Genomic DNA, 57,671 nt, shown 5'->3' with positions numbered 1-57,671 from the left:
ACAGTGCAGATGATGGAGGAATACGAACGAGTAATTCGCCCCTACATGGGTGAAGAAGCGCTGGATCTTGAATCTTTGCGTAATCTCTTTGATTATCCGGGGATTCGCGATTATATTCAAGCCCTGCAACAGCAGCTGCTTCGACTGAATCAGTTCTATTTTGAATATAAGCACAGTTATCGCAATTCTCAGGATTTAAATGAAGCCATCCGTTTTATACACGAGAGCTATCATAAGCCGCTGGACCTCGCGATGGTATCCAATCATGTGTCGCTTAATTACGCCTATTTCTCAAATCTATTCAAGAAGAACATTGGCAAAGGTTTTGCCGAATATCTGAGAGATGTACGTATGGATAAAGCACGGCGTCTCCTAGCCGAAACCGATCATAAGATTGTTGAAGTTGCTGCTATGGTAGGCTATGAAAGCTACAAAAGCTTTACGCGAGCGTTCCGCCTTGTGATGGAAATTCAACCCACAGAGTATCGACAAATGATGCGCCAAAAGGTAGAACGTGAAGTATAATATCACAGTACAAATATATAAATTGAATCAAAACCCAAAAAAATGGGATATAACAAAAATAATTGTACCTTTTCAGCAGATTATCCTATTCGATAGAATAAAGATATTCCCCGATGTAAGCGATTACCTTTATACGCATAGATTGGGTGAAACTATTATCCTATCAAAGGAGGGCAATTATGAAACCATCTCACTTTACGGAGAAACGGTTTATGAAAAAGGTACTTGGTTTGTTCTTAGTGGTTGTGATGCTGGCTAGTGTTGGCGTGCTGCCAACTTCAAAAGTTCAAGCAGCTGGAACGACAGTTACCTCAATGGAGTACTTCTCACCAGCGGATGGACCTGTTATTTCAAAATCAGGGGTTGGCAAAGCCAGCTACGGATTTGTTATGCCTAAGTTCAATGGGGGCACCGCTACGTGGAATGATGTCTACAGTGATGTGGGTGTCAATGTGAAAGTGGGTAACAACTGGGTTGATATTGATCAAGCCGGAGGTTATATCTATAACCAAAACTGGGGGCACTGGAGCGATGGTGGTTTCAATGGCTATTGGTTCACCCTTTCCGCAACAACCGAAATTCAACTGTACTCCAAAGCAAATGGTGTTAAGCTTGAATATCAACTTGTATTCCAAAATATTAACAAAACAACCATCACAGCCATGAATCCGACACAAGGGCCGCAACTTACAGCAAGTTTCACAGGCGGTGCAGGCTTTACATATCCAACGTTCAACAATGATTCTGCGGTAACCTATGAAGCCGTAGCGGATGATTTGAAGGTGTATGTAAAACCTGTAAACAGCAGCACATGGATTGATATTGACAATAATGCAGCCAGCGGCTGGATTTATGATCATAACTTCGGCCAATTCACCGACGGTGGTGGAGGGTACTGGTTTACCGTAACGGAGTCGATCAACGTCAAATTGGAATCAAAGACTTCCTCGGCTAACCTTGTTTATACCATTACGTTTAATGAACCTACAAGAAATTCATATGTCATTACGCCATACGAAGGAACAACCTTCACAGCAGATGCGAATGGTTCCATTGGAATTCCACTTCCCAAAATTGATGGGGGTGCGCCAATCGCCAAGGAACTGGGCAACTTTGTATACCAGATTAACATCAATGGGCAATGGGTGGATTTGAGTAACTCCAGTCAGAGCAAGTTTGCATACTCCGCTAATGGCTACAACAATATGTCTGATGCCAATCAGTGGGGATACTGGGCCGATTATATCTATGGTCTTTGGTTCCAGCCAATCCAGGAAAATATGCAAATCCGTATCGGATATCCGCTGAACGGACAGGCGGGTGGAAATATTGGCAACAACTTTGTCAACTATACCTTCATCGGTAATCCAAATGCTCCGCGTCCGGATGTATCCGATCAAGAGGATATCTCGATTGGAACACCAACCGACCCAGCTATCGCGGGCATGAATCTTATCTGGCAGGATGAATTTAACGGAACTACGCTGGATACAAGTAAATGGAACTATGAAACAGGCTATTATCTCAATAACGATCCTGCTACCTGGGGATGGGGAAATGCAGAACTGCAGCACTACACAAACAGCACCCAAAATGTATTTGTACAGGACGGAAAGTTGAATATCAAGGCTATGAACGATAGCAAATCTTTTCCGCAGGATCCGAATCGGTATGCACAGTATTCCTCCGGTAAGATTAACACCAAGGATAAACTTTCCTTGAAGTACGGCAGAGTAGATTTTCGTGCCAAGCTTCCTACAGGGGATGGCGTTTGGCCAGCACTTTGGATGCTTCCAAAAGATTCTGTATACGGCACATGGGCTGCATCAGGTGAAATCGATGTCATGGAAGCGAGAGGACGTCTACCAGGATCTGTAAGCGGTACCGTACACTTTGGCGGACAATGGCCGGTGAACCAGTCTTCAGGTGGCGATTATCACTTCCCAGAAGGGCAAACTTTTGCCAATGATTATCATGTATACTCGGTAGTCTGGGAAGAGGACAACATTAAATGGTATGTCGACGGCAAGTTTTTCTATAAAGTCACTAACCAGCAGTGGTATTCCACAGCTGCACCGAACAATCCGAACGCACCTTTCGATGAGCCGTTCTATCTCATTATGAACTTGGCAGTCGGCGGAAACTTCGACGGTGGCCGTACTCCGAACGCGTCCGATATCCCGGCAACTATGCAAGTGGATTATGTACGTGTGTATAAAGAACAGTAATAAAACAGCCGTTTCCGCGATTGGGGTCGTGTCGAGGCCAGTCACCATAGTTATGGGTGATGAGGCAAGCTGAACGGAGAAGAAAAGACAGGCAAGACCAACAACAAAATGTTGTTGGTCTTTGTCGTTTGAGAAGGTAGCCGGTTAGTCTCAAGCGAAACTAATCTTTTCTACAATAATGAAGCAGCCTTCGTTCAACAATTGAACGAAGGCTGCTTCTTAGAATCTTTATATCAAGCCTATTTATTTTGTGATTTCATGGAAATGGTTTTAACGACGGGAAGATTCTTGAGCGGGTACTACAGAAGCCTCTTCACGAACGGCCGCTTGAGCCGATGGACGAGCTACTACAGCTGCTTCATCACGAACTGTGGGTTGTGCTGCTGAACGTGCTACTACAGGAGATTCTTCAGGCACAACCGGCTGTGCTGATGGACGCGTTACTACAGGAGCTTCTTGACGGGCTACCACTTGGTCATCCGAATGTGGTACCACAGAAACTTCCTCGCGAGCTGCCGCTTGAGCTGATGGGTGTGTTACTACTGGAACTTCCTCACGAGCTGTCGCTTGAGCTGATGGACGTGTTACTGCAGGAGCTTCTTCACGGACAGCCGTTTGCTGCGATGGACGCGTTACCGCGGAAGCTTCCTCACTCGCAACCACCCTCGGAGTATTGCTCGAAGCCCAAGCCGTTGTCACTGTACTAACTGCACCAACAACAAATAACGTCGATATCGCTATAACAAAGGTTTTCTTGTTCACATTCTTTACGTTAAGCATAAAAGTTAATCTCCTTTTTAGTTGTTTGCCGTCCCCGGATAAAGAGGAGCAGAATTGTATAGGTAAATTCCTTGATCCTGCCACTACGTTCAGGATGGTTTCCCCATAGCGTTTACGATCCGCAAGGGTCATTCCCTTTACAACTTCTTCATCGCAGGACAGTTCACTCCATGTATGAATATCTTTGGAAAGCATATGAACCAATGGATTGAACCAATGCAATGCACGGGCTACTAATATGAGCGCCTTGATCCATAGGTCTTTCCTTTTCAAGTGGATCAGTTCATGATGGAACACCATACCGATATCCACACTTTCAGAATTCTTTAGAGGCAGATAAATAGTAGGTTTCCTCAATCCAATTAGAAAAGGACTGCGAATTAGAGTGCTGTAAGCAAGCCGAACCTCTCTCTTGAGACCCAGATTCTCCTTGATTACAGGGAGCAGCATCGCAACTTCACTGTTCTTCGGAACGATAGTTCGCGTAAGTTTTAATGTCTTGAGAAACCTGTGATAACAATATGTTTGCCATGCTGCAAAAGCTATGACCCCGATTACCCATAAGCATATTAAAGCGAGAGCTACATTTGCTGAAATGGTCTGTACCTGGATGGCAGGAGTCGGATTGAATGCTCCAGGTAACACTTGTTGAACATTTAAGGGTAACTCGTTTACTGTAGTACTGGATGTGAACAACGAAAAAATCCAATTAAAGACCAGAAAGATGGGCAATAGATACAAAACTAAAGCCATTTTCCCAATTCCAAAACGCCATTTTGCAGGAATGACTTGAAAGGGAGCAAGGCGCAAAGACAGAATGAAAGCGACAACGACACTTCCGGCAACAGTCAGCGTAGACAGTAATACAAGAATGGTATCCATAGACTACACCTACTTTTCTGAAAACCATTGTCTCAGCTCTGCAATGTCTTGATCAGAAAGCTTGTCGCCATCATACAAAGCTGAAATCAAATTTTTTACAGAGCCTTGATATAATCCATCCAGGACTTGTTGTGCCTCCAATAGCTTGTAGTCTTCGGGCGAAATACAGGGAACATACTTGTTGGTACGTCCATCCCTTGTAGCTGTAAGGGCCCCTTTGTCTACTAGTCTAGAGAGAAAGGTGGAGATGGTTTGCGCCTTCCATGCTTTACCCCTTTGGGAAAACATGTTCAGCAGTTCGGTGGAGGTGACAGGTGGCTCACACTCCCAGATCACTTCCATCAGCTCCATTTCAGTATCCGATAATTTTTGAAGATGGTTCACGGTGAACACTCCTTAACTTCGTTATGCGTCCATATCGAAGGTTATTACTACACTACGTAGTAGATACAATTTACTACAACGTGTAGTAGGTAGTCAAGTATTGAATGGATGCTGCGGAACCAGAGTCAGGTTTGTACTAAGCTATATAAGTTCAACTAATGAATATTTACACTGACACTCCGATGACAGAACAACCTTCCGATCGCTGTTATCCCCAGATTTTTTTGATTCCTTTTTTAAAAGGGAAAATCCGGGGATAAAGGCGAACGCTTCGCTTCTTCAGGTTATTTCTGTCCTCTCCGTTCTCGTGTAAATGTTTAGTTGAACATATATAGTAAGTTCAAACTTTGATTGATTTTAATGCAGAGACGAATGTCTGGAGTATATACTTAGTCTTAAATCCTGAAATCACTATAGAGGAGAAATCATATGAATCTGTTTCATATACAATCTACATTGCAAGAGGTCGACTGGACCGCGTCGTTCCTGGAGAATAACTTTATCGGCATTGGTTGGCCGGCGACAGGAGATTTGGAGCACGAGTCTACAGAAGAATGGAAAGCGCAACTAGTTCAACGCTACAGGATAGGAAAGGCGGAACTTCGTGATGTCCTGGACACGCTCCATACTTTTGTCTACGTCATGCAGGATGGGGATTATGTCTTGATAAATGATGATCAATGGGCATATGTTGGGGATTTGGGCGATTATTTTTACGATGATTCCAACGGAACCGGAGAGGAATACATATGTCATCGACGAGGTGTTACCTGGCTGGGACGTATTCCCTTAGCAGAGTTAAGTGACAAAGTACTTGCACTTGTAAGTCATTATTCAATCATTGCGAAATTCGAACATCCAATTTCTCAGGCTCAACTGGAACCTTGGGTTTCGATCACCTCTGAAACCACTGAAGGAGATAATGATTCTTCAGTTAGAGTAGATGAAGGTACTATTCAAGAAGCGCTCAATGTTCTAAAAAAGGCATTGCATAGCGAAGAAGAGGACCTACGAATCCGTGCAGCGGCGGCAATTTTACAATACGCCAAATCCTAGGGGCTTTCTCACTTTGATTTCTTTATTATCGGCTTTCTAGTAAGGGGTAAGAGGTGGGACAAAGGACATATGTATATGAGTTAAATAATAGTTAGTGTTGACCAGACGCCAAATGGTGTCATAATATTTAAGCGACACTACATGGTTTCGAATGAAATTAACTGCTTTCTCTTGGCAATCATATGTAAGAGAAGAATTATTTTAGAAAACACAATAATATGACTAGCATGATGAAGGATGGTCCCTGATGACAACTAATAAAACAAATCCCAAGGTGGATGAATATTTAAACAAAGCAAAGAAGTGGAAAGAAGAATCGGAGAAGCTAAGAGAGATCGTTCTATCCTGTGGCCTTACAGAAGACTATAAATGGATGCATCCTTGTTACACGTTGGAGAATAAAAACATCGTTATCATTCATGGATTTAAGGAGTATTGTGCGCTTCTTTTCCATAAAGGAGCCTTGTTAAAGGATAAGCAGGGTATTCTAATCCAACAAACAGAAAATGTACAAGCTGCTCGCCAGATCCGGTTCACCAATCTTCAACAAATCGTTGACATGGAAACTATCCTGAAAGAGTACATTCTTGAAGCCATTGAGGTTGAAAAGGCCGGATTGAAGGTGGAACTCAAAAAAAATACAGAATATGATGTTCCACAAGAGTTTCAAACTAAACTGGATGAAAATCCTGCTTTGAAAACGGCATTTGAAGCATTGACGCCTGGACGTCAACGGGCATACCTTTTTTATTTTTCGCAACCAAAGCAATCCAAAACACGCGTGTCAAGGGTTGAGAAATCTACACAGCAGATTCTGGATGGTAAAGGGTTAAATGATTAAACCGTTAATGTAATTTGGGAAGCAGTTTGTTTTAAAATAATTTATATGCGTCGAAGCACCTGCCTTGGTAGGTGTTTTTTTGTTTGTCTTTTGTCGAATATGAAAGCATCTTGTCAAATGTACTATTGCATGGTATCGTTGATAACGATTATCAATATCATTTGAAAAAAGGTGGGTTTATTTTGCTGAAACGAAAAAATTCGATATGGATTATATCCGCATTGATTGTATTGCTCTTACTGAGTGCATGCGGTCAGGCCGCAACGACAAGCAATACAACGGAGACAACAACAACCGGTGCTGCAGACACTGAATCATCAACCGACTCAACTTCTGCGTCTGGTGCCGCTACCACAACAGGTGCCGAGGGAGAGACCGTTACATATCAGTCAGATGCAGGTGAAGTGGAAGTACCTGTGGATCCGAAGCGGATTATCGATCTGACCGCATTTTCAACAGGGTACTTTGTTGCACTTGATGCTCCAGTCGTCGGTGCAACGTCAGGCGCCATAAACAACAAGTACATCAAGGATCAGCTCAAAAGTGAGGGGGCAACAGATCTGGGAGAGCAGCCCACAGCCGAACAACTGATCAGCCTAAAGCCTGATCTGATCATCGCATACACCAGTATGGAGGGTCTCGACAAGTTGTCGCAGATTGCACCAGTGGTACAGTTACAATATGGTAAGCGCAATTTCAAGGATCTCATGTTGGAGATGGGTAAACTAACCAATAGAGAAGCCCAGGCAAAAGACTGGATTTCGCAATGGGAAGCGAAGATCAATGAGCTCAAGCCAAAAGTAATTGCCGCTGTGGGAGATCGTACAGTCTCCATTTTGAATCCATACGCCAAAGGATTATTTGTATTTGGGCATAATTACGGTCGTGGTGGTGAAATACTCTATGACGAATTTGGCCTCAAGGCACCAAAAAGGGCTCAGACAGAGGCAATTGACAGTGGCACAGGCTGGGCATCAATCTCGATGGAAGTGTTACCGGAATATGCAGGCGACATCATTTTCACCAGCCCGTGGTCAGGAGATACAACCGATCCGAAGATTGTTTATGATAATACGGTGTGGAAAAACCTAACTGCGGTCAAAGAGGGCCATGTGTTCCAGCTTGATCCGACCTCCGATACATACAACGATCCTGTATCGCTTGAAGGTCAGCTGAAATTTATTTCGGACAGCCTGCTTTCGGTGAAGTAGTCCTTGAGTAATATATATTTTTTCAACCCTTTGGCGAATCTGGCCCAAAGGGTTTTTCAATTTCATTTTCATGATAATATGAGATGAAGTATGCGAAATAAATCTGGGTTAGGAGAAGATAATATGGACGTTTTTGCAGAATATCTAGCACGAATTGATAACCTGGGACATCGGGATCGTACGGAAGAAGTTTTAGAATGGATTATCAAGAAATACCCCAATTTAGTACCAAAAATAGCGTGGAATCAGCCCATGTTTACCGATCATGGCACATTTATTATTGGATTTAGTGTATCCAAACATCATTTGGCTGTGGCGCCTGAGAAGGCAGGGATTAATCATTTTTCCGATGAAATTGTGAAGGCCGGTTATGAGCACACCAAGGAGTTGGTGCGTATCCGGTGGGATGGACCGGTTGATTTTTCATTACTGGAACGAATGATTGATTTCAACATTACGGAAAAAGCAGACTGTTCAACCTTTTGGCGGAAATAGGCATGATCGATAGCCTACAACAAAAGACCTCGCTCTCACTTACGTCGGTGAGCGGGGTCTTTGTAATGGTCATTCAGCAATTGGTTTGCACATTGCACCAAAATAATCTATAACTACGCTGCGAAACGCGATAGCTGCTTTCGATATATATCTGTTTTTATGCGACAATAAAGCAATTTCCCGCACAAGGTTCTGATCCTCGATTCGGAGATATACAATGCGTTCCTGCGGGTTTCTTGCTGTATTGGGTATAAAGGCAATCCCAATCTCCGCCTCCACAAGTGCAGTTAATCTTGCAGGCTCATCTCCTTCATAAACATACTTCGGTACGAATCCGACGGATTGGCATTTGGAGTCCACCAGATCACGAATACCATATCCTTTTGTCACCCCCACAAACCACTCATCCTTAAGTTCTCCTAATGTGATGCTGCTTCGATCCGCATATCGATGACCGAGAGGCACAGCTACTACAATTGGATCCTGGAACAGCATCTGACATTCGATATCATCCCCCTGGATTGGAGGGGAGGACAGGCAAAAATCAATTTCGCCTCGGTGAAGTAGCGTGCACATGTCTTCCAACGTAACCATTTGTACATGAAACTGAACATTCGGTTTATTTTTTCGGAATTCCCGCAAGATTCCTGGTAATGTGCTTGCTGTAGTGACTGCCAATTGAAGTGTACCGTGATCCGGGTTGGAGAGATCAGCAATTTCCTGTTTTCCCTGTTCCAATTCGAATAGGGCTTTTTCGGTCCGTCGAAGGAATGTTCTTCCGAATTCGTTTAACCGCAGCTTTCTGCCCAATCGATCAAATAACGGTGCACCCAAGTCATCCTCCAAACGTTGTATCGTCTTGCTCAGTGAGGATTGAGTGACATGCAGCTTACCCGCAGCTTCCGTAACATGTTCACATCGGGCTAACGTTAGAAAATAGCGTAGCTGAAGAAGTTCCATTTCGCACCACTCTCTTATTCCTTTTAGTTCATCAAATCATAACATAAAATGCGTTGGAATAAATAAAGGGATTCCATTAAGATGACAACAGAAGAAGGAGGGGTATACATAATGAACGCTCGAAATATATGGTTAATGATATCTGTAGGCTTGGGAATCATGCTGAATCCGCTCAATTCCTCCATGATATCTATAGCGATTGCAAGACTACAACAGGAGTTTATACTTGATGTTACGACCGTGTCATGGATTATTTTTTCCTTTTACATTGCAAGTGCTGTGGCTCAACTGGTCATGGGCAAGTGCAGTGATCTGTTCGGCCGCAGAAAGATATTCCTTATCGGTCTGGTTGTTGTCTCTGGTTCCTCCATGTTAGCTCCGTTATCTCCGGACTTTTCTTGGCTTATCGTATTCCGGATCATTCAATCTGTTGGCACAAGCATGATGGTAGCCGTCGGAATGGCGATTGTAAGAATCCACGTTACTGAGAAGCAGGCTGCTGCCCTGTCTATCCTTGCGATGTTCCTGTCCGGTGCAGCCGCGATAGGCCCTTTTATTGGCGGTGTATTGATCCATTGGTGGGATTGGCAAAGTATTTTTCTAGTGAATATTCCATTGGTGATCGCAAGCTTTATATTCGCCTGGAAAACCATTCCCAAAGAAACGACCCTCAAAACCAACCATGGTGACATGTCCATGAAGAAATGGTTCCTGCTGATTGATGCGCCAGGCATACTCTTGTTCACAGTCGCATTGGTGACTCTGCTAATGAGCGTGCTTTCCGTTAAATCAACCGGACATCTTTTAACTTGGCACCTTATGGCAGGGGGGATCGGTTTGCTTGCATTAGCAAGTTTTATACGACATGAATTGAAAACAGCGTCCCCTTTTATTCCGCTGAAAGTATTTGCCAAATATCCTGAAATGACCTGGGTTAATGTACAATTTATGCTGGTTAACACTCTGTTTTACGCTCTGTTTTTTGGTGTGCCATCTTATTTACAGCAGGTACGCCATCTGAACGAAGTTCATACAGGACTAATGATGCTAACCCTCGGTTTATGTTCACTCATCAGTTCTCCTTTTGCCGGACGCTGGATTGACAAATCAGGTACACGGCCAGCTTTGATCGTTTCAGCGGTGTTAATGACGTTCGGGTCCATCTTGATTGTGGCATTGGATAAGACTTCACCAGTGGTGAATGTCATCTTGCCCTTAGCTGTATTTGGTATAAGTAATGGGCTCAACAGTGTTGGTATGCAGGCGGCTTTGTTTAAGAGCACACCCAAAGATATGATCGGTGTCGCTTCAGGTATTTTTAATACATCGAGATATCTGGGGACCATTTTGTCATCGTTGTTGATTGGATTTGTCATGGGAGACACATTCAGTTTTATAGGATTTCAAATGCTCGGAATCATCCTGACGGTATTAGCTGCATCTTTAATCATGATGACCTTACGACGCCAGAAATCATCGGCAACGCAGACGTTATAGTGTCGAATCTCATAATTCACATCATTACGTAGTCATATATTGCTTTCGAAATTGAAGCGGAGACAATCCGATATAGCGTGCTCATTTAATACAAACAGCTTCTTTTTTTAAACGAAATTTAAGATACGCATTAATCCAGTGTAAGGTTGATCTTCTATACTTGCCTCTGAGCTTCAAAAATCATTCGAGGGAGAGATTTATATCAATCATTCACGTTCATACACATCAAATCGAATCAGAATAACAGCCATCAGCGCACTCGCTATGATTCTGACCGCATGCCCAATCATAAGTACGGGTAGTGCTGCCGCTAATGCAGCTCCTGTATCTGCTATTTCACAGGCCACAAAAGATATTCAGGCTCAAGCGCCTATCCAATATCGAATTCAAGCCCGGCTGGATGAGAAGAAGATGACCATAGAGGGGAGTGAATCCATTACTTACAGAAATACGAGCAAAGATACATTGAAGCAACTGGTTTTTCATACTTATGCTGATGCCAATCTTTCGGAATCGACACAGACGACCATGTTTAAACATTCCAATGAAGAGATTAGCAAAAATAACCCTGATAAGAAACCGGAAGACTTTCTTGGAGGAATTGATATTGAGAAGGTGACGACCGGTGGGCAAGCCCTTGATTTCAGTAATAAAGACCAAGCTATGTCGGTGAAATTGGAGCAACCCCTTCAGCCTGGTGAATCCGTGACGGTTCAAGTCCATTTTAATCTGAAGATTCCCTATGGCTCACAGCGGTTATCGTATTACAAAGATATTATCAATGGGGCTCATTGGTTCCCTGTAATGTCAGTCTATGACGAGGCCAAGCATGAATGGGATAGCAAACCTTACAGTAAAACATTTGAAACGGATTATTATACTTCCGCGGATTATGAAGTTCAGTTCAATGTTCCCGATCAATATCAGGTAGTTATGCCTGGTACGATAACCACACGGGAGGATGCAGAGACTGGACGCAAACTGGTATCCACCGTAGCCAAGAATACGAGGGAGTTTGCTTTCTTTGCCAGCCCGAACTTCAAAGTGGACAGCGTAACCCGGAATGGCCTCACCGTAGAGTATTATTATTTTGACAACCAGCCAGGTAAGAAAAAGATCGTTGATGGGTATGTTGATCAAGCATTCAAAGCCATTGATTTTTTCAGTGATAAATACGGTAAATACCCTTATCCTGAATTCCGGATTGTTGAATCATATGTAGAAGGTGTAGCTATCGAGTATTCAAGGCTTATCCAAATGGGGCAAATCGGAATAAATTCTGCTCCAGAACAAGACACGGTATTTGTGCATGAAATCGCGCACCAGTGGTTTCATGCGTTAATCGGGAATAATTCGGAGACAGAGTCTTTCCTAGACGAAGGATTTGCAGATTTCTCCAAAGTGTATTTTTCTGAGAAGCAGGGGGATACGATGAATGGCTTCAAGTCCATCCAATTTGACGATTCCACTGTGGATAAGGCTATTGCTTCAACTAATGACGAGGTGGGAGATTGGGCAAGCCCAGTTTATTACGATAAAGGCCGACAAGCGATATACCAATTGTACCGTTCCGTCGGTGAAGAGAAATTCGATGCCTTTATGAAAGAGTATTTTAAACGCTATGTGTACCAAAACGCTACGATTGACGGACTTCTGCAAACGATAGAAGATGTACTGGGGAAAGAGGCGCGAGATGATATGAAGACGGCTTTATATGAGCCTAATTTTACGCTGAAGCCCGAGTATCAACTGTCGAATGAGGAGAAAACGGCATATCTGCATGATCAGTTTCAATCGTTGTATGAATCAGCATTAACTCAGGTTCCGAATTTACCTTTTGAAACGATGAGCCGTGTGATGGATAAAGCCCTTCAAGGTGAGCCATTAGCCATTGTGCTCAGTGATCAGGAGAGCAACGCAGCGAACAAACAACAGGAAGCTATGGTAAACCAACTGACAACTCTGCTGGATTTAACCGGAGTGAAGTATGACCTGATTCAGGACCGGCAGGAGTTGAAGCGAAAAATGAAAAAAGAACTGGCTACCAGCAACCTGATTGTACTTGGCAACGCCAAATCAAATGGTTTTGTACAAGCATTAAAATCCAGCATTATAGACCGTGCTACCCATATCGGGTTTAAATGGAAAACGACTATGAACCAACCGTCTGCTGCTGGAGCCTATGTGATCAAACACCCTTATAATCAAAATCGTTTGATGCTGCACTACTTCTGGAATGAAGATCATCTGAGCAGCGGGAGTCTTGAACCATTTATGATGAAGATGCAGCAATCCATTGGATTCAGCAGCGCTTATTATCAGTACTATATATTGGACAAGACGGGCAAGGTAACCCTGGATAAAAAAGTGGAAAATCCACTTTCAAAATTATTCGCTGAGGAATAACCCGAAGTGTTCATTCTTATAAAGAAAGATTAAATACCTTGGCAATTGTCATCGGAAGATCATCATTTTGTCTGTTATAGAGTCGCCTATATGGCGACTTTTTTTATTTAAGTTCAATTTAGGTTTTTAAAAGTAGTCCTGAAGGGTAAATATAACGTGGATCTTTAAATGGATGTCAAATAAAACGTTGCGGAGGAAAGTGAAGAATGTTAGGGAAAGCATTGATTGTTAATATACTGCAAATAATAACAATATAATGTGCAAAGACACCTAAAAATGTACGACAGTAACATCAATGACAAGAAAATGATTAGGATTCGGAGAACACCGAGATGAGGAGGACATATGAAAACAACCAAGGTCTCATTTTATGTACTATCACTAATTCTGCTCCTAGTGGCGGGGTTATCCGTATGGTCGGGGGATGCCAATGCAAACTCCAATTCAGGTAAAACCTATGTGATCGGTACGGACATCACATTTGCACCATTTGAATATCAAGATGAAAACGGGGATTATGTAGGCATCGATATGGATTTGCTGGATGCGATCGCCAAAGACCAGAACTTCAATTATCAAATCAAAGCGCTGGGATTTAATGCGGCTGTGCAAGCTCTTGAGTCCAATCAGGTGGATGGCGTTATTGCTGGAATGAGTATTACAGATGAACGAAAACAAAAGTTTGATTTCTCAGAGCATTACTATGAATCAGGCGTTGTTATGGGAATTAGTGCCAATAATGATACTGTAAAAAGCTACGAAGATCTTCGCGGTAAAAAGGTCGCCGTGAAAACGGGCACAGAAGGATACAGCTTTGCTGAGTCTATTGCCTCAAAATATGGTTTTACCATTGTTCCATTCGACGATTCTTCGCAAATGTATGATGATGTGAAAACTGGAAACTCGATTGCATGTTTTGAAGATGAACCAGTTCTAAGATTCGGGACAAATCAGAATAACGGTTTAAAAATCGTGACCAAGAAAGAAGACGGGGCTTCCTACGGATTTGCAGTAAGCAAAGGACAGAACCAGGAACTCCTAAAAATGTTTAATGACGGCCTAACGAATATTAAGGTAAGCGGGGAGTATGATCGTATTAAAGAGAAATACCTTGGTGAAAATGCCGTTGTCGCAAACCAAGGTCGTTGGGAATTAGTCCAAAAATCTCTGCCCGCACTGTTCAAAGGTCTGGGAAATACCCTCTTATATACGATTATTTCGCTGTTTTTCGCTTTCATCATCGGCTTGATCTTTGGTTTTATGAAAGTAGGACAAAATAAGTTCCTTCGTGGTGTTGCTACCGTATTTGTGGATATTTTCCGCGGGATACCGTTGATCGTCCTAGCATTCTTTATTTATTTCGGGATTCCTCAGGCCATGGGCTTCACCATGCCACTGTTCCTGGCCGCCATTCTCACGTTGAGTCTGAATGCAGGGGCGTACGTAACGGAAATTATACGCGGGGGTATTCAATCGATTGATCGTGGACAGATGGAAGCAGCCCGTTCATTGGGACTTCCTTATCGCAAAGCGATGATAAAGATTGTAATCCCTCAGGCCATACGGGTTATGATACCTTCATTTATTAATCAGATGGTTATAACATTGAAAGATACGTCGATCTTGTCCGTCATTGGCTTGGTGGAGTTGACGCAATCCGGTAAGATTGTCATCGCAAGAACATTCGCCTCTTTCGATATTTGGTTGACCGTTGCGATTATGTACCTGATTGTTATCATCACATTGACTAAAATTGCTGACTACCTGGAGGTGAGGGTTCGTCGTGGGTAAAATTAACGTTGAAGGATTAAAGAAAAGTTTTGGGACGAATCATGTGTTGAAGGGCATCGATATATCGGTCAACGAAGGTGAAGTTGTCTGTGTCATTGGACCTTCAGGTTCAGGTAAAAGTACGTTTTTGCGCTGCATTAACCAGTTAGATGAGATCACAGCTGGACGGGTTATCGTAGATGATCGGGATCTAAATGATCCCAAAACGAACATTAACAAAGCTCGCGAGAACATAGGTATGGTATTTCAGCATTTTAACCTGTTTCCTCATTTCAGCGTGCTCAAAAATATTATGTTTGCCCCCAGAGAACTTGGGATATTAAAAGAACAGGAAGCACGCGAGACGGCATTGCGTCTGCTGGATCGGGTTGGTTTGTCGGATAAAGCTGACAGCTATCCCAACCAACTTTCGGGCGGACAAAAACAGCGCGTAGCAATCGCTCGTGCGCTTGCCATGAATCCGGACGTTATGTTATTCGATGAACCAACTTCGGCGCTCGACCCCGAGATGGTAGGCGAAGTCCTTGGTGTAATGAAGGATCTTGCGAGCGAAGGTATGACGATGATTATCGTGACCCATGAAATGGGCTTTGCCCGTGAAGTTGCGGATCGGGTTGTCTTCATGGACGGTGGATATGTTGTAGAACAGGGTACTCCTGATGAAATATTCGGAAATCCAAAAAATGAACGAACGATCAGCTTCCTGGAGAAAGTACTCTAAAACCATACCAAAAAGCCTTCAAGGCTTCGTTCTTGAAGGTTTTTTGGTATGTTGTAATTACCTGCTTTTACACCCGGACCTCTCATATCACTCATCCAAATTGAAATTCTTCAACGAATAAGTAATCATTTGCATGTTATTGGCGTAGTCAATTTGAAAAATACAGGAATAAATCACGTTTAATACGTAATCAAAGGCAATTTGTGATGAAAATGTACCAATCTTTGCATGTTTTGTTTCGTCATTCGGCACCTGGATACAGATCGTGCTCATTTTGGCCAACTCACTTTGATGATTCGCGGTAATCGTGATAAATGGAATTTTTTCAAGCGAGAAATGTTGGGCTGCCTTTAAGAAAATGGGCGATTTTTCATGGTAGGTCAAAAAAATGGCGCAATCCTGTGGGGTAAGATTTATGGTGTGGTAGGCCCATTCAGATAGCTCTGTTGTGATCACGACGTATTTATTGATTTTAATCAATTTATTCTGAAAGCTCTTCGCGCGAATCTGAGAATCCCCCAACGCATAGATGAAGATTCGTTTCGCCTGATCGAGCAAATGGGCTGCTTCTGTTAGAGAGGCTTCATCCATAAAAGCAAAGTTTTTCTCAATCGTTTCTTTCATTAGTTCAGCTATATCTTTTGCCACCTGGAGTGAAGATTCACCGAGAGCGAACGGATAATTGGGATCGATATTGGAGATGTTCTGAGCATCTTGTTGAAACTCTCGAGCAAGCTTAATGCTGAACTCCTTAAACCCCGAAAGTCCAAGCTTATGAGTCAATCGATTGATGGCAGAATGTGACGTGTATGTAGCTTTGGCAAGCTCTTGAATATTCAAGTGAAGCATTAGCTCCTTATGAGTCAGAATATAAGAAGCGATGCTTTTTTCATTTGGTGTAAAGTTGTTCATGTCTGTTAATTGGGTCAATATTTTCAACAGGTTCACCCCGGATTCATTGAAATAACGTTGATGTAGAGCGTCCAGTAAACATTTTGTTTAAAGAGAGGGCATCCGAAATACGAATTATTGGTCAAATGTACCGTAATTTCTTCAAAGCTCCTCCGGAGGATTTTCTTCTTCTATAATAAATGAAAAAGAGCCTAAGGGGGAATTCATATGTTAACCATCGGTTATATTGGCAATGGCAAAAGTACAAATCGTTATCATCTTCCTTTTTCATTGAATCGGGATCATTTGAAAGTAAAAACGATATACGCCCGTCATCCGGAGAAAACGGAGTGGAAGAAGGCTCCTGGTGTTCTGTATACAGATGATCTTGCAGCTTTAATGAATGACGATGACATTCAGTTGGTGGTGGTCTGTACACATACCGAATCCCATTATGAGTATGCAAAGAGGGCACTTGATCACGGAAAACATGTACTTGTTGAAAAACCTTTCATGCTGACCAAAGAAGAAGCCGAATCCATTTTCCAATACGCCAAAGAAAAAAATCTCTTGATTCAATGTTATCAGAACCGACGATATGACTCGGATTTTCTGACGACCAAGAAAGTGATTGAATCAGGAAAGCTTGGCGATTTGCTGGAAGTGGAGATGCATTACGATTATTATCGACCGGAGATTCCGAATGCTACCACCCATTTTTCCAAATACAAAAGTTATTTATACGGGCACGGTGTTCACACCATTGATCAGGTATTATCCTATTTCGGGCAACCGGACAAGATACATTACGATGTTCGTCAATTGCTGGGTCCTGGCAGAATGAATGATTATTTCGATCTGGACTTTTATTATTCTTCGCTGAAAGTATCAGTCAAATCCAGCTTTTTCCGCTTAAAGCCACGCCCGAGTTTTGTAGTATACGGCAAAAAGGGGGTATTCGTAAAACAAACTGAGGATCGTCAAGAGGAACATCTGAAGTTATTTTACCTTCCCAAAGGACATCCCGATTTTGGTAAGGATATGCCTCAGCACTATGGCGTACTGACGTATCTGGATGACGAAGGAATCTATCATGAAGAAAAAGTAACTTCTGAACAAGGCGATTATGCAAGAGTGTACGACGATATCTATGAAGCCATCAACCATGGCAAAGAAAAAGTGATTCAAGACCAAGAAACGATCGCGGTTATGGAAATATTAGAAAAAGGTATGGAGGAGTGTAACTAATATGAAACTCGGAATTGTCGGAGCTGGAATGATTGTAAAGGATCTATTGAGCTTTATTCATGAAATTCCTGCGATTACCTTGGGGGCCATATGTTCCAGACCTAGTCATCTGGATAAATTGCTGACTCTGCAAGAGCAGTATGGAATTGGTCGAATACATTTAGAATATAGCGAAATGATTACGAATGATGAAGTGGATACGATCTATATCGGGCTTCCGAATCATCTTCATTATGCATATGCCAAAGAAGCGATATTGGGCGGCAAACATGTTATCTGTGAGAAGCCGTTCACTTCCAACCTGCAAGAATTTCTTGAACTTAAAGAGATTGCACGGCAAAAACAGCTAGTGTTGGTCGAAGCCATCACAAACCAATATTTGAAGAACTATTTGTCCATGAAGGAGAATCTGCGCAAACTGGGTGACATCAAAATTGTGGAGTGTAACTATTCCCAATATTCATCCCGCTATGAGGCTTTTCAGGCTGGAGAAGTGCTGCCAGCATTTAATCCGGAAATGTCTGGTGGAGCCTTGATGGATATTAATTTGTATAATATTCATCTGGTCGTAGGGCTTTTCGGAAGCCCGAAGAAGGTGGAATACTGGGCCAACGTGGAACGCGGAATTGACACTTCAGGCATGTTGCTTTTGGACTACGGTGAGTTCAAGTGTGTTTGCATAGGCTCCAAAGACAGCACAGCCCCTAATGCAATGAACATCCAAGGGAATAAAGGATATATCCATATGATGAGCTCGGCCAACAAATGTGAATCCTTTGATCTTGCGCTTCATAAGGAAACGCCGATTCGGGTAGATATTAAGGATCATCCTCATCGCATGTATGACGAGTTTGTTGAATTCGAGCGTATGATTCGTGAACAAGATCTGGAGAAAGTCACAGCTATGCTTGAGCATAGCGAGAAGGTGATGGAGGTTATTGAACAAGCCAAACAATCTGCCAATCTTGTATTTGGACCTGATCGATAATATATTTTGAAATTTCAGAATGATTGTATTGTAACTTTTTGTGCACTTCCCAAGATGACTGTGTTAAAATGCGGTGAAAGATATAAGAATTCATGTGTCAGTGAACCAATAACAGTCTTCTTGGGGAGTATTTAATGATAACGATTAAAGACGTAGCAAAGTTAGCGGGTGTCGCGAGTTCAACCGTGTCCTATGTACTCAACGGCAAAAAACATGTAAGTGAGCACACAAGACAGAAAGTACTTGCAGCAGCAAGTGAGCTTAATTACATCAAGCATGGAGCCGCATCCGAATTAAAGCGAAAAAACACACAAACGATTGGTGTTATTGTTCATGATATGTCCGTCCCCTATTTTTCAGACTTGGTGAGTGGGATTGAATCCAGCGCCATAAGTCAGGGATACGACTTGATCGTATGCAGCTCTTTAGGCGGAGAGCGATCGACAGCTGCACGCTTTATCAGGGAGAGAAGGCTGGACGGCGTGATTGTAATCGCTGAAAATATTGAAGATGAGTTGTTGTTGCAGGCTGCCGAAACGGGATTTCCTATTGTAGTGATGGACCGGGAACTCCATAGTGAGCATATTGTAAATGTTCTGATGGATGATGAGCAAGGTGGTTATATGGCAACCCGTTTTCTTCTGGATAAAGGTCACCGCGCAATAGCCTATATTAGCGGGCCTTTAAGTTCGGATTGTAATCTGATGCGATATCAGGGTTATCTGAGAGCTATGCATGAAGCAGGGGTGGAAGAGAATGAGAATTGGAGACTTGGCGGCCAATTTCTGAAAACAGGTGGCTACAACGCAGCCAAGTTGCTAATGGAGGGAGAGCTTCCAACGGCAGTCTTTTTTGCGAATGATGAAATGGCCATTGGAGGCTTAGAGGCTTTTAAAGAACATCAGGTCTCCATACCCGAAGATCTATCCATTATTGGATTTGACAACATACATGTATCCGAATACTTAAATCCACCTCTTACGACTTTTCGACAACCCAAAACAGACGCAGGCTCCTTTGCTGGACATGTACTCATTCAAATGTTAAAAGGAGAGGCTGTTGAGTCTACTTACAGGATCAATATACAGTGTGTCGAACGTGACTCTGTTTCGCAGATGATCCTTTCTGAACGATGAGTGCACATACATTTTCAATGAACAGCCCTAATCACGGGGCTGTTTTTCTTTTTGTAGAAACCATCCATCACATTCGCCATATCTGACACTTGTCTTAAAGTCACAATGTTGACAAGAGGAGAACTCTCCGTTTAATATTTAATAGAGGTTAAGTGGAGAACTCTCCTCTTATCCTTTAAGTACGCCATTTTAGATAATGGTTCAAATTGTTCGCTTCATAATAACAATCTGAGAGGATGGATTGAAGATGGTATTGATGAAGAATAAAGTAGTCATTGTTACAGGTGCAGGAACCGGCCTTGGTAAAGCTGTGGCGATAAAACTGGCTGAAGAGGGAGCACAAGTTGTTTTAGTTGGACGTCGAAAAGAAAAATTGCAGGACGTGGCACAGATCATAAAAAACTCAGGAGGCCAATCTTTGATCATTCCTGCGGATATAACGGATCAGGATGACGTTCAGCGCCTCCGTGACCAAGTGCTGGAGCAGACAGGACGGATAGACGTATTGATCAACAACGCAGGGGGTACAGGTGCGCACATTCCCATTCATGATATGACATTGGAAACATGGGATGATAACATCCGCCTCAATTTATATAGTCCATTTTTGGTGACCAAAACATTTCTTCCAATCATGAGAGCTCAGCAGTATGGACGCATTGTATCCATTACTTCCATAATGGCCAATCTGAACTATCCGGGATTCGGGGCATATTCAGCTGCCAAAGCCGGGCTGGAGGCATTATTGAGAACGATAGCAATTGAGGAAGCAAAACATGGAATATTGGTTAATATGTTCGATCCGGGCAATTTGAGAACTGAACAAAATCCAAGAGGTGAGAAGGAACCGGATTCAGTTGTTGATAAAATTGTTAATCTCGCTTCCTTGACGGAAAACGGCTCCAGTGGAGAAGTTGTTAGAGCACTAACGTAGGTTAGAGAGCCCAAAATGCATTGAATTCCGTTTCCTGTTATTCTATTATTAAAAGCTAAAAAGGCGGGACTATTCATGTCCATGAGAAACGGGAAGATAATCAAAGCACCACAAGGACTGGAACGTGCACCAGACAAACAAGGAAGCTTAAAGCAGAATGGGTTATCCGTCATTCAATTCTGTTTACACACACAAGGGACAACAGGCTCGTATTTTCTGAAAGATCATATGTTGTTGTTCGTTATATCAGGCATCTACACGGTTCGATTCATGGATCAGGAGTACACTGTACGCAGTAATGAAATGGTGTTTCTTCACAAATCAATTCGCATTGATTACATAAAGTCGGGTGAACAAGGATCAGAGTTCATACTGGACTATATGATGTTTTTCCTGAACGAAAATATGCTTGCGGAGTTTATTCAGTTTTCTGGCTTCAAACCGACGGATACCGTGAATGAAATCATGCCGGTGTCCATTATTCCGGTCAATGAACTCACTCGCTCTTATATAGCGTCATTGAAACCCTATTTCGAAAATCCAGATGAGGTAAAAGACGGTCTGATCCGCCTCAAATTCATGGAACTCCTGTTTCATCTGGCGCAGGCCAATGATCATTTCTTACACCAACTTCTGCTACCGAATCATGATAAAAACAGTAACATCGGCAAAATAATGGAGGAGAATATCACCAATCCCATCTCCATAAGTGATCTGGCTTATTTGTCCGGCAAAAGCCTGTCTACCTTCAAAAGGGATTTTCAGGCTCTCTACCACACTTCACCCTTGAAATGGATTCGTAATCAGAGGCTGGATAAAGCCAAGAAACTGTTGGCCGAGACGTCTCTGTCCGTTACCGATGTCTGTTTCTCAACAGGTTTCGAAAACGTTGCTCATTTTTCCAAAGTGTTTAAGCTTCAGGTCGGGCTTCCGCCCTCGGAGTTTAGACAGCAATGCAAACGAAGCGAGGGAAAAACAACATAAAGCCAGCTTAATCGGTCCATACTTTAAGCATAAGTGACTATGTACCACTGTTGAGTAAAGCGCTTCGCGATAAAATATCGTGAAACGCTTTTTTTCATTATTTGAGACAAATGAGCTAAATAAACAAATCCAATGAGCTTAGCAGCAAAGAAATGCATCTATTTTCTTGTTATTGTTGTCTCATGCGTTACAACGTTGTCTCAACCTAAATGTCTGAGGAGGATTAACCAATGGAATATGTGAAATTAGGAAATACAGGCATGGAAGTATCTCGACTTTGTCTTGGCTGCATGGGATTTGGTGAACCAGGGCATGGATTTCATCAATGGGTGCTGGATGAAGAGAATAGTCGTCCCGTCATTCAGAAAGCCTTGGAGTTAGGTATTAATTTCTTTGATACAGCAAATGTATATGCAGGCGGAACAAGTGAGGAAATCCTCGGTCGGGCTCTCAAGGACTACGCTAATCGAGATGAAATTGTCCTTGCAACAAAAGTCTTTTCCCGCATGCATGATGGTCCGAATGGCGCCGGACTTTCTCGAAAGGCAATTATGAGTGAGATCGACAAGAGCCTCAAGAGGCTGGGAACGGACTATGTGGATTTGTATCAAATTCACCGCTGGGACAACCATACCCCTATTGAAGAGACCATGGAAGCATTACATGATGTGGTGAAGGCAGGGAAGGCAAGATATATTGGTGCATCTGCCATGTCAGCGTGGCAATTCCAAAAGGCTTTGTATGTTGCCGAGAGAAATGGATGGACCCGCTTTGTATCGATGCAGAACCACTATAACCTGATCTACCGTGAAGAGGAAAGGGAAATGATGCCTCTTTGTCAGGAAGAGAAAATCGGAGTAATTCCTTACAGCCCACTTGCTTCTGGCCGGTTGACCAGGGATTGGCAGGAAACAACACAACGTTCCGAGACGGATCAGGTTCAAAAGGCCAAATACGATGCGACAGCCAGCACCGATCAATTGGTGGTAGAGCGGGTTGCAGAAATCGCCGAAAAACGCGGCGTTCCCCGTGTACAAATCGCTCTTGCCTGGTTGCTGCACAAGAATCCGGTTACGGCTCCGATAATTGGCGCTACGAAGACATCCCATCTCGAAAATGCAGCTGAAGCTCTGTCGATTGCATTAACATCAGAAGAAATGGCGCGCTTGGAAGAGCCGTATGTACCTCATCCGGTATATGGACTTAATGTTGGATTTAAGTAATGTAAGAAGAAGAACCAATCCGGAAAGCGGATTGGTTTTTTTGAGCAGAACAACAGAGAAAACAGACTAATTCTTTCTTTGTTGTTTGATCTCATTACTCGAATTCCGAAAACCCTTAGGCGTTTGGTTTTGATGTTTTTTGAAAGACTGAATGAAGTTATTTACATGGTTAAAACCAACCCTATGAGCTATTTCAGTTACTGTATAATCGGTTGAAATTAATAACTCCATGCTCTTTTTGATCCGGTACTTAATTAAGTAATCATACGGTGTCATATGAATGGTCTTCTTAAAACTCCGTGTGCACTCCGAGATGCTCAGATGTGCTGTATCAGCAATTTCTTGCAGTGTGATATTCGTTGAATATTGTTGATGGATAAAGCTGAGCATGAGTTGAAGGCGCTCTTGCTGAAGTTTTACATACTTGGGCGCTTCCTCGGAGGAAAGCGTAATATTATGAATCAATATTAGCCACAATTGTACGGTTTTAATGGAAACCTCATATTCCCATCCCCACTTTTTTTTCATATCAAATCTCTTTTTCATATCCCATAACATATCTAGCACAATCTGTTGCCATTCTACATCGCCCTTGATTACCAGCGATACCAGGGCAGAGTCCGTATAAGGTAATACATAATTTTTCTCCATGGCACTATCCGCGTAGAAGGCTAATAGCTTTTCAGGGAAATTAAAGCTCACATATTGTCCGTTGTGGGTCAGATGCGTCGTAACATGCAGAACTCCCTTATTAATTAGGATAGCTTGACCAGCCAATAGCTCATGATCAACACCGTTTACCTGTATAACTAACCTTCCTTGAGTAACCAATGTAATCTGTAGCTCTTCATGCCAATGCAGGTCATTAAATCCTCTACCTTCAGGAATAATTTTCTCGGAATTAGCTGTGTACATAATGTATGGAAATGAAGCATCAGGGAAAAGAATCGTCTCGTGAAGCTGCTTTGACATTTAAATGTGTCCTTTCGAATGATGATATTTATATATAATATAGCGATATTATTACACAATTAAAACATTAACGATGATATTATTATATCCAATCTTTGTTTTATCACTATAATCCTGTGCACAGAATTTGGATAGAACATGTTGAAGGAGCAAGTTTAGAAATGAATAAATCGTTGTATCCGCCTCATCCGTACATGCTGCTATTTATCAGCATTTTGTCCATCTCAATCTCTTCCATATTGATAAAGTCCTCAGAGACGCCAACCTCTGTAGCTGGGATGTACAGATTGTTCATAACCGTAATACTAATGCTTCCTTTTGTACCTTGGAAAAGTCTTCGAAACCTTAAGATGAACAAAAAAGATTGGAGTGTTGTGTTGTTAGCCGGACTCTTTCTCGGGTTACATTTCTTATTTTGGATGGAGTCATTGGTGCATACCTCTGTTGCAAGTTCCATGGTCATTTTATCGTTGCAGCCCTTATTTGTAATGGTCGGGTCATACTTCATCTTCAAGGAACGAGCAAACATGGTTACCATCCTATGCATGGTCACTGCTCTTGCAGGATCAGTCATTATCGCATGGGGCGACATCGGGGTGTCAAGAGAGGCACTGATCGGAGATGGATTATCTTTATTAGGTACAATCGCGGTTTCGGCATATATGCTTGCTGGACAAAAAGTAAGTCATAAAATCAATGCAAATGTGTACAGCGTTATTGTTTTCTTCCTTGCGGGAAGTGTCTTGCTTATCTACAGTCTATTCAATCATATCTCCCTGACCGGATATAACACTTCAGATTGGATGTATTTCTTGTTGCTTGCCATAATTCCAACCATCTTTGGACAATTACTAATTAATCTATTATTGAAATCTTTAGGCGCAACGACTTTATCTGTGGGTATTATTGGAGAGCCTGTTCTTGCCATCATACTCGCCTTTGTATTTCTGGGAGAAACCATCTCTCTGTTTCAGTTTATAGGCGGGATGATGACCGTACTCGGCATGGGGGTTTATTTTTGGGCAAAATCCTGGCGATATACCGTTTCTGAAGTTCGAACTTGACGTGAATTTACACAACTACAACTATAAGACAAGTAGAAGAGGAGAATATATATGGCTACCATTGATGATTTTTTGAAACTGGATATTCGCGTCGGAACCGTTACAAAAGCTGAGTTTTTTGCAGAAGCGAAAGTGCCTGCGATCAAACTTGAGATTGATTTTGGACAAGACATTGGAATAAAAAATTCTAGTGCACAAATTACTAAAAGATATGCCGCCGAGGAACTGATCGGGAAACAAATCATAGGAGTAGTCAACTTTCCACCGCGCCGGATAGCTGGGTTTAAATCAGAAGTATTGGTTCTGGGAGGAATACCCGAAAAAGGGGATGTCGTTCTGTTAAAACCAGATATCAAACTGCCCGATGGAACTCCGATTGGATAATAGCTCGTTTTGTCATATTGGCGTAACAGACAACGGGTAAGATGGCTATCGAGGTGATTGACTTTGAAGAAAATATCAACCAAATCGAGTTGGCCTATCGGAAAAAATGTTTTACTCTCAGCGGCCATTTTGATTGCACTAGCTGGATGCAGTTCTAATTCAGCTTCTCCAAAGCCATTGGAGATTTCAGGGATGAACAGCAGTCAGGAGGAGAAGGAGGCCGTTCCTTCGGAGAAAATGAGCTATTGGAATGAACAGCGAAAAGGGACTAATTTTATGAACTCCACATCCCTCCCTGACAATTATGAAGCAGCCAAGGAACAGGGCATAGAGTTTGTACGGCTTGCGCCCGATAAGTGGAGTAAGGATCGAGATTTTTTGTTTAACGACAAGCCAGATGCCAATATCAACGCAGATTTTTTGATAGGCAGCTCGGATAAGTACGAAGGTATCGTGGAAGAAGATTTTGCCCGACTCAAAGCGGATCTGGACGCCGCGGAAGCTAAAGGGATGAAAGTGATTATTACGGTGCTTAGCTTACCAGGAGATCGTTGGCGGCAGTTCAACGGGGCCAAAAATGATGATCGGATCTGGAATGATACTGAATATCACAAGCAGGCCGCTCAGTTTTGGAAGGATCTTGCACAACGATTGAAGAATCATCCTGCCGTCATCGGCTATAACCTGATTAATGAGCCTCATCCGGAAACGGGTACGGGTTTTCATGACTTCTGGACGCAGGATTATTCAGAGTGGTATGCCAAAGTGGAACATACCGCAGCTGATCTGAATTCACTCTATGACACGATAACCAAAGAGATCAGGACGGTAGACCAGACAACTCCCATCATTTTGGATTCGGGGCTCTACGCAACGCCTTGGGCCTTTACGTATCTGAAACCGATTGATGATCCTAACGTGCTGTATGCTTTTCATATGTATGAGCCTTATGAGATGACAAGCCAGAACAAGAAAAAAGGATTTACGTATTCTTATCCGGGGAGCGTAAAGGTTGGAGATGATGAGACGGAAAAAGAGTTTAACCGTCAGACTCTGAAACAATTTGTCGAGCCTGTCGCCAAGTGGGCTTCTGATCATAACATACCTGCGAACCGGATTATAGCTTCGGAATTCGGAACGAACCGAATGGTTCAAGGTGCAGATCGATACATGGCGGATCTGATATCTATCTTTAATGAATACGGATGGCATTGGGCTTTCTATGCATTTCGTGAAGATACATGGGATGGGATGGACTATGAATTAGGCAGTGAGAAGCCCAACTGGAAGTATTGGGATGCCATTGAAAAAGGAGAGCAGCCAGCACGCGGTAAGGCAGACAATCCGATTTGGAATGAGATCAAGGAAAGCCTGACGAAGTGAAATGGAGAAAGATCACCATTGCAATATTGCTTGTTCTATTAGGAATCGGCTGTTATGCAAGGGAGATTGAACCTAAAGATCTGGCAGTAACTCGCCTGGATATCGTCAATGAATTTGTGCCAATATCAATGAATGGAATTCAAATTGTGCAATTCTCTGACACCCACTTGGGTCTCGATTATTCGGTGGATCAGCTTCAATCTTTAGTTGATCGTATGAATCGTCTGAAGCCAGATATCGTGGTGTTCACTGGAGATTTAATGGATCATTACACACGCTTTGGCTCGGAAAATAGAAAGAAAGCACAGCGAGTGTTAGCGAAAATAAATGCCCCTCTCGGAAAATATGCGGTTTACGGAAATCACGACAGGGGAGGCGGCGGCAGCCAAAAGTATAAGCAATACATGGAGGACGCGGGATTTACCGTATTGGTCAATGAGGTGCATACGATCCGTACCGCCACAGGGGATAAAATAAACATAGCCGGACTCGATGATTTTTTGCTTGGAAAGCCGCAAGTTAAGCGTACGCTGCAATCGCTCCGTAAAGAGGATTTCAACCTGCTACTCGTTCATGAACCGGATGTTGCGGATCAATTGAGCGCATATCCGATTGACCTGCAGCTGTCCGGCCATAGCCATGGTGGGCAAGTCAGAATTCCTTTGATCAAACCGCTTATTACAACTGCATTAGCTCACAAATATGTCGCAGGACTATACTCTTTGCAAGGCAAAAGCAAGCCGCTAAAGCTATATGTCAACCGAGGAATCGGAACCACCCGAATGCCTCTGCGCTTCTTCGCAAAACCGGAGTTAACCGTGATTCGTTTGACTGCCGCTGTAAGCTGATGTTAACTAAGTAAAGCTACCACTCACGGCAGATGCAACCTAGAATGCAGAACAGCCTCCGAAAAATTATTCGGGGGCTGTTCTTGATTTGAAGTTCATTCTGATGATGAATTCTGGAATAACTAGCAGCAAAGCAATAGAGCCATAAATACTTACAGTGTAGCTTGTAACATAAGCCAACCCGAATCCCAGATGAAAAAGGGAAGTGATGAGGTGAATCAACATGTTCGTGAAGCAAAAGGCATAACTTCGAATCATCCAGTTCCGGTGTTGAACCATTCGTTTCTGTTTAATTTGAATGAGAGCGGTAATCGTAATGAATAGCCAGATGATATTAAGCGCATTGAAACCGATACTGCTTATTTTCCCTCCAGTAGCGTAAGGGGCCATATAACCGGAAGTCAGTACAACAAGCGCTACGGACACAATGTAAACATAACCATTTATACGGTGGAACCTGCGGCTCTTTTCAAAAATCCGATTAGAGAAGTTGAGTAATCCAGACGCCATGGCCAAACATGCAAACGCAACATGAACGTACATGACATTCAGCCAGATCGGAAGATGAAGCTCACGCTTCGAACCGGTCTTATGGCTTAAAAAGCTTGAAGCTTCAGGGTCTATCCAATAGTTCTTCACTAGAGCATACACAATAAAGAAAATACTGACGCAGGCCAGCCATCCGTATAACGTTCCTCGTTTCTTCATATCAAACTACAACCCCGAAACTCTTTTTTGTGCACATAGCTAACCAGGCTAGTTTATTCGTTTTCCTGTTAATTTGGAAGCAGGAAGAAGGCCAGCCTTAGCGATTCCATTCATTTGATCTCCATCCACGGCAACTTCGAATTTCAGATTCAAACGCATAGGTTTAGTAATTGACAGGCTCCAGGTCAACTTGTTGTCGCAGAGTACAGGGTTCATAAATGGGATTGTTTCGTTACCTTGTGTTGCTGTGCCCTGGATCACATCAGAAATTGTCTTTATGTAGAGTTTGACCTCCAGTTTACCGACTGGTGTAGCGATTGTTGTGTCCCAATTCCCATCAAAGACGGTTGTCTGAGTTTTCTCATTAAGCAATATGCCAGAGGTCACTACCGTTTGATTCATTACAATGTTCGGTTCGTTGTCTGTCAACGACTTGTGAGTGGTGGGCGCAATGCCCTTTGCTCTCCAAACGGTTCCTCTCCGCTCATACTCAAACAACTGCTCTATCTCGTGTGCGATACGTGGCCCCAGTTCACGTTCGACCAGATACAACGCAACATCAAGCCCCGAGGTCACACCGCCGCCAGTAACCAGATTACCATCATCCACTACGCGTGCCGGGACAGGAATTGCCCCAGTCGCACCAAGTAAATCCATACCCAAACGATGTGTTACAGCAGATCTTCCTTCCAGGAGTCCTCCCATAGCTAACAAGAGGGAACCACCGCAGACTGTAGCGACTAAGATGTCTTTGTGGTCGAGAGCTGTCTTGATCATTGTAGTCAATTCCGTATTCATGGCTTTACCAAGAATGGCAGGAATCGAGTCTGGACCATCTCCTTCAACATTACCGGCTGCACCAGGCACAAGTATGATACCCCCACGTTCCGGGTCAAGAGTGTTGTTCGCTTCAATTGTCAAACCATTCATACCACTAGTCACTGGTCTTGGACCTTCAGCCGTGACCATCTCTACTCTTACGGCGTTGTCGGTATGCATGGAAGCGGCGCAAAATACTTCGTAAGGTGCAACGGCATCCAATAGGTCGAAGCCATCAAATAACACGATTTGAACAGTTAACATTGCATCCATCCCCTTATCTTTAAGTCGTCCGTACTCACAGTTAGAATCGTAACAAACAAATATCTCAAAGGAAGTCCTAAAAAGGTCACAAAACGATAAACAAATCATCACAGAATTTAGTCTCGACTTGGTAAAGGAAGAAAAAATGATAAACTAGATGGCAGAGGTGGGATAAGCATGAGTATGTATCATACGATACTTGTTGTAGATGATGATCAGAGCATCGTTGAGCTATTAAGGGACTTTCTAGAGAATGACCAATTTCACGTAAAGACTGCTTGTGATACGGAACAAGCTTGGGCCATACTGCAACAGCATTCCATAGATTGCATTGTACTGGACATTATGATGCCGGGACAAAACGGATTTGAGCTATGCCGTAGAATTCGAGGGGACAGCAATGTTCCAATCCTTTTCTTGAGTGCTCGCAGTGATGATGTGGACAAGATCCGTGGCCTTACGCTCGGAGGAGATGATTATATCGTCAAAACGGCTTCGCCTGGGGAAATTGTTGCCAGAGTGAAAGCCGTGTTACGGCGCACTACTTCCAGGCAACCCATGGAAAGGAAGATCTTGGATTATGGACGCATCCAGTTAAATCTGACTGCAAGAGAAGTCCTGATCGAAGGGGGAAAAGTCGAGCTTACACCTAAAGAATATGAGTTGTTGCGATTATTTGCGGAGCACCCGAGGCAGGTTTTCTCCTACGAACAACTGCTTGCAAAGTTTTGGGAAGGTGTAGGCGACAGGCATACCATTCGGGTACATCTTAGCCGGCTTCGCGAAAAAATTGAATCCGATCCAAACCATCCACAATTCCTCATCAACGTGTGGGGAGTAGGATACCGTTTTGAGGGAGTGTAACATGAGAAAACTCCGTATTCGTACATTTACTATGCTTTGTTTATTCTTCTTGCTTACATTGCCTTGGATCTTTTTTGTCACGGCTCACTTTATGGACACTCAGTCGTTTAGCATCTCTACAAGCCAACAGCAAAATGAAACGCTGCAAAGACATCTCACTGAGATGATCCACATGATTGAAGTTGGTACGGATAAATGGACGGATACCGGTTGGCAAAACGAACTTCATACTGAGTTGAGCAAAGCAAAGATGGATGTGGAGATTGAATCTGCGTCCAATTCGGAAATATATCGTTCCAGCCCGAAGCGTCACAGTCGATTCTCGTCGACCGAACAGTTCTCTGTCATAAAGGATGGGGAATTGCTGGGGAGGGTTGTTCTTTATCTGCCTAAATCCAACGGAGTTCCAATGATTGCTGCATTTTTCGGACTGCTGCTTTCTTTCTTTGTGGTTGGAGTTGAAATGAGAAGATTCCTTCTTAAACCTCTTGAGAAAATGAGCAAGGCGGCCAGAAAAATTGCAGCAGGACATTGGGAAGTCCAATTACCTAAATCCAGAATCACGGAAATTGCCGAAGTCCGTGATGGATTCGAAGTTATGGTGAAGGGGCTTGAACAATCCCACCGTAAACAAGTGGAGCTTGAGGAAGAACGCAGATTTGTCACCGCAGCCGTTGCACATGATTTACGCACACCGTTGTTTGCCTTGCGGGGGTATTTGGATGGATTGGAACAAGGAATAGCTCAGTCACCGGAGAAGGTCACCCGATATATTGCCGTATGCAAAGAGAAATCCGCTCAATTGGATCGATTGGTTGAGGACCTCTTCACTTTTACAAAAATGGAGTACTTGGAAAGTGAACTTAACACAAGAACGCTAGATTTAACACAGATCCTCCGAAGGTCGATAGAGAGTGTGAGTCCACAAGCTGAGCAGAAACATATTTCTATCTTAAACCAATTAACTGACGGTTGTTTTATTAACGGAGATTCGTATGTATTGGAGCGTGCGATGAACAATATATTGGAGAATGCCGTTAGATATACGCCATCAGGTGGCGCAATAACAGTCCGATGCTGTAAAGACGGCAAGAAAATCAGGTTTACAATCCGTGATACTGGACCTGGTTTCTCTTTCGAAGAATTAGAGCGCGTTTTTGAACCTTTGTATCGTGGGGAAACGTCTCGAAGTCGTGCAACTGGAGGCAGTGGATTAGGATTAACGATCTCACAACGAATGATGAAGCAACATGGAGGCGAACTTATGGTAAGTAACCACCCTGACGGTGGAGCAGTTCTGACAGGATGTTTACCGCTAACTGACCCGAATTAAAAAGATTTGAGCGGTCCTTGTCTCCTAAGATTAGCGTATGTTATTTAACGCATATTATGATGGATTTTGACTTCAGACTGGAAGAGAGGTAAGCCTTATCCCAGCTTCCAGTCTGGATATCACGATATTATGCTTGATTTGTTAACGTGTTAGATATAATATGTTCATATGTTTAAACTCTTAAACGTAATGGAGTGATTTAAATGCAAGCCATGGTAATTGAGAAATACGGGAAGAATGTTCCCTTGATACAGAAAGAAATGCCTATTCCTCAAATCGGAGATCATGATGTCTTGGTGGAAATCCATGCAGCAAGCTTAAATCCGATTGATTTTAAAATAAAAGAGGGCAAGGTAAAGCTCCTGCTGAATTACAAGATGCCATTGATCCTTGGAAATGATTTTTCCGGTGTTGTGGTCAAGGTGGGTAAACAGGTAAACGCTTATAAACCTGGAGATGAGGTATATGGAAGACCTCGTAAAGACAGAATTGGAACTTTGGCTGAATACATTGCTGTCCATGAAGAAGACATCGCGCTGAAGCCCCAAAACTTAAACTTTGAAGAAGCAGCATCCATACCACTGGTCGGTCTTACGACATATCAAGCCTTTTACGATATTTTGAACCTTCAGAAAGGCCAAAAAATATTGATTCACGCAGGATCAGGAGGGGTTGGCACGTTCGCCATCCAGTTGGCCAAATTAATGGGAGCTTATGTTGCCACTACTGCCAGCGATAGAGGTTACGCATTGGTCCAATCCCTTGGTGCCGATCGTATTATCAATTATTGTAAAGAAAATTTTGAAGAAATGCTGTCGGGATATGACGCGGTGTATGACACGATAGGAGGCGAGGTGCTGGAAAAATCCTTCCAAGTACTTAAGCCGAATGGGAAAATAGTATCTATTTCCGGTTTGCCGAACGCGAGATTCGGGCGAGAAGCCAACTTAGGCTGGTTAAAGACCACACTGCTATCGATGGTGAGCCATAGGATTACAACTCTTGAGAAGAAAAACCAGGCAAGATATCATTTTCTGTTTATGAAACCAAGCGGGTTGCAATTAGAGCGAATAAAGGGTTACTTGGAGGAAGGTCTCATTAAACCGGTGATTGATAAGGTTTATAATTTCAAGGATGTCGGGCAAGCATTTCAGTATCTTGAAGGTGGAAGTGCCAAAGGAAAGGTCATCGTTAAAATGAAGTGAAGTGTTCAATGGAGGTGGATACCGTTCTTGTCCGAATGGAGGACAAGAACGGATACTATAATTCTCTTTATTTTATCGGTATCCAGATTTGAGGCGGCTGGTGAGGTCCTGGATATACTTCAAGTTCAGGTATACCCGCATGCTTGTAAGGGTTGGAAGGGAACCATTCAGAAATAATCTGCTTCCATAAACGCTGCATACTCTCCGGCATCGGACCTTCGACTTCAAAGACACTCCATTTGGAAGCTGGAATTGTAAAGGATGATAATCCTTCAGGTACTTCACCATCATACGACGTAGCAATCCAGTATTCCATCTGCTTCTCCTGAATCTCGTTCTGATCCACACAGACGCCTAACAATCCTTGAATTACACCATTATTCAAATCAAATAAACGATCTTCTGTACCACTCGTATACGCATCCTGCCACATTTTGGCTATGCCTCGTAAGTTTTCCCCATCAATATAAGAGAAAGCCTGCTTTATCCCTACTAATGTAAACGCAGCTTGTTCAACAATTCTGTGATTCATCGGTTCTGCTCCTTTTAGACTTAATTGAATAACCAAACGATTATACGATTTGATAGAAGTACTCTTCTTACGCGCTTCACTGGGGGCAATTCCGTGCTGCCTCCGAAAAGCTTTGGAGAAAGATTCAGGAGTGTCATAGCCATACTTGAGCGCCAGATCAATGATTTTGTGATCACTCTGTATCAGTTCATTGGCTGCCAATGTTAATCGTCTTCGTCTGATATATTCGGCTACGGTAACATCAGTTAATAAGGCAAACGTACGTTGAAAATGAAAGGGAGAAATATGAGCTTGTGCTGCAATTTGCTCCATTGTCATATTTTCGAGTAAATGTTCTTCCATATATGCAATAGCTAGCTGTAATGATTCGATCCAGTTCATACGGTTAACCACTCCTTGATTCTTATAATAGATGAAGACTGATTCAAGAACCTGTCATTATGTGCTTTCATTTGTCCGGTTAGGGAAAGAGGGAGAGGGAGACCCAATACACACGAAAAAAGATGACCCCCTGATAAATTCAAAGGCCATCTTTTGGCAAACGAAAAAAAGAATTGAACGAAAAATAACGCTATGATATAATCGTTAGCGCCATTGACAAACAAAATTAAAGTATGTACTTATTTTTATCCCTACTTTAATTTTACATCTGGAATTTTGATTTGTCAATGCTCTTTTTCATCCAAAAATAGGAAAAGGAGTGGTTAGAGAGATGCAAACAAAAGATTGGCAGCTGGAACAGGAACGGCTGGAGTCTGTAAGGAACAAACTGCAGGCCAAAATCGCAGAATTGGAGCCAAAGGTTGCCGGAATGCATGACCAGGCTACGGAAATTCGCAAGCGCTTTTGGGAAGAAGTTACGATCAACACTAGCACCCACGAAGATTTCGAAGAGACTTTCTACACCATTAACCAGCAGTCCGCGGTATTGGCCGAGCGGGAACGTGGTCACATGCGGTTGACGCAGCAATGGAATAACATGAAACGTTTGCTCCCGTCCCCTTATTTTGGCCGCATCGACTTTCAGGAGAAAGGTCTGGCCTACACCGATCAGATCTATATCGGCGTATCTTCTTTTGTCGACCAAGATGGATTGAGCTTTCTGATCTATGATTGGCGTACACCGATCGCGAGCATGTACTACGATTCTTCCCCCGGTGTAGCGTCCTATGTGACGCCGATCGGAAGAATCGATGGCACAATAGAGCTCAAACGGCAATTTCAGATCCATAACGGAGAAATCAACAACATGTTTGATGCAAATGAAACGATTGGAGACCAATTATTGCAGCAAGTGCTCGGCAAAGGTGCGGATTCACAAATGAAAAGCATCGTGGCAACCATTCAGAAGGAACAAAACGCCATTATCCGTAATGACACAAGCCGAATGCTTATCGTACAAGGAGCAGCCGGTAGCGGTAAAACTTCGGCAGCCTTGCAGCGAGTGGCGTACTTATTGTACAAACACCGCCAGACGATCAGTGCTGATCAGATCGTCCTTTTCTCACCGAATCCGATGTTTGGCAGTTATATTTCCACTGTCCTTCCGGAGCTCGGTGAAGATAATATGCAGCAGACTACTTTTCAACAATTTCTCGACTATTGGCTCGGCTCTTCGTTGCGTCCGGAGGATGTCTTTGATCAGATTGAATATGTACTGACCGCGCATGAAGCTCCAGGTTATGAGGCGCGGCTTCAGGGAATCGAATATAAAGCTTCTGATGCTTTTTTGCAGGCCTTGCAGAACTATGGAAACTGGTTGGGGCAGGAAGGCATGCGATTCAACAGCATTCGGTTTCGAAATCGTGATTTGATTACTGCGGAGCAAATGAGAGACAAATTTTACGGTTATGATCGTTCCCTGCCCTTGCTAAATCGCGTTGTACTCTTGCAGGAGTGGCTGCTGAAAGAGCTGGCTTCTCTGGAACGTATGGAACGTGAAGAATCATGGGTACAGGAAGAATTGAATTATCTCGACAACGATCAGTATGCGGATATCTTCGAAGTACTGCATAAAGATAAGGAAGTATTTGATATCGCGGAACAGTACGCCCAAATTCGTGAGAAAATAAGCAAGAAGCGTCGAGAAGATGAAGGTGATTTTGACTTTGCCCAGAAGGAGGAGGAACTGCTCGGCCGCAAGATCGTGAAAGAACGGTTTAGCCCACTAAGAAAAGGTATCAAGAAATTCTCGTTTGTTGATATCAAAGGCATATATGGCGAATTGTTTGTTGACGAAGCCACTTATCGGGAGAAAACGAATGCTACGTTTATCCCCTCGCTATGGCCTGAGATATGCAGTCAAACCAAGGAAAGCCTGATCCGGAGCGAGTTGTTCCATGAGGATGCGACGCCCTATTTGTATGTAAAAGAAATGATTGAAGGTGTCCGGACAAACACGGAAATTAAGTATGTCTTCGTTGACGAGGGTCAGGATTATTCAACATTTCAATATGAATATCTCAAAAAGCTGTTTCCTCGAGCCCGTATGACCGTGCTCGGCGATTTCGGGCAAGCGATCTTCACGCAGGCTACTAATTTGGCCGCAGCTGATTCACCATTAGTCCGTCTCTACGGTGAAGCCGAAACAAGTCTTTTCTCCCTAGTACGCAGTTATCGCTCAACGAAGGAGATCGTTGAATTTACAAGAGCGATGCTTCCAGACGGAGATGAAATTGTACCCTTTGAAAGAAAAGGCCTAAAGCCCCTGCTGACGAGAAGCAACGACAGAGAGCAGCTGGATGCACAAATGGTGGCAGATATCGCGTCACTAAGAGCTGAGGGCTTTGATTCCATCGCTATTATTACGAAGACCGCCGCCGAAAGCCACAAGGCCCATGAATCGTTACAGATTCAAGGAGGCGAAGTGTTGCAGCTCGTTACGAAGGAAACGTTCAACTTTGAAAAAGGTGTAATGGTCATTCCTGTGTACCTTGCCAAAGGTGTTGAGTTCGATGCAGTCTTGGTCTATGATGCTTCGTCTGGAGCTTATAGCCGCGACAATGAACGCAAACTTCTTTATACGGCTTGTACGCGCGCTATGCATCGCCTTCATCTGTACATGGCGGGCGATTGGTCGCCTTTCATACAGGCCTTGCCAGCGGATTTGTATGAGGAATCAGAGGCCTATACAACCAAGTAAACATGCCGGGACTGTCAGATCTAACAGCGTATGAGAATTGACTACTCAAATAAGTAGCACTAGTCGCCTTTTAGGCGACTTTTTTTTGAATTTCTAAGTCATTATAGAGACGAACTTGTCAGCGATAACCTTTGGATTATTTCCATATTGTTATACTCAGCATAAATTTTATTATATGGGTGGACTAAGATTACAGTTATATAATAGAAATACGTAAACAGAAGAATAGATTGTATACATAAAGTATAGAGGAGCTAAGATCATGTTAACCAAAATGAACTTGCAGGGAAGCTGGGAGCTTCAACTGGATGAACATAAACAAGGCGCTCAAGGCCCATTTGACGATACCATAACGCTGCCGAACACGACTTCTCATGCACGCAAAGGAAGAAAGAATGATGTAGCTCACATCGGGTCTTTGACTGATGTATATGCATATGAAGGATGGGTGTGGCTGAAAAGGGAGATTGATATACCTTCAACGCTTGCTGGCAAGAAATGCAGTTTGTATCTGGAACGCACGCGCATAACCAAGTTATGGGTCGATGGTGAAGAAGTTGGAGCGCAGGATAGTCTTAACACCCCCCATGTGTATATCTTGCCGGAAGGGCTATCGGAGGGAGAACACACCCTCACTATCCGGGTCGATAATACGGAATATCCGACGAAAGGCGGACATCTTACATCCATCGATACTCAGACCAACTGGAACGGAATTACCGGGAAGCTGGAGCTTCATTTTTACCACGATGTGCACTTGGGTGAGGTACAGATCTATCCCAATGCTACAGAGCGAACATTCAGAATCACAAGTACATTGTCCACATCGATACCAGGTACTGTATTGTCCGTTACTGCGCAAACCTTCAAGCCGCTCTTAAAAGAGACTCATGGATATATAGCATCAGACAGAAATCATGTGGTGAATGAGCAAACCTATCTATGTAACCAGGATGAAGTTAATGTGCTCTACAATATGGGAGACGACGCATTTCTCTGGAGTGACTCTGACCCACATCTGTATGTGCTGACCCTTACTCTGATGGGTGAACATGGCGATGTGCTGGATACAACTGAAATCATAACAGGACTGCGAGATTTTGAAGCTAATGGAGATGCTTTTACCATCAACGGTCGAAAGACCTTTCTTCGTGGAAAACATGATGGTCTAATCTTCCCGCTTACAGGTTACGCGCCAACCGATGTGGATGAATGGCTGCAAATCCTGAGTATTTCCAAATCATATGGTATAAATCATTATCGTTTCCATACCTGTTGTCCACCTGAAGCAGCGTTCACCGCTGCAGATATGCTTGGTATCTATATGGAGCCTGAGTTGCCATTCTGGGGAACAATCACGGATGAACTTGACCCACAGCATAATCAGGCTGAACAGGACTATCTTATTCGTGAAGGCTTTGCCATGCTCAAGGCGTTTGGGAATCATCCTTCTTTTGTAATGATGTCACTCGGTAATGAACTTTGGGGCAGTAAAGAAAGACTGAATGCCATTATCAAAGCGTATAGAGCATTTGATCCACGCCCTCTGTACACCCAGGGTTCAAACAATTTTCAGTTCACTCCGCTGATTCTAGAGGAAGAAGATTTTTACTGTGGCGTACGTTTTTCCAAAGATAGACTTTTCCGCGGCTCTTATGCCATGTGTGATGCACCGTTGGGTCATGTTCAAACCGACGTGCCTGGTACCCTGAAGGATTACGACGACATGATCTTGCCAGATAGGACAGTTTCGGAGAATGAGGGAATTCAAGCAGAAGAATCGGAAATTCAAATTCAATATGGCACGGAGGCCAAGATCGTGAAAGCCGCTTCTGTTGAACAACAACTCATTCCACATCTACCCGTCATCTCCCATGAGATTGGACAATATGCCATGTATCCCAATTATGAAGAGATCGAGAAGTATACCGGATCGCTGAAGGCAAAAAACTTCGAGGTGTTTCGGGAACGATTGCAATCCAAAGGAATGGGACATCTGGCTGAACCCTTTTTCAAAAGCTCTGGCAAACTTGCAGTAGCCTGCTATAAGGAGGAGCTTGAGGCGGCATTTCGATCCAATCATCTGGCAGGATTTCAATTGCTCGATCTTCAGGACTTTAGTGGACAGGGGACTGCACTGGTAGGTATTTTGGATGCCTTCATGGATTCGAAAGGGCTGGTTACTCCTGAGGAGTGGAGGACGTATTGCTCCGATGCAGTACTTCTGGCCCGATTCGAGAAATATAACTACAATTCGGGTGAAGATTTCAATGCCTATATTCAATTAAGGTACTACCGAACAGATTCATTGAGGGGTCAGACTGTGGAGTGGGAAATGCGTGATTTGGATCAGCGGATTGTACAAGGAAAAGACGAGATTTCTTTTGTCTCTGGAGAAACTTGGTTTGAGATTAGCCAAATAAAGTTCAAGCTGCCTGATGTGAAAAAGATGACGCCAATCACTCTATCCCTGCATATTCCAGGTACCGATATTCGGAAACAATATGACCTATGGGTATACCCTGATCATGATGTGACAGCTATTGAACATGACTATATTTATAAGGAATTGTCCGAAGAAGTAATTGCCTTACTTGAAAAAGGTGAGAGCGTGCTGCTGCTCCCAACACTCGAAGATAACGACAGTTCAGTCGAAGGCACATATTGTACTGATTTCTGGTGTTATCCGATGTTCCGATCCATTTCGGAAAGCATGAACAAGCAAGTTCCCGTCGGCACACTAGGCCTTCTAATCAATAACTCACACCCTGCATTGAAGCACTTTCCAAGTGAGACCCATTCCACTTATCCTTGGTGGCATATCGTTATGAATTCACGGTCTATTATTTTGGATAAGGTCGCAGAGAATGTTCAACCTTTCGTTCAAACCATCGATAATTTTGAACGTAATCATAAGCTGGGGCTGCTGTTTGAATGCCAAGTTGGAAAAGGCAAGCTGCTGGTTGGAGCACTACATTATGATAAATTGATTAAACAGACAGAAGGGCGCCAGTTACTCTACAGCCTTGCACAATATGTAAAAAGTGAGGACTTCCAACCGGAAGCCAAGATAGAACTGGATGAGCTTCAACAGTTGTTAGGAAAGAAATAGGTACAGTTAACGTAAAAATTATTATGTAAACTTATTCAAGTCAGTTTTATTTCTTTTTACCTTAATGACATAAAACCTCCATCATATGTAAACCGTAATGGGGTACGCATGAAGGAGGATACATATGAAAAGCCATGTGCATCAAAAAGAAGAAGAGAAACTGAGCTGGATTAGTCTTTCCTTATTTGGAGCGGGGTGTACGCTGGGAACCGGATTTTTCCTCGGAACAAGTCTGGCTATTCATTGGTCCGGTTTATCCGTGCTTGTACTTTTGGTGCTGGCTGCTGCGGGGACCTATTTTGTATTTGGAGCATTAGCTCAGATGACGGCAGAAGATCCGAAAGAAGGGGCTTTTCGAACATATGCCGGTGAAGCGTTCGGCCCATGGGCCGGTTTCGGAAGCGGATGGATGTATTGGTCTTCCGAAATGCTGATCATGGGCAGTTCATTAACGGCTCTCGGATTATTCTCTCAATTTTGGTTTCCCAAGTTTCCTTTGTGGGTGTTTGTGGCAGTATACGCATGTATTGGATTGTTCATCGCCGCATTGGGAGCCAAAGGGTTAACTCAAACAGAAAATGTACTCGCAGTAATCAAGTTAGCTGCAACGGTTGCTTTTATCGCGATTGCAGCAGCGGCTTGTCTGGGCTGGTTAGATGTGAAGATTACGCCGCAGAAAATAACGAATGAATGGTTCCCTCACAAAATAAAAGGCGTGTGGACCGGGTTTATTTATGCCTTTTTTGCCTTTGCCGGGATTGAGGTCATGGGTTTAATGGCAGCCAAGCTGAAAGAACCTAAGGATGCAGTGAAATCAGGCAGAGTGATGTTATTAACCGTCAGTACGCTGTATGTTGTGGCAATTGCCTTAATCCTTCTTCTGGTTCCTGCTGCTAAATTAACACCAGACGAGAGTCCTCTCGTCAAAGCGATGTCATCGATTGGATTTACGGTCGTGGTTCATATTCTCAATGGAATTTTGATAATCGCCGGGTTCTCCACGATGGTCGCTTCAATCTATGCGATTACGTCCATGTTGGTTAAACTGGGTGAAGACGGAGATGCACCGAAGATGTTTACGAAGACTTGGGGAAAAAAGAACATGCCCCTATATGCATTAGGATGCACAGCGGCTGGATTAATCCTTTCTACTCTCCTGGCATTATGGATGCCTAAGAGCCTATTCGAATATGTAACAACCGCAGGCAGCTTGGTATTAATGTATACCTGGCTTCTGATTTGCATCACGTATATCAAAAAAATGAAGCCAACAAGTTGGAATCGCATCAAAGTGTGGATCGCCATGGTCCTTATACTTGCAGCAGTAGCTGGCACGGCTATGGAAAAAGCCAGCAGAAGAGGTCTGCTGGCAAGTATAGGTCTTGTTGTATTGATAGCCTTGATTACTTACATTGTAAACAAAGTACGAAAACCGCAACCTTCGCCATCTACTGAACCATCAAAGCCCTGAATGGGTGTCTCGTATCAGCTATTTCGTCAATTTGCTAATGGCTTGCTTCATGCGCAAAAAAGGACATTTGGAAGGGGTCTGCTCGTCATCGGGCAGGAAATATTGTTTCCATTCCAGATTATCCTGCTCCCCATACCACATGAGCGAAGGATGAGCAGGAACGGCATCATAGGCTGCCAAGCGCTTGCGAATCAAGGTTTTCATTTTCCGGCCAAGAGGTGTGTTGTCATTAATGGATTCAAACACCCACCTTGGTTGAAAAGCAAACATAAGATAAGGGAAGTGTCTACTGGCTCTAAGTTCGTGCGCGGGAGTGGCACAGAAACAAAAGTAAGGCTCCCCGCCAAAGCAAAATTCCCATGTGGCTTCATGCGGATCAGTCGAAATATGTTCAGGCCAGGAGGCAGTATCGAGTGAACTTACCCGGTTAAGCATCTCCCAGAACAAGGACTGATACTGCTCCACTGTTGTGTTGTTTCTCAAATCATCCGGTGTCTCGCAAATGACAACCAAAGAAGCGTAATGTCCCGTTTCCCGAGAAACAGGCCCATATTGACTAAGTAATTCCGCCATGTCTTCAGCAGAAGCTTGGGTTCGCGGATCCCTTGTGAATCCGTATCTCAAATGTCCGGAGAGAAAACCCATACGTCCGGGTACACAAGGATACGTATTACCCTCATCTGCAATCATATTGGCAAATTTTGAATAAGCGTCCTGCTGCCATTCGGGCAGACCTTTGAATGATGCATTTATTTCATCGGCACTGTACAGCTCTGCCATGGATTCCCCAACTCCATTCCACATGATACCGTTAACGTATTAATGCGGATGGCGTTGGGTGACTGTCCAGTGTAGTTTTTATGTCAGAAAAAGATAGATCGTACTGCTTCAAAACCGAAGTACAGGCCAAATCCGATCAGACAGATCCCTGAGATAATGGAGATCCAGCGCAAAACGGTTTCGTTGCTGCGTTTATGAAATCGACTAGCCATGCCAGCCATGATGACATCCCAGACAAGGATTCCTATGAAAATACCAGAACTGTATAGTAGCAGATGAGCGGTGTCGGTATGCTTCACGGTTGTAGCAAGAATAGAGCCGTAAATGCCGAGCCAGAATAAAATATTCAGGGGATTGGACAGGGCCATGAGAAAGCCAGAGACAAAAGATTTTCCCACTCTTGCTTCTGCTGTAGAAGAGGTCTGGATACCGTCTTTCAACTTGGAAAGTGTTTCCACACCGGTATACACCAGAATAAAACTGCCAAAAGACCAAAGAAAAGAGCGCATGAAAGGCGTGTCCAGAAAATGGGCAACTCCAAAGTAGATCAGAAGCATGTACACCAAATCGGCAAACATGGCTCCCAGTCCCAGAATCCAGGCATGCATAAATCCGTGGCGGGCTCCGCGATCCAACTGAGCGGCATTAATCGGACCAATTGGAGCGGATAGTGAGATTCCCAGAATAATATAACTAAACAGTACAGACATATACGCGTTCACTCCTTAACGGGTTCGACGAATTGTACCGGTAAGACACACACATATGGGTACAAGTCATCGTATTCCCGTCTGGAGCAAATTAGAACAAGCTGTGCGTCGCTTAATCTGATAAGGACTCTACATCCAGCTGAATGGCTGTACAATGATATCCATTGCATGAGCTTTCTTCACAAGGACAAGCTGACAGACCGATAACCAAATCAATCAATGCCTCCATCTCCACATAATCACCGGCGCGCGAATCTGGAGCTACGACATCAATCTTGCCCAGATCATCTACGACCGATTTCATAAACAAATTAAATGGATAATGCTGATCCGGCGGCAAGATCCCGAACGGTTCAAGAGCCTGATTTAGGTTATGATAGCAGCTGGCATGATCCTTTTTGTCATATAATACTTCATACATTTCCGGACGACAGGCAGAGTTGAAGAAATCATGAACACCAACCGTGTCACGAACGATCTTAAGCAACGGCTGATATTGATTGGAATACACAGACTGTCCTGGTTTGATCCGGTAGGACCGCAGTACGTCCATCGTTACACCTGGGTCTAGTCGATTATTGGCATTTTGAGCATCATATGCAACAAAATCAACGACCTGCTGCCCCTCCAAATCGGTCACCCGAATTAATGAACCTTTATTTACCTTGACGGCATAACCGGTTTTGGCCGGGATACGAACAGACTGTTTATGGCGTTGCGTTGTATTCATATTCATTCGTTACATTCCTCCGCTGTTTTTGCTTTCAGTATGCGGAGCTGACATGGCTTTCATGCACATTGGAAAACATAAGTCTCACATTGAAAATGATACAGGTTGTATTCAGCGTTTATGCTGGAAACAGTGGATTACCCTTCATGCCGACCCATAGTTCGGATATTTCCAGCTGACCAGCCAGATGAAGCAACCAGTCTTCACGGCCTTTCGTTGCCATAATCTGTACACCCATGGGCAGGCCTTCAGGAGTCAGATGCACAGGAACACTCATGGCGGGTTGACCCGTCAGATTCGCGAGCTGAGTGAACGGAGTGTAGGTAAGACTTGGTTCAAACATCTCATAAATCAACTGCTGCTGCTGGATCTTGTCCAAATCGCTAATACGCATCAGATGCTGAATTTGTTCATCATGAGGTGTCAATTCGCCGATTTTGGGTGCCGGAAAAGCATTGACAGGTGTGACATAAAAATCATAGCGTTCAAACAATGTGGACATCTGAGCTGCGGCAACATCCCATTCGGCCAGACTATGTACGAATTCGGCAGCGGATACTTTTTTGCCTGCTTCAGCCAGCACCCAGGACTCGATCTCCATATCAGCAGAGGTTAATGCTCTGCCCATAGAACGTTCCATCGAAGAGATCATCGCCGCCATTTCGCCGCTGTTCATCATGTAATAGTTCTCCATCAATTTGACTCCATTAACCGGACTCAGCTTTTCTTCAACCTCATGACCTTGTTCTTCCAGCCAGCGGACGAGCTTGTATACAGATTCTTTGGCTTCCGCGCTGACAGGTGTCCCCACAGGCGAATCCGTAGTATACGCAATTTTCAGTTTGCGTTGATGAGGATAATTCATATCAGCCAAGTAGCTGCCTGGAAAGAGGGGAGCATGAAACGCAGCTTCGGGTTGAATCACTTGCAGGGTATCCAGCAAAGCAGCACTGTCGCGAACGGAGCGGGACAAGGCAAAATCAATCGAAGCACCCTGCCACTGACGACCAACTCCTGGTCCAACAGGTGTCCGCCCACGTGTAGGTTTTAGTCCGAACAAGCCGCTGAATGAAGCAGGGATTCGGATGGACCCGCCACCGTCACTGGCTCCCGCAAGGGGTACAATTCCCGAGGCTACCGCGGCAGCGGCACCTCCACTTGAACCGCCTGGCGAGTGATTTGTATTCCATGGATTTCGACTTGGACCGTGAAGACGGGGCTCAGTAATATTTTTCAGGCCAAATTCCGGTGTATTGGTATGTCCGATGATAATGAAGCCTGCATCGCGCAGACGGGAAACGAAATTAGAATTCCGCTGTGCCCGATGCTCACTGAGAAGACGAGAACCCGAGGTGAGAATTTCACCTTCCAGGGATTGAGAGATATCTTTCAATAACAAGGGCACGCCGGCAAAGGGCTGCTCTCCCGGGCGAACTATACTCGCTTCCTGACGTGCACGTGTTTCATATGTACGAATGACTGCATTGAGCTGCGGGTTCACTTCTTCCAGGCGTGCATACGCCGCTTCCAGCAATTCGACAGGAGATATCTCCCGTGCGCGAACCAATTCAGCCAAACCTATAGCATCGTAAGATGTATACGAAAATGATGAAGACGAAGACATGATGATCGTTCCTCTCTAAATTGACTTAATCTACTATTCCATAAGTCATCGTACCACCGGAATAGCGAAAAGACAAAAGGCACTGAACATCTCAAAGGATGTCCAGTGCCTTAATTGATTTGCTTTTATATAAAATTCAATCCGTACGGAGCTTTGGTGCACCGTCAGCCGGAGTCGCTGATCGTTCTTGCTGTTTGGAGATGGCGAATAGGGCAATCCAGATGAGGATGAAGCCCACCAGTTGCTCCCATGTAATTAATGTACGGAATGCAATCCAGTTTACCAGTACACCGGCCATCGGGAAGCTCAGTTCTGCGAGCGTTGCGACTGAGGCCTTGGTGGAGGAGAGCCCTTTGTAATATAACAGAAGACTCAGTAACCCTGGCAGTAATGCCTGACCCAGAATATTAAGTGCTACAGCCGCCTGTTCACCTGTAGCGGAAGGGAATGTCCAGGCAGCACCTTCGTTCCACGTCATAAAGATCAGCAGTGGCAAGGCTACGACAAAGCGCAGAGAGGTGACCGTTTCATAACGGGTTTGCCCCAGCATCAGCCGCCCCATAACTGTTGAACCGCCCCACAATGCAGCTGCACCCAGTGATAACAGGCTACCTGCATGAACCCAATTGTCCCAGTTGCCAAGGGGAAGGGTAAATCCAAACGTGAGCAGGTATGTTCCTGCAAGTGCAATGATAAACAGTCCACCGAAGCGGCGAGGCAATGTTTCTTTCAGCAGCAGCTTAGCCAGAACAATCGCAAATAGCGGCTGCATCTTTTGCAATAACAAAACGGTGTTGGGATCGTTATGCGTAAGTGCCAGGGTGAACAATACCGTGGCGAGAGCAGATCCTCCCCAGGAGATAAATATCACGGCAATCCAGTGGCGAGCACGCAGGTTTTTCAAATCGGCCCGGAACTTCCATAACACGGGAATCGCCACAAGGCTGACAATAATATGTTCCACCAGTACAATCTGCGTGGAGGTCATCGTTTTGAGCAAAATAATACGGAACAGTGGATCTACACCCCAAAGGGCGGCGCCGAGCACGACGAGCCAGAATCCGGTATTACTTCGTTCCTTGCGGTAAACTGTTGATGCAGGTTGTGTCTTTTCCATATTCAGGACTCCTTCGTCAGAACACGGAATCTTCAGTTGGCAAAATCGACAAAAGCCCCCGTTTTGGTATACACCAAATAAACGGGGGCTCAATCATTGACATGTCGTACGAAAATAAGCCTTTCGGTAACGGCATGTCAATGTGTTGATCTTCTCTCATCCGGACTGTACCGTCGGCCTTGGAGTCACACCAAGTCAGTCGCTGAATCCCTACATCGGGTCAAACAGCGAGTCGCGGGCTGGTTCCGAAGAACATCACCGCCGGTTGGGAATTTCACCCTACCCCGAAGATCCTATTCAATTATATTGTGTATTGAACAAGCTGTAACATTAATAAGTCCATCTTATTCCTGTAAGCGCTAGCAGTTCAAGTGTTTTTTTAGAATATGATATTCCAGCTTCCTTGTTGTCTGCGTAGTAATACAATCTGTCCTGCATGATACGCATCGTGGAGTACCCAGCGGGCAAGCTCATGTGCCCATTTTTCATCTGTATCCATGTACGGGGCTTCAAGATCGGATTCTTCTAATGAAGCGAGCTGATCACGAAGCTGTCCGGCTAATTGCGTTGTATTTTGCATAAGTACACTCCAGCCAGCAGTATCAGAAGGGTCGCCCGGATCTCCGAAGGTGGATTCATTGTTTTCGGCAGGTGCACCAGAGGGTGTTGTGCCCTGAATACGACTCAACAAACGATGATTATAGTAATACATATGGTTAACCAACTGCCAGATGCTTAATCCACCGGATGATGGAACCCAGGCTGCCTGTTCAGCAGTCAGTCCTTCGAGTACCTTGGATAAAGGCACAATCCAGTTACATTGATCCCAGGTATCATCTTTCTGAATGAGCAATAGTTCTGTTGCTGTTGTAGTCATTGATTTTTCCTCCCTAAAATGAATTCATGGTAACTAGCTAAAGTGCTTAAATGTGGTTACAATTAATATAACCCAAACATGAATGTTTGTAACTATCTTTTTGAATCTAGGTAGTTACATTTAGCGGAGGTACGTATGGATAGACTATGGACTGATTTTGTTAACAGTGATTACCACGACTGGCGTGGCGGGGATCGTTCAGAGGACAGGCTTGGCAAAACCGAATGGCAGCAAGGATTTCTCAAACAATGGCAACTGATTGCACCTGTACCTGCTTCTCCGGAAGAGGAGGGAGCCTTGAGAAACTTTAGAAATGAATTGCAGGCTCTTGCAACTCGTTTATCTGACGGAAATGCATTATCGAACCAAGACCAGGAATGGCTAAACGCCATGATGAAGGAAGGTCAGGTTATAAGAAGACTGAACGCTGGAGATGAGGGACTGAATCTTTCACTTATCCCTGTAGGAAATCAATGGCAGCAGGTCATGGCGGAGGTTGCAGCCGATTTTGCCATCACTGTAGTTGAAGGGGATGGGGGAAGGATTCGTATCTGTGACAATGCGGATTGTCGCTGGATGTTCTATGACGATACGCGCAGCAGAACCCAGAAGTATTGTGATGACAAGATGTGTGGTAATCTGATGAAGGTTAGAAGATTTAGGGCAAAACAGAAGAAGGATCAGCAGCAAGAGTAGAGTGTATGAGAGTACGGCGTATGCACAGAGTGATTTGCGGTACTTTTCGACAACCGGGAAATGTTCAATAGGTTTTTTTGTAATCAAAATTGAATGTTTCCATCCTCTTCTATATAATGGTTATATACTTAAAATATTTCAGCTAGTCATTTCATCATCAGAGATTAACATCCGGGATTCAAGCGTATATCCAACAAAAAACAATGATTGGAGATGTGTCTTGTGGGGACAAGTTATCTACTGAAAAATGGTTGTGTATTGTCTATGGATTCGTCAGTGGGTCAGTATAAACGGGCGGACGTTCTCATTGAGGATTCTCTTATTACTGCTATCCAGCCCGATCTGAGTTGTATTGAAGCGGAAGTGATAGATGCATCGGAGATGATCATACTCCCTGGACTTGTAGATACGCACCGGCATGTATGGGAGTCACTTGTAAAAACAGCGGGAACCAACTGGTCACTGCCGGTCTATCTGCAGAATCTCTACTATGGAGCGATGGGAAGTAAACTCCGGCCACAAGACAGCTATATCGCCAATTTGCTGGGTTCATTGGAAGCGCTTAATGCAGGAGTGACCACGGTGCTTGACTGGAGTATGCCGTATTCCCCGGAGCACACGGATGAACTGATTCGCGGACTTCGGGATGCGGGTATTCGGTCGGTTTTCGCTTATGGTGTACCAGGTGAGACGCCCTACTGGAACAGAGAAAGCAAGCTGACTTATTCGAATGATGTGAGAAGAGTTAAGGAACAGTATTTTTCCTCACGGGATCAGCTGCTCGCGTTCGGTCTTGCTATTCGAGGTCCGGAGTTTAGCCATTGGGATACCACGGTGAAGGAAATTCAGCTTGCCCAAGAGCTGGATGCGATATGTTCAATGCATGTTGGCTTTGGAAGCTGGGGATCTGTGGACCGCTCGGTAAGCAAATTATATGAGGCTGGTTTGCTGAATCCGGGTCTGAACGTCGTACACGGAAATACAATGGATACGGATGAATATAAAATGTTGGCCGATAGCGGCGCCTCACTGTCCGTCACACCGGAAGTAGAGATGATGATGGGGCATGGGTATCCGGCAACGGGGTACTTCCTTGAAAATGGTGGAACCCCAACGCTCGGAGTCGATGTTGTAACATCAACAGGTGGGGATATGTTCTCCCAGATGAAATTTGCACTTCAAGCTGAACGTTCCCGTGAAAATGAACAACTTTTGCTCCAGGGTGAAATGCCTGGTGAGCTTAATCTGCAATCCAGTCAAGTGCTGAGATTTGCAACTTCTGCTGGGGCAAAGGCTCTGGGACTTGAGCGGAAGGTTGGCACACTTACGCCAGGTAAAGAAGCCGATCTGATTATGATCCGAACCACCGACCTTAACTTGTTCCCGGTGCATGATCCGGTTGGAGCCGTCGTTCAATTTGCCAATCCATCCAATGTGGATACTGTGTTTGTAGCAGGTCGTCCGGTGAAGCGCGAAGGTAAGCTGCTGCATGTCGATCTGAACGAGGTTCGTCGGAAGGCTCTGGACAGCAAGGAATATCTGCTATCTCAATATCGGATGTCGGATGCAGAGCGAATTGTATTTTCATAAGTTAGATGATCCGTGTGAGTGAAAGAGTGATTCTCTTCCTGAATGAATAGAGTGGATGTTCTTATCTCGTTTATAGATCTAATAGCGTTACAAGTGATGGGCCGCATACGGATATGCGGCTCTTTGGCGTAGTGTTTATCGTGCAACAGGACAGGGGGAGCAAGGAATAAACCGCAAAAAGAGGCGAAAAGGCACTGTATTTGCACAGTTGCATGTAACAACCATTTTGTGATGTTTTGGTAAAGAAAAAAGCTATTAAAAAACTGCGCATAATATAAATTATACGCAGTTTTCTTTTAAATCGATTTTCATATTCTCCCCTGTCCAACAGATCATGATAAATTTCGTCGAGAATGCACAAAATATACCTTCACCCAAAAATAAATTTAACAAAGCAACGCGACAAAGTGTAGAAATCGATAGATTTTTGTAGTTGATCGGTAAGATAGAACAAAGGACTTTTTCATAGAACAGATGACTCAAACAAAATATTTGAAGTAAAGAGACACTTTCATCATTTTCAATACGAGAGGAAACTGTGTATGAACCAAAACCAGAATCGATCTTCACTGTTTAGAAAAAAGCCAATTGCCACCGGAGATAATGAAAGCAACATGTTGAAGAGGGTGCTTGGCCCATTGGATCTGATGACCCTCGGGGTAGGTGCGATCATCGGTACGGGTATATTTGTACTCACAGGCGTTGCTGCCGCAAAATATGCAGGTCCCGGTTTGGTACTGTCTTTTCTGCTGGCAGGTATTATCTGCGCCTTCGCTGCATTGTGTTACTCGGAGTTTGCTTCCAGTGTGCCTGCTTCAGGAAGTGCGTATACATATAGCTATACCGCTTTTGGCGAAGTCATTGCCTGGATTCTTGGATGGGATCTTATTCTGGAGTATGGATTTGCAAGTGCGGCTGTTGCCAGCGGCTGGTCTGGATATTTTCAAACGTTATTGTCTGGATTCGGGTTGCAATTACCCCATGCGCTCACTAGTGCATTTAGTCCTGAAAAGGGAACCTATTTTGATATCACCGCAGCGGTGATTACGTTAATCATTACATTCCTGCTCACCCGAGGGGTGAAAGAGGCTGCTCGTGCCAACGGAATCATGGTAGCGATTAAAATTATCGTGGTGCTGATCTTCATCGGTGTGGGTGTGTTCTATGTGCAGCCGGATAATTGGCAACCGTTCCTTCCGTTTGGTATTTCAGGAGTAACCGCAGGGGCGGCAACGGTATTTTTTGCTTACATTGGGTTCGATGCGGTCTCTACGGCTGCGGAAGAAGTGAAACGTCCTCAACGGGACTTGCCAATCGGTATTATTGCATCTCTTGCGATTTGTACCGTGCTTTACATCGTTGTATCGTTGATCCTGACAGGGATTGTACCTTTTCACATGCTGAATGTGAGTGATCCGGTTGCCTTTGCCTTTGAATTTGTACAGTTGAAAGGATTGTCCTGGATTGTTTCGCTTGGAGCGATTACGGGAATTACCACTGTATTACTTGTAATGATGTATGGTCAGACACGTTTGCTTTATTCCATGTCACGAGACGGACTATTGTCTCCGGTGTTCTCCAAAGTCAGTGGCAAAAGCCAAACACCTGCTACAGGTACTTGGGTTGCTGGGATCATCGTCGCTTTATTCTCGGGTTTCATCTCACTTGGCCATCTGGCGGAGTTGACCAACATCGGAACACTGTTTGCTTTTGCGGTGGTAAGTCTGGGGATTATCGTATTGCGAAAAAACAACCCGGAACTCAAAAGGGGATTCCGCGTGCCTTTCGTCCCATTGATTCCTATTCTGAGTGCTGTTGGTTGTATGTATCTCATGACACGTCTTGCAGCTCTCACCTGGATTACGTTCTTCGGTTGGTTAATTATTGGTTTAATCATCTACTTTGCCTACGGTCGTCATCACAGTCATTTGAATCCGGCACGGCGTATATCGGACACGTTCAAAACAACAAAGGGGAAATAGCTGTCATAGCTGATTCCTACATTGTAGAGATATCTTGAAAGGTTAGTAAATTAATTTGCACACTGAAACTATACGTTAATAGAGTCAACTGCATTGTCTCATACTGCATCGCCAAAGCGGCGCGGTATGGGGCTTTTTTTTGTGAGAGCAGTTCGTGTAATATAAAAAAATGGTAATTTATGAGGCTATAAATGGGTATCTAATAAGTAATACATCTATCCTTGTGAGTGGAACCGGGGTTGCGGTCAGGGCAAATATGACATATATTTGGGGGTGTGATATGCCATCAGACATAGGAGAGGGGATGTATCATGAACACACCATTACATACCAATCAACATCACCATAATTCGAATTTCGGTTTTGCATTGGCTGACTCAGCCGTACTTGCCGAGACGAAGCTAATCCTTTCACATCCAGAGGACACAAAACAATTTCAATTGGACATTGATCCGCAGCGCCTTTTGAAGGATGGACGCAAGGTATCGGTTATTGCGCAGTATATGGATACACCGCCCGATAGGCAAGATACCATTATCATATATGGGGAGGAGCTGGGATTTGCACAATATGCAGTTACCCTGCGACCAGACAGTACATGCTCACTCACTCCCATTGAAGGAATAGATCATCCGATCGTATTGAATTTGGGTGACTTTGCAGAAGGGGAGTACGAGCTGCGAATTTCACTGCATGTCAAAACACCCCGCATCGCAGAGGGACCGCTGGAGCCCGAGCAGCATGCCATGGTGAAATACGCTCAGGTGGTAACAGTTGCGATATGTCTGTTTCCAGCCGAAGCTTCGCAGATGAATACAGCGCTTGAAACGGTATGGACACGGGATAATCATGTGTTTGACTCCTACGGCAGTGGTGGCTTTATTCTCGCAGATCTGCCTCGTATGGCGAAACGTGTAGAAAATCTGATCGGTTCTGGAAACCATAATCTGATTGAACAATTCAGTGAGGGTGACCTTTCGGACACCTTGCTTGAGGAAGGTCTCATGGCGATTGCCTGGGGAGTAACACCTTGGTGTTATTCGATATATTCGGCTCCGGATGAACATTCGAGAACTATACTTTCGGTAGACAAGCTGGGTGATGAACCTCAGACCACGGGGATATACCGTGTGCATCCTGAAATTAAACAATTAAGTATCGTGCCGGTAAACGAATTGGCATACTGGCCATCCTGTGCAGAGAAAGCATGGCCTGTAATTGATGTTGCGGGTGAAGGCGAGACGTTGCGTATGGACTTGTATGTTCAGATCTGTGAATCAGTGAATGGACTGCACGAAAATCCACTACCTTCATTTGTACTCACCCGCAGTGAGGGACAACCCGAAGCGATCATTCCACTAATCGATGTCGTAATTGTAGATTAATAAATAGAAGTGTGGTGACGAACACAGATGATGACCGAAGAGATTCAGGAGCAATACGCCGATGAGCTTGAAGCTTTTCACATATGGATGAAAGATGCGGGCTACACGGGACATACGGTAAAATCATACACAGGTGATGTTGCCGAATTTCTCGTCTCAATTCATGGAAAGTCACTGGAACAGGTCAAAAAACTTCATGTGTTATCCTTCTTGTCCCGAGCTCGGGAACGAGGGGTAAGTGACTCGACGCGTAATCGGAAACACGCTGCGGTGAACTGTTTTTATAAGTCATTGATTGAGCTTGAATTGGTGACCAATAACCCTGCTTTTGGAATCAAGAAATCCAAAACCGAGCAAAATCGTGCCCCCGTCTTCCTTGACGAAAGCGGTTTGGAACGATTTTTACAATCGGTCGAGGGTAAGTATCGTACACGAAACCTGGCTATTTTTCTGCTTATGGGATACATGGGATTGCGGGTCGGAGAGGTGCATGCCTTGAACTGCAAAGACTATAATGCGGAACGGCGCACGCTGGACGTATTCGGTAAGGGCCGGAAATGGCGTACACTGCCTGTGCCTGAGACCGTTGCCGGACTGTTATCCCAGGCTCTTCAGGAGCGGCTGGATCCATGGCGGGCGAAGGAAGAGGCATTATTCGTCTCGCAAAAGGGGAAACGATTATCGATTCGCAGTATTCAGCTTATATCGACCGAAACCTTTGAACGCTTTCAGCAGGAATCAGCCTCCAATCAGCGTGTGCACTATTCCAGTCATAAACTGCGTCACTCCTTCGCGACTATGATGCTTAGACGCGGAGCAGATCTGCGAACGGTTCAGGAGCTGTTGGGTCACTCCTCCATTCAAACCACCACAGTGTACACCCACGTAACCAGCCGCGAGAAGGAAGAAGCGATGGCCTTGCTGGATGTCAAACTTCCCGCGTTTGTGGCTGATATGTAAAAGATAAGCTTCGCTTATATAATAGAAGAAAGTAATGATAAAGAAGCTGTCCAAAACGACAGTTTTTTTTTCATTTTGATGGAGTGGATTATTAATACTTTTAATGGAAAATGAGAGGCGATCTGAAATTACAAAATAATTCCGTTTTTATTGTTACAGAATAATTATTATGTAAACTAAAAATCGAAATCAATGTTTACTTTTCTTACCCATATGTGATAGGGTGATAAACTAGCCAGAGAATGACCTTAACGATATACAACAGTGTAAGCTATTAATAAGACCAAAGGACCACTCGCATCTTCGCAATGAAGATACAGGTGGTCCTTTAGTTATACAAACTTAACGCTATTTAATCATTATAAAATAACGTGATTAGTCAAACGCCTGGATTTGGATTTACTCCAGTCCGGCAATCTGTTCCTTCAATTTGTTAGCAGAGGCTTGGAAAGCGACTTTCTCCGTCTCATTCAAAGGAAGTGGCAAAATCTCGCGCACACCGTTGCGATCAACTACACATGGAACACCCAGATATACATCGGATACGCCATTGTAATCTTCCAGCAATGTGGAAACGTTCAGTACGGAGCCTTCATTGCCCAGAATGGCAGCCACAATACGGTCCAAAGCGAGCGCAATTGCATAGGAAGTGGCACCTTTGGCATTAATAATCTCATAAGCTGCATTTTTGGTCCGGTCGAAGATATCTTGTTGTGTTTCTTCATCCAGATCCAGATTCGTTCCTGCAACGTTGGCGAGACTCCATACCGGTACTTCGGAATCGCCATGCTCCCCGATAATATGAGCGTGAATACTGCGTGGATCAATTCCTTTGTTTTTACCAATAAGGTAACGGAAACGTGCGCTGTCCAGCAAAGTACCAGAACCAATTACGCGTGAAGCGGGCCAACCGCTTTGTTTCCAAGAAGTATAGGACAAAATATCTACAGGGTTCGTTGCAATCAAAAGAATACCATGGGAATTAACCTCAGTTATACGTTCAATGATCTCTTTGAAAATGCTTGCATTTTTCTTCAGTAGATCAATGCGAGTCTCTCCTGGTTTTTGGGAAGCACCTGCAGTAATAATAATGATGTCTGCGTCTTTGCAGTCGGAGTAATCGCCTGCCCATACTTTAACGCCTCCGGTAAATGGGAGACCGTGGTTCATATCCAGCATTTCGCCGGTAGCCTTATCATGATTCACATCCACAAATACCAACTCGGACGAACGCTGTCTTAACATCAGCGTGTATCCCGTTGTTGTTCCCACCGCACCCATGCCTACAATAACGACACGACTTGGTTTGAGCGCTGCACTGTTTACCATTTTCATATCCTCTCCTTTTTGGGGTATACTTCCATCCATATTAAGGGATAAGCGTGCGAAAAGCGAGCCATGTCTATAAACTTTTTCACATTTCATGTCTTTTTACGGAGGATTTCGTCGAAAACCTGGTTTATGTTTTATACAAGAAACAGATGCACTAAAATGATCGCTGTCTGCTTCCAGAGAGTGGAGATGAACCTTTTCGACATCGTTTGTGGTAGAATAGGAGCAGTGGATTCAGATGAATCGTAAAAACAACATGAATGGACAGGCATGCGCGCCTGCTTATTGGATGAGAGAGGTGGAAACCACTTGCGTTCGCAATGGATCAAAATCGCGCAGACAGCATTGCTGTCTATCGGTATAGCTGCTCTGCTGGCGGCTTGCACCGATTCGGGAGAGACCCCGGTGGCAGAGCCGCCGCAGGAGCAAGAAGATAACGGGAATATGGGCCAGACCTTAACTGTTGTTCCCCCCGCAAACAGTACACAAGCTTCGGATACAGCCAAATATCAAATTCAGACCCGTTTAACCGATTTCCAGTTGCTTAATGGTAACGGTGGATTAGCGTGGGGAGTGACGCGGAACGCCCTGCGTCTGTATTATACTCAGGATCAGGGAAGTACCTGGACCAACATCTCACCTTCGGAAAATGTTCAGTTTCCGGCTAATCCGCAATATGGACAAAGCATTTATTTTGTAGATAGTACACATGGATGGATTGTTCGTGAAGGAATGGGTGGAACAGATACGATGGTGCTGCGCACGAATAATGGTGGAGCGAGTTGGAGTCTGTCCTCCTTATCGAAGACGGATAAAGTGACGGCCATTACATTTGTTTCTCCTGAGAAAGGCTGGATACTGACAACAGTGGATACTTCCATTGGCAAGCAAGACAAGAAATTGTATCTTACCGAAGATGGCGGTATTACCTGGAATCAGATGACTTCGAGTGACGAAGATGGTAAACCAGCATCTGCAGAGATCCCTACACGGGGTTATTCAACTGGGATGACGTTCTCGGACTCGGATCACGGGTTCTTGACCGCTCTAGAGTTCGGTACGCCGAAATTGTACGTTACAGCGGACGGTGGCCAACATTGGAAGTCGGGCCCGTCATTCTTTGACCGAAACAAATTTAACGGATGTGGTAATTTTAACATCAGCTCGCCACAGTTTTTTGGACGGGAAGCTCAAACTGCCTGGATGTCAATATCCTGTTCTCAAGGGGAAAGCACCAAATTCAACGGGTTTTTCACAACAAATGGCGGAGAGAGCTGGCAGTTATCAACGTTCAGTCTGAATAAACAAACCGGAATCAATCGCGGTCTGACTCCTACATTTCTAAATCCCTTGGAAGGCTGGGTCATGCAGAAAGGCAAGACTTATTACACGAAAGATGCCGGCAAGACTTGGAAAGCACTTCCTACAAGTGAAGTACTAGAAAACATTCTTAAAGAGTACCCTGAGATCGTCAAGCTCCAAATGGTTTCTTCGAAACTAGGCTGGATTTTGGTCGAAAATACAGATGCCAAAAGATCACTGTTGCTGCAAACCATAGACGGCGGTGTGCGTTGGAAAGTACTATAATTGCGTTCGAATAAAACGTCTTAAGAAAAGGAACCTACGGGTTTCTTTTCATTTTAATTACTTTGTGAAATAAATCACAATAAATCCCTTCAAATGATGTTATATTGAATTCAAGAAGAGATGGGAGTGATGAACATGAGAACGAATGAACAAGCTCAATTCACGCAGGCGGACGAGTTAACCAGATACATGCTCCAATTATGCTACACATGTGATGATGCCAACCGTTGTACCACCGAGGAAGAAGTCAAAGCCTGCATGGCGAAGCACGCACAGGCAGATGAACCGGAGCAAGCGGATGGTGAAGAAGTCACTCGCGGATTCATGGATCTGATGTACGCGTAGACTCATAGGAAGAATATTAAGTGTTCTGAATATAACAGTCAGATTGTTAGGAAACATCTCCAAGCGGGGATGTTTCCTTTTTGTGCGGATTGACTCTTGATTATGGAATCAAATCACAAAAGAAATTTATAAGAGAAAGATACATAATTGGTTAAAACATAATAAATCAAAACTATATACTATCACGATCAGAGCCTTTTTTTTGCTTTACTCCTCTTAAAAAGGGCCAATCTACCACGTTAATAGCCTTTTTTTCCTAAATATAGGTTGTAGTTTAGTTGAATATGGTTTTTCGTCCATACACCAAACTAACCACATACGTACGTTAAACTATGTCTATAGGGAGGTGTCCACACGATGAGCAGTTCAGAAGAGAAGAAGCGATCTAAGAGGAAAAAGGTAACGGTATATCCCTGCAAATCTAAAAGAAAAAATTGCAAAGTGAAGGTGACTAAAAAATTAGTTCAGGTAAAATGTCCGCCGCCTAAAGTGAAAATTATTACGCCTACGGTCACTGGTCCAACAGGACCACAAGGTACTCAGGGCGCACAGGGAATTCAAGGACAGCAAGGGGTGCAAGGACCACCTGGAGCTCAGGGTCCGGCCGGAGGCCCTCCAGGTCCACAAGGACCTCAAGGTCAACCTGGACCAGCGGGAGCCATGGGTCCACAGGG

The 57,671-nt window shown here is 44.0% G+C and carries 48 protein-coding genes, 2 pseudogenes and 1 riboswitch (1 of these 51 running past the window's edge); of the genes and pseudogenes, 35 read left to right on the top strand and 15 right to left on the bottom strand.

Going from position 1 to position 57,671, the window contains the following annotated elements; all coding sequences use genetic code 11:
* Nucleotides 1-525, top strand: the 3' end of a protein-coding gene (locus A6049_RS12700) for a response regulator (RefSeq protein WP_063565006.1). Its footprint begins 1,026 nt before the window's first position; the window shows 525 of its 1,551 coding nt (coding positions 1,027-1,551); its start codon lies off the left edge, out of view; it ends in the stop codon at nucleotides 523-525.
* A gap of 179 nt (nucleotides 526-704) precedes the next feature.
* Nucleotides 705-2,753, top strand: coding sequence for a glycoside hydrolase family 16 protein (locus tag A6049_RS12695; RefSeq protein WP_063565005.1), 2,049 nt, complete (start codon nucleotides 705-707; stop codon nucleotides 2,751-2,753).
* Between the two features lie 270 nt (nucleotides 2,754-3,023).
* Here A6049_RS12695 and A6049_RS12690 read toward each other — a convergent pair whose 3' ends face one another.
* Together A6049_RS12690 and A6049_RS12685 are read right to left on the bottom strand one after the other, a co-directional pair.
* The gene (locus tag A6049_RS12690; protein ID WP_063565004.1) at nucleotides 3,024-4,415 is read right to left on the bottom strand and encodes a M56 family metallopeptidase; all 1,392 of its coding nucleotides are present in this window, start codon (nucleotides 4,413-4,415) and stop codon (nucleotides 3,024-3,026) included.
* Nucleotides 4,416-4,424: 9 nt separating this feature from the next.
* A complete protein-coding gene (locus tag A6049_RS12685) occupies nucleotides 4,425-4,799 on the bottom strand; it encodes a BlaI/MecI/CopY family transcriptional regulator (protein ID WP_063565003.1) in 375 nt (124 codons plus the stop codon).
* 429 nt (nucleotides 4,800-5,228) lie between these two features.
* On the opposite strand from A6049_RS12685, the gene A6049_RS12680 reads away from it, so the two are divergent.
* The 4 genes from A6049_RS12680 (at nucleotide 5,229) to A6049_RS12665 (ending at nucleotide 8,402) form a co-directional block, all read left to right on the top strand.
* Complete coding sequence (locus tag A6049_RS12680; RefSeq protein WP_063565002.1) at nucleotides 5,229-5,855, top strand: hypothetical protein; 627 nt, start codon at nucleotides 5,229-5,231, stop codon at nucleotides 5,853-5,855.
* 247 nt (nucleotides 5,856-6,102) lie between these two features.
* Nucleotides 6,103-6,696 (top strand): YdeI/OmpD-associated family protein, encoded by a 594-nt coding sequence (locus A6049_RS12675; RefSeq protein ID WP_063565001.1) that lies wholly within the window; start codon nucleotides 6,103-6,105, stop codon nucleotides 6,694-6,696.
* Between the two features lie 182 nt (nucleotides 6,697-6,878).
* Entirely contained in the window at nucleotides 6,879-7,907 is a 1,029-nt protein-coding gene (locus tag A6049_RS12670) for an ABC transporter substrate-binding protein (protein WP_063565219.1), read from the top strand.
* A gap of 123 nt (nucleotides 7,908-8,030) precedes the next feature.
* Complete coding sequence (locus A6049_RS12665) at nucleotides 8,031-8,402, top strand: iron chaperone (protein WP_063565000.1); 372 nt, start codon at nucleotides 8,031-8,033, stop codon at nucleotides 8,400-8,402.
* Between the two features lie 69 nt (nucleotides 8,403-8,471).
* On the opposite strand, the gene A6049_RS12660 is transcribed toward A6049_RS12665, so the two are convergent.
* Nucleotides 8,472-9,362, bottom strand: coding sequence for a LysR family transcriptional regulator (locus A6049_RS12660; RefSeq protein ID WP_063564999.1), 891 nt, complete (start codon nucleotides 9,360-9,362; stop codon nucleotides 8,472-8,474).
* A 111-nt stretch (nucleotides 9,363-9,473) separates the two neighbouring features.
* On the opposite strand from A6049_RS12660, the gene A6049_RS12655 reads away from it, so the two are divergent.
* The 4 genes from A6049_RS12655 (at nucleotide 9,474) to A6049_RS12640 (ending at nucleotide 15,777) form a co-directional block, all read left to right on the top strand.
* Nucleotides 9,474-10,859 carry an MFS transporter gene (locus tag A6049_RS12655; protein ID WP_063564998.1) on the top strand — a complete coding sequence of 462 codons (1,386 nt, stop codon included), beginning with the start codon at nucleotides 9,474-9,476 and terminating at the stop codon, nucleotides 10,857-10,859.
* Nucleotides 10,860-11,123: 264 nt separating this feature from the next.
* Entirely contained in the window at nucleotides 11,124-13,265 is a 2,142-nt protein-coding gene (locus A6049_RS12650) for a M1 family metallopeptidase (protein ID WP_095206072.1), read from the top strand.
* Nucleotides 13,266-13,610: 345 nt separating this feature from the next.
* On the top strand, nucleotides 13,611-15,056 hold the full coding sequence (locus tag A6049_RS12645) for an amino acid ABC transporter substrate-binding protein/permease (RefSeq protein ID WP_063564996.1): 1,446 nt from the start codon (nucleotides 13,611-13,613) through the stop codon (nucleotides 15,054-15,056).
* A complete protein-coding gene (locus tag A6049_RS12640; protein WP_063564995.1) occupies nucleotides 15,049-15,777 on the top strand; it encodes an amino acid ABC transporter ATP-binding protein in 729 nt (242 codons plus the stop codon). The genes A6049_RS12645 and A6049_RS12640 overlap by 8 nt, the downstream gene beginning before the upstream one ends.
* Before the next feature lie 87 nt (nucleotides 15,778-15,864).
* On the opposite strand, the gene A6049_RS12635 is transcribed toward A6049_RS12640, so the two are convergent.
* On the bottom strand, nucleotides 15,865-16,716 hold the full coding sequence (locus A6049_RS12635; RefSeq protein ID WP_063564994.1) for a MurR/RpiR family transcriptional regulator: 852 nt from the start codon (nucleotides 16,714-16,716) through the stop codon (nucleotides 15,865-15,867).
* Nucleotides 16,717-16,896: 180 nt separating this feature from the next.
* On the opposite strand from A6049_RS12635, the gene A6049_RS12630 reads away from it, so the two are divergent.
* The 6 genes from A6049_RS12630 to A6049_RS12605 all read left to right on the top strand — a co-directional run bounded on the left by A6049_RS12630 (nucleotide 16,897) and on the right by A6049_RS12605 (nucleotide 23,181).
* Nucleotides 16,897-17,916, top strand: a complete 1,020-nt coding sequence (locus A6049_RS12630; RefSeq protein WP_063564993.1) for a Gfo/Idh/MocA family oxidoreductase — start codon at nucleotides 16,897-16,899, stop codon at nucleotides 17,914-17,916.
* A 1-nt stretch (nucleotide 17,917) separates the two neighbouring features.
* Nucleotides 17,918-18,904: a Gfo/Idh/MocA family protein gene (locus tag A6049_RS12625; RefSeq protein WP_063564992.1), complete on the top strand. Its 987-nt coding sequence runs from the start codon at nucleotides 17,918-17,920 to the stop codon at nucleotides 18,902-18,904.
* 134 nt (nucleotides 18,905-19,038) lie between these two features.
* A complete protein-coding gene (locus tag A6049_RS12620) occupies nucleotides 19,039-20,040 on the top strand; it encodes a LacI family DNA-binding transcriptional regulator (protein WP_063564991.1) in 1,002 nt (333 codons plus the stop codon).
* Between the two features lie 247 nt (nucleotides 20,041-20,287).
* The gene (locus tag A6049_RS12615) at nucleotides 20,288-20,974 is read left to right on the top strand and encodes an SDR family NAD(P)-dependent oxidoreductase (protein ID WP_063564990.1); all 687 of its coding nucleotides are present in this window, start codon (nucleotides 20,288-20,290) and stop codon (nucleotides 20,972-20,974) included.
* Nucleotides 20,975-21,049: 75 nt separating this feature from the next.
* Nucleotides 21,050-21,958 carry an AraC family transcriptional regulator gene (locus tag A6049_RS12610; RefSeq protein ID WP_063564989.1) on the top strand — a complete coding sequence of 303 codons (909 nt, stop codon included), beginning with the start codon at nucleotides 21,050-21,052 and terminating at the stop codon, nucleotides 21,956-21,958.
* 230 nt (nucleotides 21,959-22,188) lie between these two features.
* Nucleotides 22,189-23,181 carry an aldo/keto reductase gene (locus A6049_RS12605; RefSeq protein ID WP_063564988.1) on the top strand — a complete coding sequence of 331 codons (993 nt, stop codon included), beginning with the start codon at nucleotides 22,189-22,191 and terminating at the stop codon, nucleotides 23,179-23,181.
* Between the two features lie 66 nt (nucleotides 23,182-23,247).
* Here A6049_RS12605 and A6049_RS12600 read toward each other — a convergent pair whose 3' ends face one another.
* Nucleotides 23,248-24,153, bottom strand: a complete 906-nt coding sequence (locus tag A6049_RS12600; protein WP_063564987.1) for an AraC family transcriptional regulator — start codon at nucleotides 24,151-24,153, stop codon at nucleotides 23,248-23,250.
* 161 nt (nucleotides 24,154-24,314) lie between these two features.
* Here A6049_RS12600 and A6049_RS34040 point away from each other — a divergent pair.
* The 5 genes and pseudogenes from A6049_RS34040 to A6049_RS12580 all read left to right on the top strand — a co-directional run.
* Nucleotides 24,315-24,674 (top strand): annotated as a pseudogene (locus tag A6049_RS34040) (EamA family transporter); the annotation flags it as partial.
* Between the two features lie 6 nt (nucleotides 24,675-24,680).
* Nucleotides 24,681-25,217 carry a DMT family transporter gene (locus tag A6049_RS34035; RefSeq protein WP_240321397.1) on the top strand — a complete coding sequence of 179 codons (537 nt, stop codon included), beginning with the start codon at nucleotides 24,681-24,683 and terminating at the stop codon, nucleotides 25,215-25,217.
* Nucleotides 25,218-25,268: 51 nt separating this feature from the next.
* Nucleotides 25,269-25,601: a chaperone CsaA gene (gene csaA, locus A6049_RS12590; RefSeq protein WP_063564985.1), complete on the top strand. Its 333-nt coding sequence runs from the start codon at nucleotides 25,269-25,271 to the stop codon at nucleotides 25,599-25,601.
* 192 nt (nucleotides 25,602-25,793) lie between these two features.
* Complete coding sequence (locus A6049_RS12585) at nucleotides 25,794-26,984, top strand: glycoside hydrolase family 5 protein (RefSeq protein ID WP_063564984.1); 1,191 nt, start codon at nucleotides 25,794-25,796, stop codon at nucleotides 26,982-26,984.
* Nucleotides 26,981-27,832 carry a metallophosphoesterase gene (locus A6049_RS12580; RefSeq protein WP_063564983.1) on the top strand — a complete coding sequence of 284 codons (852 nt, stop codon included), beginning with the start codon at nucleotides 26,981-26,983 and terminating at the stop codon, nucleotides 27,830-27,832. The genes A6049_RS12585 and A6049_RS12580 overlap by 4 nt, the downstream gene beginning before the upstream one ends.
* Before the next feature lie 66 nt (nucleotides 27,833-27,898).
* Here A6049_RS12580 and A6049_RS12575 read toward each other — a convergent pair whose 3' ends face one another.
* Nucleotides 27,899-28,540, bottom strand: coding sequence for a DUF2306 domain-containing protein (locus A6049_RS12575; RefSeq protein WP_063564982.1), 642 nt, complete (start codon nucleotides 28,538-28,540; stop codon nucleotides 27,899-27,901).
* A gap of 48 nt (nucleotides 28,541-28,588) precedes the next feature.
* Nucleotides 28,589-29,623 carry a DJ-1/PfpI family protein gene (locus tag A6049_RS12570; RefSeq protein WP_063564981.1) on the bottom strand — a complete coding sequence of 345 codons (1,035 nt, stop codon included), beginning with the start codon at nucleotides 29,621-29,623 and terminating at the stop codon, nucleotides 28,589-28,591.
* A 177-nt stretch (nucleotides 29,624-29,800) separates the two neighbouring features.
* Between A6049_RS12570 and A6049_RS12565 the strand changes: the two genes are divergently transcribed.
* The 3 genes from A6049_RS12565 (at nucleotide 29,801) to A6049_RS12555 (ending at nucleotide 33,025) form a co-directional block, all read left to right on the top strand.
* Nucleotides 29,801-30,487, top strand: coding sequence for a response regulator transcription factor (locus tag A6049_RS12565; protein WP_063564980.1), 687 nt, complete (start codon nucleotides 29,801-29,803; stop codon nucleotides 30,485-30,487).
* A gap of 1 nt (nucleotide 30,488) precedes the next feature.
* Entirely contained in the window at nucleotides 30,489-31,820 is a 1,332-nt protein-coding gene (locus tag A6049_RS12560) for a sensor histidine kinase (protein WP_063564979.1), read from the top strand.
* A gap of 203 nt (nucleotides 31,821-32,023) precedes the next feature.
* On the top strand, nucleotides 32,024-33,025 hold the full coding sequence (locus A6049_RS12555; protein ID WP_063564978.1) for an NADP-dependent oxidoreductase: 1,002 nt from the start codon (nucleotides 32,024-32,026) through the stop codon (nucleotides 33,023-33,025).
* A 67-nt stretch (nucleotides 33,026-33,092) separates the two neighbouring features.
* Here A6049_RS12555 and A6049_RS12550 read toward each other — a convergent pair whose 3' ends face one another.
* Entirely contained in the window at nucleotides 33,093-33,938 is an 846-nt protein-coding gene (locus A6049_RS12550; RefSeq protein ID WP_063564977.1) for an AraC family transcriptional regulator, read from the bottom strand.
* 331 nt (nucleotides 33,939-34,269) lie between these two features.
* On the opposite strand from A6049_RS12550, the gene helD reads away from it, so the two are divergent.
* From helD to A6049_RS12535, 3 genes are all read left to right on the top strand, one after another.
* On the top strand, nucleotides 34,270-36,699 hold the full coding sequence (helD, locus tag A6049_RS12545) for an RNA polymerase recycling motor HelD (protein ID WP_063564976.1): 2,430 nt from the start codon (nucleotides 34,270-34,272) through the stop codon (nucleotides 36,697-36,699).
* 262 nt (nucleotides 36,700-36,961) lie between these two features.
* Entirely contained in the window at nucleotides 36,962-39,811 is a 2,850-nt protein-coding gene (locus tag A6049_RS12540; protein WP_063564975.1) for a glycoside hydrolase family 2 TIM barrel-domain containing protein, read from the top strand.
* A 124-nt stretch (nucleotides 39,812-39,935) separates the two neighbouring features.
* Entirely contained in the window at nucleotides 39,936-41,282 is a 1,347-nt protein-coding gene (locus A6049_RS12535; RefSeq protein WP_063564974.1) for an amino acid permease, read from the top strand.
* An 18-nt stretch (nucleotides 41,283-41,300) separates the two neighbouring features.
* Here A6049_RS12535 and A6049_RS12530 read toward each other — a convergent pair whose 3' ends face one another.
* The 6 genes from A6049_RS12530 to A6049_RS12505 all read right to left on the bottom strand — a co-directional run bounded on the left by A6049_RS12530 (nucleotide 41,301) and on the right by A6049_RS12505 (nucleotide 47,120).
* Nucleotides 41,301-42,062 carry a YqcI/YcgG family protein gene (locus A6049_RS12530; RefSeq protein WP_063564973.1) on the bottom strand — a complete coding sequence of 254 codons (762 nt, stop codon included), beginning with the start codon at nucleotides 42,060-42,062 and terminating at the stop codon, nucleotides 41,301-41,303.
* An 83-nt stretch (nucleotides 42,063-42,145) separates the two neighbouring features.
* A complete protein-coding gene (locus A6049_RS12525) occupies nucleotides 42,146-42,772 on the bottom strand; it encodes a LysE family transporter (RefSeq protein ID WP_063564972.1) in 627 nt (208 codons plus the stop codon).
* Nucleotides 42,773-42,884: 112 nt separating this feature from the next.
* Nucleotides 42,885-43,508 (bottom strand): DUF1989 domain-containing protein, encoded by a 624-nt coding sequence (locus tag A6049_RS12520; protein WP_240321381.1) that lies wholly within the window; start codon nucleotides 43,506-43,508, stop codon nucleotides 42,885-42,887.
* Between the two features lie 112 nt (nucleotides 43,509-43,620).
* On the bottom strand, nucleotides 43,621-45,126 hold the full coding sequence (locus A6049_RS12515; protein WP_063564971.1) for an amidase: 1,506 nt from the start codon (nucleotides 45,124-45,126) through the stop codon (nucleotides 43,621-43,623).
* Nucleotides 45,127-45,262: 136 nt separating this feature from the next.
* A complete protein-coding gene (locus A6049_RS12510) occupies nucleotides 45,263-46,243 on the bottom strand; it encodes a DMT family transporter (RefSeq protein WP_063564970.1) in 981 nt (326 codons plus the stop codon).
* Nucleotides 46,244-46,387: 144 nt separating this feature from the next.
* Nucleotides 46,388-46,539: riboswitch (FMN riboswitch) on the bottom strand.
* Nucleotides 46,540-46,622: 83 nt separating this feature from the next.
* Nucleotides 46,623-47,120, bottom strand: coding sequence for a DinB family protein (locus A6049_RS12505; protein ID WP_063564969.1), 498 nt, complete (start codon nucleotides 47,118-47,120; stop codon nucleotides 46,623-46,625).
* 135 nt (nucleotides 47,121-47,255) lie between these two features.
* Between A6049_RS12505 and A6049_RS12500 the strand changes: the two genes are divergently transcribed.
* From A6049_RS12500 to A6049_RS12480, 5 genes are all read left to right on the top strand, one after another.
* A complete protein-coding gene (locus A6049_RS12500) occupies nucleotides 47,256-47,816 on the top strand; it encodes a CGNR zinc finger domain-containing protein (RefSeq protein WP_063564968.1) in 561 nt (186 codons plus the stop codon).
* 222 nt (nucleotides 47,817-48,038) lie between these two features.
* Entirely contained in the window at nucleotides 48,039-49,406 is a 1,368-nt protein-coding gene (locus A6049_RS12495; protein ID WP_275078629.1) for an amidohydrolase family protein, read from the top strand.
* Between the two features lie 542 nt (nucleotides 49,407-49,948).
* Nucleotides 49,949-51,388 carry a branched-chain amino acid transporter BcaP gene (bcaP, locus tag A6049_RS12490; RefSeq protein WP_063564966.1) on the top strand — a complete coding sequence of 480 codons (1,440 nt, stop codon included), beginning with the start codon at nucleotides 49,949-49,951 and terminating at the stop codon, nucleotides 51,386-51,388.
* Nucleotides 51,389-51,699: 311 nt separating this feature from the next.
* Nucleotides 51,700-52,773 carry a hypothetical protein gene (locus tag A6049_RS12485; RefSeq protein ID WP_063564965.1) on the top strand — a complete coding sequence of 358 codons (1,074 nt, stop codon included), beginning with the start codon at nucleotides 51,700-51,702 and terminating at the stop codon, nucleotides 52,771-52,773.
* A 27-nt stretch (nucleotides 52,774-52,800) separates the two neighbouring features.
* Complete coding sequence (locus A6049_RS12480) at nucleotides 52,801-53,733, top strand: tyrosine-type recombinase/integrase (protein ID WP_063564964.1); 933 nt, start codon at nucleotides 52,801-52,803, stop codon at nucleotides 53,731-53,733.
* Nucleotides 53,734-54,132: 399 nt separating this feature from the next.
* On the opposite strand, the gene A6049_RS12475 is transcribed toward A6049_RS12480, so the two are convergent.
* On the bottom strand, nucleotides 54,133-55,062 hold the full coding sequence (locus A6049_RS12475; protein ID WP_063564963.1) for an L-lactate dehydrogenase: 930 nt from the start codon (nucleotides 55,060-55,062) through the stop codon (nucleotides 54,133-54,135).
* Nucleotides 55,063-55,374: 312 nt separating this feature from the next.
* Here A6049_RS12475 and A6049_RS12470 point away from each other — a divergent pair, with 312 nt between their 5' ends.
* From A6049_RS12470 to A6049_RS12460, 3 genes and pseudogenes are all read left to right on the top strand, one after another.
* Nucleotides 55,375-56,652 (top strand): VPS10 domain-containing protein, encoded by a 1,278-nt coding sequence (locus A6049_RS12470; protein WP_063564962.1) that lies wholly within the window; start codon nucleotides 55,375-55,377, stop codon nucleotides 56,650-56,652.
* Nucleotides 56,653-56,787: 135 nt separating this feature from the next.
* The gene (locus A6049_RS12465) at nucleotides 56,788-56,997 is read left to right on the top strand and encodes a hypothetical protein (protein ID WP_063564961.1); all 210 of its coding nucleotides are present in this window, start codon (nucleotides 56,788-56,790) and stop codon (nucleotides 56,995-56,997) included.
* A 357-nt stretch (nucleotides 56,998-57,354) separates the two neighbouring features.
* Nucleotides 57,355-57,671 (top strand): annotated as a pseudogene (locus A6049_RS12460) (collagen-like protein); the annotation flags it as partial.

Origin of the sequence: Paenibacillus sp. O199, assembly GCF_001636635.1 — a bacterium.
Taxonomy (GTDB): Bacteria; Bacillota; Bacilli; order Paenibacillales; family Paenibacillaceae; genus Paenibacillus; species Paenibacillus marchantiae.
Note: the sequence above shows the minus strand (reverse complement) of the source record. Positions and strands in the feature narration are given on the sequence as shown.

What these genes read in the sequence shown, in the direction of transcription:
- A6049_RS12645 (WP_063564996.1), top strand. Translation starts at nt 13,611, where the DNA reads ATGAAAACAACCAAGGTCTCATTTTATGTACTATCACTAATTCTGCTC.
- A6049_RS12660 (WP_063564999.1), bottom strand. Translation starts at nt 9,362, where the DNA reads ATGGAACTTCTTCAGCTACGCTATTTTCTAACGTTAGCCCGATGTGAA.
- A6049_RS12560 (WP_063564979.1), top strand. Translation starts at nt 30,489, where the DNA reads ATGAGAAAACTCCGTATTCGTACATTTACTATGCTTTGTTTATTCTTC.
- A6049_RS12505 (WP_063564969.1), bottom strand. Translation starts at nt 47,120, where the DNA reads ATGACTACAACAGCAACAGAACTATTGCTCATTCAGAAAGATGATACC.
- A6049_RS12615 (WP_063564990.1), top strand. Translation starts at nt 20,288, where the DNA reads ATGGTATTGATGAAGAATAAAGTAGTCATTGTTACAGGTGCAGGAACC.
- A6049_RS12690 (WP_063565004.1), bottom strand. Translation starts at nt 4,415, where the DNA reads ATGGATACCATTCTTGTATTACTGTCTACGCTGACTGTTGCCGGAAGT.
- helD (WP_063564976.1), top strand. Translation starts at nt 34,270, where the DNA reads ATGCAAACAAAAGATTGGCAGCTGGAACAGGAACGGCTGGAGTCTGTA.
- A6049_RS12485 (WP_063564965.1), top strand. Translation starts at nt 51,700, where the DNA reads ATGAACACACCATTACATACCAATCAACATCACCATAATTCGAATTTC.
- A6049_RS12540 (WP_063564975.1), top strand. Translation starts at nt 36,962, where the DNA reads ATGTTAACCAAAATGAACTTGCAGGGAAGCTGGGAGCTTCAACTGGAT.
- A6049_RS12675 (WP_063565001.1), top strand. Translation starts at nt 6,103, where the DNA reads ATGACAACTAATAAAACAAATCCCAAGGTGGATGAATATTTAAACAAA.
- csaA (WP_063564985.1), top strand. Translation starts at nt 25,269, where the DNA reads ATGGCTACCATTGATGATTTTTTGAAACTGGATATTCGCGTCGGAACC.
- A6049_RS12465 (WP_063564961.1), top strand. Translation starts at nt 56,788, where the DNA reads ATGAGAACGAATGAACAAGCTCAATTCACGCAGGCGGACGAGTTAACC.
- A6049_RS12565 (WP_063564980.1), top strand. Translation starts at nt 29,801, where the DNA reads ATGAGTATGTATCATACGATACTTGTTGTAGATGATGATCAGAGCATC.
- A6049_RS12550 (WP_063564977.1), bottom strand. Translation starts at nt 33,938, where the DNA reads ATGAACTGGATCGAATCATTACAGCTAGCTATTGCATATATGGAAGAA.
- A6049_RS12480 (WP_063564964.1), top strand. Translation starts at nt 52,801, where the DNA reads ATGATGACCGAAGAGATTCAGGAGCAATACGCCGATGAGCTTGAAGCT.
- A6049_RS12605 (WP_063564988.1), top strand. Translation starts at nt 22,189, where the DNA reads ATGGAATATGTGAAATTAGGAAATACAGGCATGGAAGTATCTCGACTT.
- A6049_RS12535 (WP_063564974.1), top strand. Translation starts at nt 39,936, where the DNA reads ATGAAAAGCCATGTGCATCAAAAAGAAGAAGAGAAACTGAGCTGGATT.
- A6049_RS12655 (WP_063564998.1), top strand. Translation starts at nt 9,474, where the DNA reads ATGAACGCTCGAAATATATGGTTAATGATATCTGTAGGCTTGGGAATC.
- A6049_RS12500 (WP_063564968.1), top strand. Translation starts at nt 47,256, where the DNA reads ATGGATAGACTATGGACTGATTTTGTTAACAGTGATTACCACGACTGG.
- A6049_RS12610 (WP_063564989.1), top strand. Translation starts at nt 21,050, where the DNA reads ATGTCCATGAGAAACGGGAAGATAATCAAAGCACCACAAGGACTGGAA.
- A6049_RS12650 (WP_095206072.1), top strand. Translation starts at nt 11,124, where the DNA reads ATGATTCTGACCGCATGCCCAATCATAAGTACGGGTAGTGCTGCCGCT.
- A6049_RS12695 (WP_063565005.1), top strand. Translation starts at nt 705, where the DNA reads ATGAAACCATCTCACTTTACGGAGAAACGGTTTATGAAAAAGGTACTT.
- A6049_RS12630 (WP_063564993.1), top strand. Translation starts at nt 16,897, where the DNA reads ATGTTAACCATCGGTTATATTGGCAATGGCAAAAGTACAAATCGTTAT.
- A6049_RS12510 (WP_063564970.1), bottom strand. Translation starts at nt 46,243, where the DNA reads ATGGAAAAGACACAACCTGCATCAACAGTTTACCGCAAGGAACGAAGT.
- A6049_RS12680 (WP_063565002.1), top strand. Translation starts at nt 5,229, where the DNA reads ATGAATCTGTTTCATATACAATCTACATTGCAAGAGGTCGACTGGACC.
- A6049_RS12520 (WP_240321381.1), bottom strand. Translation starts at nt 43,508, where the DNA reads ATGAATATGAATACAACGCAACGCCATAAACAGTCTGTTCGTATCCCG.
- A6049_RS12475 (WP_063564963.1), bottom strand. Translation starts at nt 55,062, where the DNA reads ATGGTAAACAGTGCAGCGCTCAAACCAAGTCGTGTCGTTATTGTAGGC.
- A6049_RS12665 (WP_063565000.1), top strand. Translation starts at nt 8,031, where the DNA reads ATGGACGTTTTTGCAGAATATCTAGCACGAATTGATAACCTGGGACAT.
- bcaP (WP_063564966.1), top strand. Translation starts at nt 49,949, where the DNA reads ATGAACCAAAACCAGAATCGATCTTCACTGTTTAGAAAAAAGCCAATT.
- A6049_RS12515 (WP_063564971.1), bottom strand. Translation starts at nt 45,126, where the DNA reads ATGTCTTCGTCTTCATCATTTTCGTATACATCTTACGATGCTATAGGT.
- A6049_RS12525 (WP_063564972.1), bottom strand. Translation starts at nt 42,772, where the DNA reads ATGTCTGTACTGTTTAGTTATATTATTCTGGGAATCTCACTATCCGCT.
- A6049_RS12600 (WP_063564987.1), bottom strand. Translation starts at nt 24,153, where the DNA reads ATGTCAAAGCAGCTTCACGAGACGATTCTTTTCCCTGATGCTTCATTT.
- A6049_RS12620 (WP_063564991.1), top strand. Translation starts at nt 19,039, where the DNA reads ATGATAACGATTAAAGACGTAGCAAAGTTAGCGGGTGTCGCGAGTTCA.
- A6049_RS34035 (WP_240321397.1), top strand. Translation starts at nt 24,681, where the DNA reads ATGGTTACCATCCTATGCATGGTCACTGCTCTTGCAGGATCAGTCATT.
- A6049_RS12575 (WP_063564982.1), bottom strand. Translation starts at nt 28,540, where the DNA reads ATGAAGAAACGAGGAACGTTATACGGATGGCTGGCCTGCGTCAGTATT.
- A6049_RS12570 (WP_063564981.1), bottom strand. Translation starts at nt 29,623, where the DNA reads ATGTTAACTGTTCAAATCGTGTTATTTGATGGCTTCGACCTATTGGAT.
- A6049_RS12530 (WP_063564973.1), bottom strand. Translation starts at nt 42,062, where the DNA reads ATGGCAGAGCTGTACAGTGCCGATGAAATAAATGCATCATTCAAAGGT.
- A6049_RS12625 (WP_063564992.1), top strand. Translation starts at nt 17,918, where the DNA reads ATGAAACTCGGAATTGTCGGAGCTGGAATGATTGTAAAGGATCTATTG.
- A6049_RS12555 (WP_063564978.1), top strand. Translation starts at nt 32,024, where the DNA reads ATGCAAGCCATGGTAATTGAGAAATACGGGAAGAATGTTCCCTTGATA.
- A6049_RS12585 (WP_063564984.1), top strand. Translation starts at nt 25,794, where the DNA reads ATGAACAGCAGTCAGGAGGAGAAGGAGGCCGTTCCTTCGGAGAAAATG.